Origin of the sequence: Mesorhizobium sp. M0276 (assembly GCF_040321755.1) — a bacterium.
GTDB lineage: Bacteria > Pseudomonadota > Alphaproteobacteria > Rhizobiales > Rhizobiaceae > Mesorhizobium.
Window position 1 is genome coordinate 1 of sequence record NZ_JAMYSC010000026.1, and the last position, 54,566, is coordinate 54,566.

Consider the following 54,566-nt stretch of genomic DNA (forward strand, 5'->3'; position numbering starts at 1 on the left):
CTCGCCGCTGCCGTCCTATTTGTACTTGAAAGGCCCCTAAATCTCTGCCCTCCCCAAAAGCGCCGGGCCATGCGCCGGCCTCACCCCCACCCCGGCGCTGCGCGCCGACCCTCCCCACAAGGGGGAGGGTAAAAAGATCAGACCTTGGCAAGCGCCTGTTCGAGGTCGGCGACGATGTCGTTGACGTCCTCGATGCCTATGGAAAGCCGCACCGTGTCCGGTCCTGCGCCGGCCTTGACCTTCTGCTCATCGGAAAGCTGGCGGTGCGTGGTCGAAGCCGGATGGATGACCAGCGACTTGGTGTCGCCGACATTGGCGAGATGCGAGAACAGTTCGAGCGCCTCGACGAATTTGACGCCGGCGTCGTAGCCGCCCTTCAGCGCGAAGGTGAACACGGCGCCGGCGCCCTGCGGCGAGTATTTCTTCTGCAGCGCGTTGTTCTTGTCGCTGGGCAGGCCGGGGTAGTTCACAGACGCGACCTTGGAGTGGTTGGATAGCCAGGCGGCGACCGTCACGGCGTTGTCGCAGTGGCGCTGCATGCGCAGCGGCAAAGTTTCCAGGCCGGTCAGGATTAGGAAGGCGTTGAACGGCGAGATCGCCGGGCCGAGATCGCGCAGGCCGAGCACACGCGCGGCAATGGCGAACGCGAAATTGCCGAAGGTTTCGTGCAGGACGAGGCCGCCATATTCAGGGCGCGGTTCCGACAGCATCGGGTATTTGCCGGACTTCGACCAGTCGAAGGTGCCGCCATCGACGATGGCGCCGCCGATCGAATTGCCGTGGCCGCCGATGAATTTGGTCAGCGAATGCACGACGATGTCGGCGCCATGCTCGATCGGCCGGATCAGGTAGGGCGAGGCCAGCGTGTTGTCGACGATGAGCGGCAGACCATGCTTGCGCGCAATGTCGCCGATCTTCTCGATATCGACGAAGGTGCCGCCCGGATTGGCGAGGCTCTCGATGAAGATCGCCTTGGTCCTGTCGTCGATCTGGCTTTCGAAGGTCGAGATGTCGTTGGTGTCGGCCCAGCGCACCTCCCAGCCATAATTCTTGAAGGCATGGCCGAACTGGTTGATCGAACCGCCATAAAGCTTGTTGGCGGCAACGAAATTGTCGCCCGGCTGCATCAGATTGTGGAACACGATCACCTGCGCGGCGTGGCCGGAGGCGACCGCAAGAGCCGCCGTGCCGCCTTCGAGTGCCGCCATGCGCTCTTCCAGCACCGCCTGCGTCGGATTCATGATGCGGGTGTAGATGTTGCCGAAAGCCTTCAGTCCGAACAGTGAGGCGGCATGGTCGGCGTCGTCGAAGACGAAGGAGGTCGTCTGGTAGATCGGCGTGGCACGAGCGCCGGTCGCCGGGTCGGGCTTGGCCCCGGCGTGGACGGCGAGCGTATTGAAACCTGGCGTGCGGGTCACTGAAAACCTCCCTGAAAAACCTTCTGAAATTCGCCGGGCATTCTTGGCGAAGCCCGGCCTCGAATGCAAAGAAGAAAATACCCTTCCGTGCGGGACCTTCTATCAAGTGGCTGGAAAATATGGCGTTTGCCGGAATAATTTTGCGCTGTTGCCCCTCGCCTACTTCTGGCGCACGCCGAAACTCTGGAATCCCGACCGCATCAGCGGCTTCTTCGACGACAGCACGCCGGAGTTGACGCCGGTCCAGCCGATCTCGCCGGACAGTTTGCCGTATTCGATCTTGGGGCAGCGGTTCATCACCACCTTGATGCCGGCGGCCTCGGCGCGGGCGGCTGCCTCGTCGTGGCGCACGCCAAGCTGCATCCAGATCACTTTCGGCAGAGGATCGAGCCGCAACACCTCGTCAACAATGTCGGGCACTGCCGCCGGCGCGCGAAAAATGTCGACCATGTCGATCGGCTCCGGAATGTCGGCCAGCCTGGCATAGGTCATCCGGCCGAGAATTTCCTTGCCGGCCTGGCCGGGATTGATCGGAAACACCGAAAACCCCTTGGCCAGCAGATATTTCAGCACGAAATAGCTAGGCCGCACATCATTGGCGGATGCGCCGACCATGGCGACGGTCTTCACCGAATTGAGGATGCCGGCGATGTAGGTGTTGTCGTAGCTATCGTGGTTCATGGCTCGTCCTCATACAATGCCTCGTCGAGAAAGCCATCCGGGTCATTGCTGAAATCACGCAGCATGCGGAAGTGGTCGGTATCACGAAAGTCGGCGGGTTCCAGCCCGAAGCGGCTGATGCGGAACAGCTGCGCGCCGGGACAAGCCATCAGCAATGGCGAATGCGTCGCCATGATCACCTGCGCGGTGCCCGACTGGTCCATGCGCCGCAGCATCTTGAGCAGTTCGATCTGGCGCGATGGCGAAAGCGCGCTCTCGGGCTCGTCGAGAATATAGATACCTTGCCTGCGGCAGCGCTCCTCGAAGAAGCGGATGAACCCCTCGCCATGCGACCAGGACAGGAAGTCCGGCGGCGGTGGCTTGAACGGATCGTCCAGCGCCGCCTGGTCGAGATAACGAGCCACGGAGTAGAAGGATTCGGCACGAAAGAACCAGCCGGCGGTGACCTTCGGCAGCCAGTGGCCGCGGAATGTGTTTGCCAATGCTGAGCCACTCTTGTCGATGGCGCTGGAATGGTCGACTGGCCGGTAGCCCTTGCCGCCGCCGGCTTCGTCATAGCCGGCCAATGCGCCGATCGCCTCGAGCAGCGTCGATTTGCCGGTGCCGTTCTCGCCGACGATAATGGTGATCGGCGTGGTGAATTCGAGTTCGAAGTCCTGGCCGTGAAACAGCGGCAGGTTCCAGGGATATTTTTCCCAATCCTCGACCCGCGCGGGGTCGAGCAGGATGCGCTTGAGATAGGGTGCTTTGAGCTGCGTCAGCTGCTTGCGGTGGGCCATCAATCGGGCAGCGAGATCGTGCCGTCTTTCGCGATCGGAAAGGCCGGATTGTGCGCCACTTCCCAGACATGCCCGTCGGCGTCGGCGAAATAGCCGTACCAGCCGCCCCAGAAGGCGCGCCCGGCCGGCTTGACGATGCGGCCGCCGGCTTTCTCGGCCCTGGCGAGGACTTCGTCGACCTCCGCGTCGGAACGGGTGTTGTAGGCGAGATAGACAGCGGACGGTGCGTCGGAAAAGGCAATACCCGAATCCTCCTCGGCGCTGGCGCGCGGGAACAGGCCGAGAATAACGCCGCCCATCTGGAAAAAGGCGACACCCTCGGTGATCCCGGTATGACGGGTCAGGCCCATCGCTTCGTAGAAGCGAACGGCGCGGTCGAGATCGTCTGTGGCGATGGTGACAATGGAGATGCGCGGTTCCATGGTGCTGCCCCTATTCGTCCGTCCATTCCGGTTTGCGCTTGCCGATGAAGGCGCCGATGCCTTCCTCGGCGTCACGCGCCAGCATGTTCTCGACCATGACGCGGCCGGTAAGGGCATAGGCATCCGCCAGTCCCATTTCGGCCTGCGCGTAAAAGGCTTCCTTGCCGGTCTTGACCACCAAAGATGATTTGGCAGCAATGGTTTGCGCGTATTTGGTGACAATCTGATTCAGATACTCACGCGGCACGACGCGGTTGACCAGGCCGAATTCCTTGGCGGTTGCGGCATCGATCGTTTCGCCAGTCAGCAGCATCTCCATCGCATGCTTGCGCGAGACGTTGCGCGACAGCGCCACCATCGGCGTCGAGCAGAACAGGCCGATGTTGACGCCTGGCGTGCAGAAGGTCGCCTCATGCGAGGCAATCGCCAGATCGCAACTGGCGACCAGTTGCAGCCCGGCGGCGGTGGCGAGGCCGTCAACTTCGGCAATCACGGGCAGCGGATGACGCACGATCGCCTGCATCAGCGCGGCACAAGCCGCAAACGTCTCTTCGAAGAAGGCCTTGCCATGATCGGCATCGGCGCGCCGCGCGGTCATTTCCTTGAGATCATGGCCGGCGCAGAACACCTTGCCGGACGCCGACAAAACGATGACGCGAACGGCCTTGTCGGCCCTGGCGCGCTCGAGTTCCGCCGTCAGCGCCGCCATCACCGCCAGTGACAGGGCGTTGGCCGGTGGATTGGCGAGCGTCAGGCGCAGCACGCCCTTGTCCAGCCTTGCGGCAACCGGACCGTCAACGGCAACAGGCTTGATGGCAAGGATTTCGGCCATGGATATAGTCTCCGCGATTCCGCTCGGGGCTGGCAGAGTATCTAATACCGGATCGGGTTTCGTCCAACACCGATCGCTTGCGCCAACGGACGAAGGTGTTGCTAGAAACGCCGTGCTGCGCTCATACAGGCCTGGCCCGAAACGAGAGGCCGATATGCCCGCCCAGACCAACCTCAAGCCGGTGCTGACCGCGGCACAGGTCAATGTGCTGATGGAAACTGTCTATCCGCAGCTCAACGAGCAGTTCAGATATTACGAGGCGATCGAGGTGTTTCCGGGCGGTTGCACCGTGCGGCTCAATGCAGGCGAGCGGCATCTGCGTCCCGGCGGCACGGTATCCGGCCCCTCGCTGTTCACGCTGGCCGACATTGGTGGGTATGTCTGCGTGCTGTCGCATGCCGGACCGGATGCGCTCTCGGTGACCACCAATCTCAACATCAATTTCGTCCGCAAGGCCGAGGCCGGACCGATCGATGGTCACTGCCGCATCCTGAAGCTCGGAAAGAGCCTGATGGTGTTCGACATCGACATGGTTGCCGGCCCGGAAGCCCACACGGTGGCTCACGCCACCGGTACCTATTCGATCCCGCCGAAGCGTAACACATAGTGCCGGACAAGGCGCAGCAGGATGACATGATGGTCCTTGGTTTGGGCAAGAGCAGTCGGACCGGGGCAACAAGAAAGCTTTCCGCCGGACAAGCAACCGACTAATCTTGGCCAGCATCCACGGTCGGAACCAGAGAGACTGAGCCCTTGGCAACGAACTCCACCTCTACGGGACACGAAGCCAGCGATGCGGGGTGGCTTGACTTGCACTTCGAGTCGTCGCGTCCTGAATATGAACAGGCGCTGCGTGCGATAGGCATTCAGCCGGGTTGGGCGGTTCTGGACGCTGGCTGCGGCAGCGGCAGCTTCTTGCCTGTCCTGCGTGACTTGGTAGGGCCGAGCGGAACGATCGATGTGATCGACATGGCACCCGAGAACATCGCGCGGGTGAAGGGCTGGATACCGGACCTTGGGCAGGAGCCGACAATCCACGCCCAAACTGGCAACGTTCTGGAATTGCCCTTTATCGACGCTTCCTTCGACTGCGTCTGGTCGGCCAACGTCATGCAATACCTGACCCCGGCCGAGTTCGCCCAAGCGGTCCGGGAAGCTTGCCGTGTCCTGAAGCCCGGCGGGATGCTTGCCATCAAGGACTTCGACTCGACTCTGTTGCATATCCTGCCGATCGACCGGGGCGTTCTCTCGCGTTTCATGGCGATCCGCCTGCAGGCATTCCGCGACAAGGGGGTATTGGGAACGGATTGCGGATCGACGCTGCCCGCTCGCCTTCGAGCCGTCGGCATCACACCTTTGTGGCGTAAGGGTTGGCTCGTGGAGCGCTGGGCGCCCGTTTCGTCTTTCACGCGCGCTTATGTCGCCGATCTCCTGGCTTACTTCGCATCCGTTTCAACCACTTACGACCTCAGCCAGGCCGACCGGAGCTATTGGCAGCGCCTGGGCCAAAATCCGGGCGAGCTGCTCGACCAGCCCGACTTCTGTTACCGAGAACTTTTTGTCCTTACGGTCTGTCGTACGACGTAGAGGCGTCACATTGGACCGGGATAGGCGACGCGCTACCGAGTCGATCCCAATTCACCGCCGCCTTGGCAGAAGGCAGCCACCTTGTCTCGGTTCCGTTCCTGTCGAACCATTTCGATGTGGTAAAATAATACCTTTTTGCTAAGCGATTGTTTTTGCTGCTTTTTTTCGTACAAACCTGCTTTTCCTATGCCTTGACGCCACAACCACCCTCGCCTATAAGCCCCTCACGAAGCAGCGGCCCGCAAAGGCCGCCGTTTTGTTATTGGCGGCGGGCAAGCGCTTTTCGCCAATCTAAGCAACAAGAAACGCCTTCCCTCGTGAAGGTCAGAACCGAGAGCAGAAAACATGACAACCTTTTCGCAGAAGCCTGCGGATGTGGTGAAGAAGTGGATCCTGATCGACGCCGAAGGTCTCGTCGTCGGTCGTCTCGCCACTGTCATCGCCAATCATCTTCGCGGCAAGCACAAGCCGACCTTCACCCCGCATGTCGACGACGGCGACAATGTCATCGTCATCAATGCCGACAAGGTGGTGTTCACCGGCAAGAAGTTCACCGACAAGGTCTATTACTGGCACACCGGCCACCCCGGCGGCATCAAGGAGCGCACCGCGCGCCAGCTGCTCGAGGGCCGTTTCCCCGAGCGTGTCGTCGAGAAGGCCGTTGAGCGCATGGTGCCGCGTGGCCCGCTCGGCCGTCGCCAGATGAAGAACCTGCGCGTCTATGCAGGCGCCGAGCATCCGCATGTCGCCCAGCAGCCCCAGGTTCTCGACGTGGCCAAGCTGAATTCCAAGAACAAGAAGGTCGCATAAGATGGCTGAGCTTTCCTCGCTCGCAGAACTGGGCGCCGCCACCGGCAACACCAATACGCAAGCCGCGGCCCCCGTCCACGTCCAGAAGCTCGACAAGTCGGGCCGCGCCTATGCCACCGGCAAGCGCAAGAACGCCATTGCGCGTGTCTGGGTGAAGCCCGGCTCAGGCAAGATCATCGTCAACGACAAGGAATTCGCGACCTATTTCGCGCGTCCGGTCCTGCAGATGATCCTCAACCAGCCGATCATCGCCTCCAACCGTTCGGGCCAGTACGACATCGTCGCCACCGTCGTCGGCGGCGGCCTCTCCGGCCAGGCCGGCGCTGTGCGCCACGGCATCTCCAAGGCGCTGACCTACTACGAGCCGACGCTGCGCGCCGTGCTCAAAAAGGGCGGCTTCCTGACCCGCGACAGCCGCGTCGTCGAGCGCAAGAAGTACGGCAAGGCGAAGGCCCGTCGCAGCTTCCAGTTCTCGAAGCGTTAAGCGCACCGCCGCTTCAGACAATCGAAAGGCCGCCTCCGGGCGGCCTTTTTGTTTGCGGCTCGCCAATCACCCCATCCATGCCTTTGGCGTCACGACAGCTCAGGACTTGCCGGCCCTGATGAAATCGATGAACGCCCGCAACGGAGCCGGCACCAGGCGCCGGCCGGGGTAGTAGAGAAACGGTCCGGGAAAACTCGGCCACCACGGTTCGAGCACGGGCTCAAGCGCACCGCTGTCGAAGTAGGGGCGAAGCCAGCCCTCGAAGAGGCCGATAATGCCGGTGCCGGCGATGGCCGCGTCGACGGCAAGATCGGTCGCCCCACCGATCCGCACGATCAATGGCCCCGTCGGGTCGACCCGCACCACCTCGCCGTCGCGCTCGAATTCCCATGGCAGCATCGCACCGCTGGCAAAGCGGCCGCGCACGCAGGAATGTCCAAGCAGGTCGCTCGGGTGTTCCGGCCGTCCATGGCGATCCAGATAGGCAGGGCTGGCGGCGGTGGCGAAATGTTGCACACGCGGTCCGATCGGCACCGCGATCATGTCCTGCTCCAGGCGCTCGTCGTAGCGGATGCCGGCGTCGCAGCCGGCCGCCAGCACGTCGACAAAGTTCTCGTCGGCGATTACCTCCAGCCGGATACCAGGATAAGCGGCGAGGAAACCCGGGACGATGTCGGGCAATATCAGCCGCGCCGCACTCACCGGCACGTTGAGCCGCAACGAGCCCGCCGGCCGGTCGCGAAAGCCATTCACCACGTCCAGCGCCGCCTCCACCTCCGACAGCGCCGGGCCGAGCCGTTCCAGCAGGCTGAGGCCGGCCTCGGTCGGGACAACGCTGCGCGTCGTTCGGTTGAACAGCCTGACCCCGAGCTGTGTCTCGAGGCGACGCACTGCCTCGCTCAAGCCCGACGCGCTGCCGCCGCTGGCACGCGCGCCATCGCGGAAGCCGCCGGCGCGCGCCACCGCCACGAAAGCGTTCAGATCACTGAGGTCCATCATTGTTCGCAATTCCGCACAGCCTGTGTGAATTGTACCCGATTATCACCGCATCGAGCAGCGCTTATCTCTGCCTCTTCAAAGGAGATCAATCATGTCCGATATTCAACAGGCCGGCACCTTTACCCTCGGCAGCCACACCGTAAAGCGGCTCGGCTATGGCGCCATGCAGCTCGCCGGGCCCGGCGTGTTCGGGCCGCCCAAGGATCACGACGCGGCATTGGCCGTGCTGCGCGAGGCCGTGGCGCAAGGGGTCGATCATATCGACACCAGCGACTTTTACGGTCCACACGTCACCAACCTTCTGATCCGCGAGGCGCTAGCACCCTACCCTGATGATTTGGTCATCGTCACCAAGATCGGCGCCCGCCGCGGCACGGATGGATCGTGGTTGCCGGCCTTTTCTCCCGAAGCGCTGACCCAGGCGGTGCACGACAATCTGCACAATCTTGGCCTCGATGTGCTCGATGTGGTCAATTTGCGCATCATGTTCGACCCGCACGGTCCCGCCGAAGGATCGATCGAAGCGCCGCTCACCGTGCTGGCCGAGCTTCAACGAAAGGGCTTGGTCAGGCATATCGGACTAAGCAACGTGACGGCTGCGCAGATCGCCCAAGGACGTGGGATCGCCGAGATCGTCTGTGTGCAGAACCAGTACAATCTGGCACATCGCGGCGACGACGCCCTGATCGACGACCTTGCCAGCGACGGCATCGCCTATGTGCCGTTCTTCCCGCTTGGTGGCTTCAATCCGTTGCAATCCTCGACGCTGTCCGATGTGGCGAAGCGCGTCGGCGCCACGCCCATGCAGGTCGCGCTCGCATGGCTGCTGCGTCGCGCCCCCAATATCCTGCTGATCCCCGGCACATCTTCAGTCGGGCATCTCAGGGAGAACCTAGCGGCTGGCGAACTGGTGCTTTCGGACAACGTGCTGAGCGAATTGGATGGCATAGCGATGGCTGCTTGAGGGTGGGACCCACTGGGGAGCAAGGCCTTCCAGTTAGGGCTCGGCAGTCACCCACCCGGCGCTTCGCGCCGACCTCCCCATCAAGGGGAGGTAGGGTGGCGCGCTCCAGCACTTGCCAGGCCTTGCGAGACACTCGATGGGTGGGAATCTGCCGTGACCTTCTACCTCCCTCGATGGGGAGGTCGGCGCGGAGCGCCGGGTGGGGTGCGGCGCCAGCGTTCCTAACTAATTGATACTCGCCGTGTTCGCCGGCTCAACCGGCCGCGCCTCGATGGCATAAGGCACGCGAAAACCGTTCGCCGCCAGCCAGCCGATGGCTGCCTTCGGCTCATCGGTCTGGATGATAGTGGCGCCGCGATCGGCCCAGAAGCCCCAGGCTTCGCGCGGCAGGCTGGCCTGGACTGCCAGTTCATCGCCGCGGCCGCCGGCAAGGAAGCCGCCCGGCTTGTTGACGATGGCGTAGGTGTCGGCCCAGATGTGCCAGTTGCCACGTACGGCAGCCGCGCGCATTCGCGTGCTGAATAGCGGCCCGCCGGTCTCGGTCAGCGTCTCAGCGCCCGCCCGCCAGTTGATCAGTTCGATCGCGCGCGGCGACAAGGCACGGTCGACCGTTTCGGCGAAACCGGCATTATGCACCGCGTCGTCGGCGATGATCGGCATGAACTGAAAGCCGCCGTTGATGGCGCTCATGGCGGCCTTGACCGTGGAAATCCTGTTCTGGTTCCACAGGTTCTCCTTGACGATGACCTGCTCGGCCATGCCGAGATCGCGAGCGACAGCGATCATGCCCGAGAGATCGCCGACGTCGAGCTTGTTATCGAGATTGATGAGAATCCTGTCTCGCGTTGCCGTCAGCATCTCGCGCAGCGTCGAGACCGTCTCATCGGTAACGATGCGGGTACCTTCGATCACCAGCCTACAGGTCCTGAGTTCCGCCAGCGTGTATTTGACCACCTCGCCCTTGCAGGTCGTGGTGCGATCAAGCCAGCTGTCATGCATGACGACGAACTCACCATCCTTCGAACGCCGGATGTCGACCTCGACGATCTCAGCGCCCATGGCGATCGAGCCTTCGACCGCGGCAATCGAGTTTTCCGCATAAAGCGTCTTGCCGGCCTGCATGCTGCCGGCGCGATGCGCGGCCACCATCACGTGGTCGCGCCACTGGTTGGCATGGTCGAAGCGGTCGAGAATCTGGCTGGCGCGGGTCTCACCGGCCAACGACTGGCCAGAGAAGACCGCAAGTGCCGAGGAAAAGAATAGGCTGAGCCAGATGGTCCGCATCGAGAATCGCTCCTTGCCGGGACGAAATCGAGATAAGCGATGCCCGTGACAGGGAGGTGAACGCAGCCGGCTAGGATGCGTGGACACTTGTCTGAATCCAGAGGACGGTTGCCGCGATGTGACGGCAAGATAGTTTCTCGAATTGTGTGGCGAGGGCGTAGGAACTGCTTGAGCCTGGGAAAAGCGACATTCGATCAGGTGACGTTGGGCTTAGCGGCGCTTGTCGATCGGGTATTTGCGGCGCAACAGATCGGCATCTTAGCCCGCGTCGGCCATGACGACGAATGCAGGTCGCGTTCCCCGCGAGCCGAAGCATTTGTCTCTCAGGGCCACCTGTCGGGACAAGACTGATGCTATTGGGATTTGGCCGCCGCAGCCGCGAGCATCGCTTCTCCCATCCCATTGACGCCTTGGGCATTCAGCATTTCACCAGCGTTCTGAATATCGCGCACCTCTTTGTTCTGGCTGAGTTTTGATTTCCCAACCAGGCCGGTGATCTCGATCTCCAGGGCGACGATCGCCTTAACCATCGTGTCTATGAAGTCCCTCGGCGCGTCGCCCATCTTCCACGGGGCAGGCTGCGAGGCTTCTTGCATATGAGTGAGCTTCGCCACGTTACGGCGCACATATCGCTCATCATCCCGGACAGTGATGCGTCCGTGGGCGTGGACGACGAGATAGTTCCACGTCGGCACCTGGTTGTGGAGTTCGTGCTTGCTTGGATACCAGTTCGGCGAGATGTAAGCGTCGGCCGCACGGAAGATAACGAGGACTTCATCGCCATTGGCGACTTCCTGCCAGACTGGATTCTTGCGGGCAACATGGCAATTGAGGACACCCTTGTCTCCCTTCGAGCGGTCGAGCTCAAAGGGGACGTGGTTCGCGTCGAGGATGCCTTTGCTTTGGGTGACCAGGATACCGAGCGGGTGTCTCTCGATAAGGTCGAACAGAGCGTTCTGATCGGGGACGGCAAAATGGGGCGGAACGTACAACGCTAAATCTCCTGTCGTGAATGGCGGCTGTTAGTGATCGGCGAAATCTTACGGAACGGGCCCGGGCATCTTCGCTGCCGTCGACGAGCGCCCCGCACCTCGCCGTCCACCACGCTCAAGGACCGCCATCGAGAAGTGGGCGGGCACATCAGATGCCGCCGCGTATGAGTGCGGTTGGTCGGTGACAAGCCGCGCACTCTCGCCCCGGTTCAAAATTACTGCATGGGTGCCCACCACGACACTCAGGGACCCTTGAGTCACCGAGATCAGCTCGCGCGTATCCGGACTATGAGCGTCTGCGGAAAACACGTCGCCCGGCATAATCACCCAGCTCCACAATTCGAACATCGTGCTTCCCGAGGTCGATGAATGAAGTTGTGCAAAGCTTCCTTTGGCGCTTGTCCAAAGCGTCCTCGTCTCTGTCCGCTCAATAGGGAGGCGAACTGTGGAAGCATCGTCATTCAGCAAATCGGCCACGGAGAGCGAAAACGCCGCCGCCAGTCGGCAAAGTATGCCGATACTGGGGTTCGCCTTGCCTTGCTCCAGCGAGACGACGGTTCCCTTGGACAACCCGCTCAGTTTTGCCAGTCGATCCAGGGTCAGATTTTGGTCGCGCCTCAAGTCTCGGATTCGAACCGCTATCGCTTTGCCAAGCACCTGCTCGGAATCCATCGCTGTCGTAACATCGGTCATTATATTGACTTAGCGCCTCGGCTCACCTATTGCGGTCAATATAATGACCGACGTGAATTTGCAACTGCGCCGTAGCGAGGAAATTATCGATGCGCCAAGGCGCCAGTCACGATCTCGGCGAGGGCCCAGTCGGTCCTGGCGAGGACCTGTCGCGCCCCTGCAATGGAATCATGCTGAAATCAGGCCCGCAAGGCGACAAATCCTGTCTTGGAGTGGCACTCGCGCAGCACCATTCCGTCTCGCCAAGCTGTGACTGGTATCTTCCCTGCCGCTTCTGTAGTTGTTGCACCCCGATGAAAACGAGGATCCGCAATGGCGAACAACAACATCGACAACGCCTTCACCGCCCGTTCCAAAATGGGCGCCGCGTTCGAGCCGACCTATTCCGGCGCGCTGTCGTTCATGCGGCGTAAATACACCAAGGACGTGAAGGGCGCTGACGCGGTGGTGTGGGGCATTCCGTTCGACGCCGCCGTGACCAACCGGCCTGGCGCTCGTTTCGGGCCGCAGGCTATACGCCGCGCCTCGGCGATCCTCGACAACGACCCGCAATACCCGTTTTCACGTGATCTGTTCGAGCATCTGGCGGTCGTCGACTATGGCGATTGCCTGCTCGACTCAGGCAACCACCAGAAGACGCCCGGCACGATCGAGCGTGAGGCGGCGAAGATCCTCAAATCAGGCGCCTTCCTGCTGACGCTCGGCGGCGACCATTTCGTCACCTGGCCGTTGCTCAAGGCGCATGCCGCCATCCACGGTCCGCTCGCCCTGGTGCAGTTCGACGCGCATCAGGATACCTGGCCGGATGATGGCAAGCGCATCGACCATGGCTCCTTCGTCGGCCGCGCCGTCAAGGAGGGCATCATCGATCCAGATCGCTCGATCCAGATCGGGATCCGCACCCACGCGCCCGACACGTTCGGCATCAAGATCCTCCACGGCCATGAAATCGAGGAAATGCGGGCATCCGATATCGCCTACGCCATCGTCGACCGCACCGGCGGCAAGAAGACCTATCTCACCTTTGACATCGACTGCCTCGATCCGGCCTATGCGCCGGGAACAGGCACGCCGGTAGCCGGCGGACCGTCCTCGGCGAAGATCCTTTCGACGCTGCGTCAGCTCAACCAGATCGATATTGTAGGCGCCGATGTCGTAGAGGTTGCGCCGGCCTATGATCACGCCGATATAACGGCGATCGCCGGCTCGATGGTGGCCATGCAATATCTCGGCCTGCTGGCGGAGCGAAAGGCAAGGCTTGAAGAGCTGAGCAACAACGGCAGCCACCAGGGTGCCGCAGTGAATCAAGGACAGGACATATAGTCTTGAATTAACAGGGAATTTGATCAGTCCATGAAACCGAAAATCTTCATCGACGGCGAGCACGGCACCACCGGTCTGCAGATCCGGGCGCTGCTTGCCGAGCGCGACGACCTGGAAATCATCTCGGTTCCCGCCGAGCGTCGCAAGGAAACGGCTGCACGCGCCGAGTTCCTCAATGCCGCCGATGTCGCGATCCTGTGCCTGCCCGACGATGCGGCGAAGGAGAGCGTGTCGCTTATCGCCAACGACACTACCAAGGTCATCGATGCGTCGACCGCGCATCGCGTGGCGGAAGGCTGGGCGTATGGTTTCGCCGAGATGGACAAGACGCAGGCGAAGGCAATTGCCTCGGCAAAGCGCGTCGCCAACCCAGGCTGCTGGCCGCAAGGGCCGATCGCCACGCTGCGGCCGCTGGTCACCGCTGGTCTGCTGCCCGCCGATTTCCCGATCACCGTCAACGGCATTTCGGGCTACTCGGGCGGCGGACGGCCGATGATCGAGGACTATGTCGCCAAGGGTGAGGACGCCTCGGAATTCCTGCCTTATGGCCTCACCTTGCAGCACAAGCACGTGCCGGAACTCAGGGCCTACGCCAAGCTGTCTCATGATCCGATCATGCAGCCGGCGGTCGGCAATTTCGCGCAAGGTATGATCACCGTCGTGCCATTGCAGCTGGGCGGTCTCGACCATGTGCCGACGGGTGCGGAGCTGCATGCGGCGATTGCCGACCATTTCGCCGCGATCGAAGGCGGCGTGGTTGAGGTGGCGCCCTACGCGCATTCGGAGCGCATGCCGGAGATCGATCCGGAGATCTACAACGGCACCAACCGGATGAAGGTCTATGTCTTCGCCAACGACAAACGGGCGCAGGCGCTACTGCTGGCGGTCTATGACAATCTCGGCAAGGGTGCCTCGGGTGCCGCCGTCCAGAACATGGACCTGATGCTCGGCCTCTGATGGACGCGCCAGTCTTTCCGGCACGCTGGAAGGTCAGCGTGCCCGAACTGATTGCCGAGACCTTTTCGAGCCGCATCTGGAAAGTTTTCCGGCAAGACGGCTCGCCGGCAATCGTCAAGGCCCTGAAACCCTTCGACGATGTCGCCGACGAGCTGCGCGGCGAGCACTATCTCGCCTGGCGGGGCGGCGAAGGCGCTGTGCGCCTGCTTGGCCGCGACGGCCACTCGATGCTGCTCGAATATGCCGGTGAAATCTTGTTGGAGCAGGTGCTCGACGAAAAGGGCGACAACGCCGCCACTGGGATCGCGGCCGATGTGATGGCAAAATTGTTTTCGCCTGGGAAATATCCCTTCCCGCCCGAGCTTCAGCCACTCAGGGAGCGGTTCGCAAGCCTGTTCAAAAAGGCGAATGCCGACCGCAATGCCGGCGTCGACAGCCTCTATGTCGAAGCCGCCGTCATCGCAGATCGGTTGCTTGCCAATCCACATGACATCAGGCCACTGCATGGTGACCTGCACCACGAAAATATCCTGCACGGGCCGCGCGGCTGGCTGGCGATCGACCCGAAGGGCGTTCTCGGCGATCCCGGCTTCGACGCCGCGAACATGTTCTATAACCCGCTCGACCGCGATGAACTTTGCCTCGATCCGGAGCGGATCGCACATATGGCCGAGATCTTTGCCAGAACGCTGGGCCAGACCCCACCCGCCATTCTGGATCACGCCATCGCTTATGGTTGCCTGTCAGCGTCCTGGCATCATGAGGACGACAACGCGGTCGAGGAGAATCGCGAATTATCGATCGCCGAGGCGATCCGGGCGGTGCGGGCAAGCTTCTGATCGCCACGGCCAATCAATCCGCCCTGCGCCGGTGCGTTGCGTCAGGCGGAATTTGACGGCGAGAAGACGATCCGTTCAAACTAATTCTGGATGTGAGTGGCCGATTGGCTCGGGATCAGTTCCTGAGCGCGATTCCGTGCGGCAAGGGATAGGCGCCCTTGGTGCCACGCCAATGCGCTGATGCAAACCCCAGCACGATGAGCGCAAATCCCTGATGCGCCAGCGCCATATGCAGCGGCACATGCATCAGCAGCGTGCCGACGCCAATCGAGGCCTGGACCAGCACGGCCAAAAACAGCAGCGTCGCACGGCGAGCGTGTGTTGAGCCTGGCAGCCTCCGGCGCGTGGCGATCATGTGCCACAAGGCCACGACGAACACCGTGTAGGCGCCGAGCCGATGGACGAACTGCACCGTCTTCGGATTCTCGAAGAAGTTGCGCCATGCCGGTTCGAGCAGCAAGAGATCGCCCGGGATGATCCTGCCGTCCATCAGCGGCCAGGTGTTGTAGCTCAAGCCGGCGTCGAGCCCGGCGACAAGCCCGCCGAGATAGATCTGAACCAGCGCCAGAAGAACGATGAAACCGGCCAGCCTCTGCGTCGACCGGTCGGCGGCAGGCTCGGAATGCGGCGCAAGGCCCCGTGCCACAACCATGGTCGCTGTGAAGATCAGCGCCGCGAGCGTCAAGTGTGTGGCCAGACGGTATTGGCTGACGGAGACCCGGTCGACCAGGCCGGAGGCCACCATCCACCAGCCGATGGCGCCCTGCAGGCCGCCGAGGAGGAGAATGCCCAACAGTTTCGTCCCCAGGCCGCGCTCGATGCGGCGCGTCGCCCAGAAAAACAGCAGCGGCAAGGCAAAGACCAGGCCGACGCTGCGCGCCAGGATGCGGTGCGCCCATTCCCACCAGAAGATCGACTTGAACGCCTCGATGCTCATGCCCTTGTTGAGCTCGGCATATTGCGGGATCTGCCGATAGAGCTGGAATTCCTCTTGCCACTCGGCGTCATTGAGCGGCGGGATGATGCCATGGATCGGCTTCCACTGCGTAATCGCAAGGCCGGAATCGGTCAGCCTGGTAGCGCCGCCGACCAGCACCAGCGCAAACAGCACCAGCACCACCACATAGAGCCAGCCGCGCAGCAGGGCCCGATTGTGGAGGTCGCGGTCGCGGGCCACAAATGGCGCGGCAGCTGGTATGGCAGCCATGGTCTCGTCCCGGCAGGTTGGTTTGGCGGATTGGTGGACCATCGCACTCGTGCTGGCAAGGCCATGCAGCGCGGCACGCCGTCGCGCCGCGTCTCACCGGTTGCACAGCTTCGCGCCAGGGCCTATGCGAGGCCAACACTCTGAGTTTGCCGGTCCCTTGTCCGAGTTGCCGGCATCCTCGACAGGAGACCAACCATGCCCCTGCGCCTGAAAAAGCTGATTGGAATGTTTTTGCTGATCGCGCTCGTCATCATCTATGCGCTAGTCGCATCGATCTTCGCGGTCGCCCAGCTGTCGGAGTCGGGCCCGTGGGTGCATTTCCTGTTCTTCCTGCTCAGCGGCCTGCTCTGGGTGCTGCCGGCGATGGGCATCATCAAGTGGTTGATGCTGGAGCCACGGGCCAAGCGCTAAGCGGAACCCGGCCCGCCACCATCAAATCGTAACGAGCATCTTGCCGGCGTTAGCGAGCGGCGTCGTCACGCCCGACAGCATGGTGCGGATATGTGCGAGGCTCTGGTAGCGGCCGTTGACTGAAATGCGCGGCAAGGCATGCAGGAACCCGGCATGTTCGGCGCGCAGCACACCGTGGCGTGTTGTTACGGCGGATGCATAGCCCGAGTCGCGGGCAAAGCGGACTTCGCGACAGCCAACAGCACTTGCATAGCCATAGGGGTAGGCGAAATGGCCGGGCTTTTCGCCCAGTTCCGCCTGCAACATGGCGCGCACGGCGCCGGTCTCCTGCCGGGCGTCGGCTTCTGAAAGCCGCTTCAGATTGCTGTGGTTGATCGTATGAGCGCCGATCGTCACCAGCGGATGCGCGGCGATGCTGCGGATTTCGTCCCAGTTCATCAATGTCCGCAAGCGCGGGCCGTCGGCATCAACGCCATTTGAGCGAGCCAGGTCGCGCAGCACCGCTTGCAGATCCTCCTCACGGACTTCGGAGGTGAGATAGGCATGCAGGCGTGCATTGGCCTGCAGTTTCTTCGCAGGTGTCGAGCAATCGATCGTCAATGGACCGTTCGGTCGCGTCAGAGTGAGGCTGTCGCGCGCGTTGACGATGTCCTCGACCACATCCCACCACAGGTCGGCGGTGCCGTTGATCAGCCCGGGCGCGACATAGATGGTGATCGGCGCACCGTGCTTCTCCAGCAACGGCAGCGCCTCGGTCATGTTGTCGCGATAGGCGTCGTCGGCGGTAATGGTGGCGAACTGGCCACCCTTGCCGCCTGCCTTGATGCGCTCGACGGCTTCGTCCATGGCGACGAAGGCATAGCCGCTCGCCTTCATGTCGGCGATCATGGCATCGAGGAAGCCGGGCGCGATGTTCAAATGGCGGTTGACGCTGTGCGGCTTTTCCGGCGTCGCGGTGACGCGGTGCAGCATCAGTATGGCGCCAATGCCGCCGACGAACGGCTTGGCCAGCGGTGCAAGGCCGGTATAGCGGGCGACGTTCAGCGCCAGTTTCCGGATTGCCTCCCCGCCGTCGATCATTCATTCACCTTTTGCGTCTAGGCTGATCCAAGCACGGAACGCGCCTGCGCGAACCCCCAAATCGCGATCAATATGCCCTAAGGATTGAGGTATGGTTGACGCAACCGCGTCATTTGACGGCAATCGGCTTGCTGCGACCGAGGCGTCGCCGCGCGCCTTGCCGCAGGACCATGCCGGCCTGTCCATTTCAGTGGTGTCGGCGGACGGGCTCGCGGCCTATGCCGAGTTCTGCCGCTCGGCCCTGTTTGGGCCGGCGCAAAGTGCTGCCTGGGTGCTGAACTGGGCTGCGCAGGTCGGGCCGGATTTGCTCGTCGCGACATTGAGCGCCGACGGCAAGCCGGTTTTTTCGCTGGCGCTGGAGGTCACCGCCAACGGTCCGTTCCGCGTCGCCCGCTTCATGGGAGATCGCCACGCCAATGGCAACTTCGTCGCCGCGGACCCGGGCTGGCTGACCGAAGCGGATATCCGGGCCGTCCGATCGATGCTGGCGGCCATTGCCAAGGAACGTCCGGACATCGATCTCGTCGCACTGGAACGATTGCTGCCCAATCTGGACGGCGTCGCCAATCCCCTCGCCTCGCTTGACCATTTTGCCAGCCCCAATCTGTCGCTGGCCGTCGACCTTGTCGGAGGCTTCGATGCGCTGCTTTCTCGCGCCAGCGGCAAACGCAAACGCAAGAAGCACCGTTCGCAGATCCGGAAATTCGAAGCCGTCGGCAGCCATCGCCGCATCGAGGCGCGCACGGCCGACGAGGTCGCAAGGCTGCTCGATGCCTTTTTCGAGATGAAGGAATTCCGCTTCCGCAAGATGGGCATCACCAACGTCTTCGGTGACGAGTTGGTGCGAAGCTTCTTTCACGCGCTGTTCACGCAAGCGCTCGCGGAAGACATACCTTCTTTCGTGCTGCACGGGCTAGAGGTTGCCGGCAAGTTGCGCGCCGTCACCGGATCGAGCCGCTCGGGTAAGCGCCTGATCTGCGAGTTCGGCGCGATTGCCGACGACGACCTCGGCCATACCAGCCCCGGCGACTTCCTGTTCTTCGACAACATCCAGGAAGCCTGCGCGACCGGCTTCGAGGTCTATGATTTCTCCGTCGGCGACGAAGCCTACAAGCGGCTGTGGTGCGATATCGAGACCCAACATTTCGAAGTGCTGATACCACTGACCCGGAAGGGCCGCGTGCTGGCGCTGATGCTCAGGCAAGGCGCGCGGCTGAAAGCCTTCATCAAGAACAACCCGACGATCTGGAAACTGACCAAGATGCTGCGCCGCAAGGCGGCGGGACAGGCGGCATCCACTGCCGGCGAAGACGACAGCTAGCTCTCAGAAATCGAGGGCCTCCCTCAGCGCCGGGCCGGCCCTGACGCGCAAATCCAGATCGGCCTCGATATGATCGAGGTGGTGCAGCATCAGCAGGCTCGCCCGCCCGCAATCTCCGCTCCCCAGCGCGCCGACAATTTCCGTGTGTTCGCTGTGCCCACAGGCTGATATGCCAGACCGCCCGTAAAGCGCGATGACCAATGACGAGCGCGCCACCAGCTCCTCCATGAAGCGCTGCAGGATGGCATTGCCGGCGACGGCGGCAAGCAGCAAGTGGAAATCGCCCGACGCCCTGATTTCGGAACGCCGCGCATTCGGCCCACGCTCGGCAATGAAGCGGCCCTCCTCGTCGAGCTGCGCCTTGAATGCAGCTATGTCGGCAGCGGTGACGCGGCCGCAGGCGGCGATGGCAATGCCCGGTTCGATCAGCCGTCGCGAGGCGAACACCTGGCGCGCTTCCTCTGGCGATGGGTTGGCGACGAAGGCGCCACGGTTGCGCTCGGTGCGCACCAGCCCTTCGAAGGACAGCATCTGCAGCGCCGCGCGTGCCACCGTACGGGAGACGTCGAACAGCGTGCCGACCTCGCCTTCCGACAGTTTGGTGCCCGGCGCCAGCCGGCGGTCGACGATGGCGTCGCGTAGCTGGTCGCGGATCGCCTGGGCACGATCCTGCGTGGCACTGTCGGTGGCGGAATAGATCTGGTCGGCAAAGTTCATGGCGGCAATTCTTTCCGTCCCCTTCTAACGCGACTCTCGACGTCAGCACGAGAGGCAAAGTGGACACGAAGGCAAAAAAGATTGCATACGATTTGTGTATAGATCGCAGACAATCGCCCATAATTTGTGCAACGCACAAAACGCCCGTTTGATAGGCGACACCCGAAAATCCTGATTTCCCCGACAATTCAAATGCTTGGTCGGCAGCATGGCGATTGGCATGCATGATGCTTTGATTAACACGACCAAACGGGGATGCCTGATGTCCAAAGCCGCCGAAATCGACATTGTGTCCGTTTCGAAAGTCTATGGAACGACGACCGCCGTCGAGGGTATCAGCCTCAAGATCCCGGCCGGCACCTATTGCTGCTTGCTCGGCCCTTCCGGCTGCGGCAAGACCTCGACGCTGCGCATGATCGCCGGCCATGAGAGCATTTCCAGCGGCGACGTCCGCCTCGGCAATGTGGTGGTGACGGACTTGCCGCCGGCCAAGCGTGGCACGGCGATGATGTTCCAGTCCTACGCGCTCTTCCCGCACCTCGACCTCATCGACAATGTCGCCTTCAGCCTCAAGATGAAGGGCGTCGACAAGGAAAAGCGCCGTGCCAGGGCGCTCGACATGCTGAAGCTTATGCAGATGGAGGCCTATGCGACGCGCCGGCCCGCACAGCTTTCCGGCGGCCAGCAGCAGCGCGTCGCGCTGGCGCGCGCGCTGATTACCGATCCCGAGGCGCTGTTGCTCGACGAGCCGCTTTCCGCGCTCGATCCGTTCCTGAAGATCCGCATGCGGGCCGAGCTGAAAAAGCTGCAGACGTCACTCGGCATCACCTTCGTCCACGTCACCCACAGCCAGGAGGAGGCGATGGCGCTCGCCGACCTGATCGTGGTGATGAATGACGGCCGCATCGAACAAGCGGCGCCGCCGCGCGACGTGTTCGAGCGGCCGGCCACCGCCTTCGTCGCCCGCTTCATGGGCGACCATAATGTCATCTCCGGCCGGGTCACCGGCGAACGCGGCGCCATGGTCACCTTCGACGTGAATGGCGGCGGCTCGCTTGCCGCCAGCGGCCAACCACGGGACGTGGGAGCGCCGATCGACATCGCCATCCGCACCGACCATGTGCGCATCGGCGAGGCGCCCTCGCCCGGTCTCGGCTTCACCGGCATCGTCTCCAACGTCGAATATCGCGGCGCCACGGTGAAGCTGTCGGTCACCGGCGCCGGCATCGACGATTTCACCGTCATCGTCGACGATTCCGACTTCTTCGCCAAACCCGTCGCCATTGGCAACGCCGTACCGCTCGCCTGGGATTCCGAGGATGCCATTGTCCTCGGCCGCCTGCATTCATGACGTCAACCAAGCAAAACAAGATAGGGGAATAGGATGACAAACACTACGCAAACCAAGGCGGGCATCTCGCGCCGCTCGCTGCTCAAGACGGGTGCCGCTGCCGTTGGCCTTGCCGCCGGCTCCGGTGCCATATCAGGCTTTCCGACAATTTGGGCGCAATCCAACATCACGTTGCGCCAGTTCGGCACCGGCGTGTCGAATCTCAACGCCATCGCCGACAAATGCAAGGCTGATCTCGGTATCACGCTGGAGATGACGGCAACAGATTCCGACGCGGCCGCCCAACGCGCAGTGACCCAGCCCGACAGTTACGACATCGCCGACATCGAATACTGGATCTGCAAGAAGGTGTTCCCGAGCGGCGTCCTGCAGCCGATGGACGTCAGCAAACTGAAGTACTACGACGAACTGGTGCCGCTGTTCAAAACCGGTAAGCTGACGCCCGACAGCGTCATCGCGCAGGGCACGGCGCCGCACACGGTCGGGTATGTCGACGCGCAGGACTCAAAGACCTTCGCCAAGGCACCGACCAACTGGTTCACCATGGTGCCGACCATCTACAACGCCGACACGCTGGGCATCCGCCCCGACCTCGTCGGCCGCGACATCACCACATGGGCCGATATCATGGACCCGGCCTTCAAGGGCAAGACTGCAATCCTCAACATCCCCTCCATCGGTATCATGGATGCGGCGATGATCATGGAAGCCACGGGCAACATCAAATATGCCGACAAGGGCAACATGACAAAGGACGAGATCGACAAAACGATCGACTTCCTGATCAAGGCCAAGCAGGCCGGCCAGTTCCGCGCCTTCTGGAAGTCCTTCGACGAGAGCGTCAATCTGATGGCGTCGGGCGAAGTCGTCATCCAGTCGATGTGGTCACCCGCCGTCGCCGCCGTGCGCTCCAAGGGCATCGCCTGCCGCTTCCAGCCGCTCAAGGAAGGCTACCGCTCATGGGGTGGCGGCCTCGGTCTTGCCGCCCACCTCAAGGGCGCTGAGCTCGACGCTGCTTACGAGTACATCAACTGGTACACGTCGGGCTGGGTCGGCGGCTATCTCAACCGCCAGGGCTACTATTCGGCCAACATGGTCTCGGCCAAAAAATTCATGACCGAGGACGAGTGGGGCTACTGGATCGAAGGCAAGCCAGCCAAGGGCGAGATCAAGGCACCGGACGGCACGGTCATGGAGAAGGCCGGCGCGGTGCGCGACGGCGGCTCGTTCGAGGAACGCATGGGCAAGGTCGCCTGCTGGAACTCGGTCATGGACGAGGACCGCTACATGGTGAAGCGCTGGAACGAGTTCATCGCGGCTTGATCTAGTCAGCGCCCTTTCTCTTCCCCTTCTCTCCTTTGGGAGAAGGGGATTGGCGCGCAGCGCCCGCACCACAAACCTGCACCGAGAGCATTAATGACAGTCGCGCTCGACCGCCCCGCAATTGCCGCCGCCGCGAAACCAGCCCGACGACGACGCTTCGCGTTCGGCGGGGTCACGCCCTATCTCCAATCGGCGCCACTGGCGCTGATCCTCGGCGCATTCCTGCTTCTGCCCATCATCATGATCGTCGTCGTGTCCTTCTGGGATTACGACTTCGCCGCCATGTATCCGGATTTCCTGACCACCAATTATTCCGACGTTCTGGGCTCGTGGGTTACCTGGAAGACCTATCTCAACACCATCAAGTTCGCCGCCATCGTATGGGCGCTGACCTTGTGCATCGGCTTCTGGGTCGCCTATTTCCTCGCCTTCCACATCCGCACCACGGCCATGCAGATGGTGCTGTTCCTGGTCTGCACCGTGCCTTTCCTGACCTCCAACATCATCCGCATGATCTCATGGATTCCGGTGCTCGGCCGCAACGGGCTGATCAACTCGACGCTGGTGCATCTGGGGCTGGTGCCGAAACCGATCGAATGGTTACTCTATTCCGAATTCGCGGTCGTGCTCGCCATGGTTCATCTTTACACGCTGTTCATGGTGACGCCGATCTTCAACACGCTGATGCGCATCGACCGCTCGCTGGTCGAGGCCGCGCGCGACGCGGGCGCGTCCGGCTGGCAGGTGCTGTGGAACGTCATCATTCCGCTGGCCAAGCCGGGCATGGCGATCGGCACCATCTTCGTCGTCACGCTTGTCATGGCCGACTTCTCAACCGTGCAGGTGATGTCGGGCGGCCAGAGCGCCTCCGTCGCGCTGATGATGAAGAACCAGATGTCGTTGCTGCAGTATCCGGCCGCCGCCGCCAATGCGGTGGTGCTGCTGGTGCTGGTGCTGCTGATGGTCGCCGGCATCCTGCGCATTGTCGACATTCGCAAGGAGCTCTGACGTGAGCCACGAAAAACGCACTGTCGGTTTCTACGTGCTGGCGGTCTTCTTCACGCTGTTCGTGTTGTTCCTCTACGGCCCGCTGTCAGCGATCCTGATCCTCTCCTTTCAGGGCGAGACCGGCGGCCTCACCTTCCCGCTCAACGGCGTGTCGCTGCACTGGTTCGCCAATCTATTCGAGCGCCAGGCGGTCGGCGATTTCGGCGGCAGCTTCAAGCGCTCGCTCGTGCTGGGTGTCATGGTGATGATCGTCACCGTCGTGGTGTCACTGCTGGCGGGCCTCGCCTTCCGCCAGAAATTTCGGGGCGCCACCGCGCTGTTCTACCTGGCTGTCGCCAGCCTCGTCGTGCCCTCGATCATCATTTCACTGGGCATCGGCGTGGTCTTCCAGCAGATCGGCTTTCGTCCGGCCTGGTACACGTCCGCTTTCGGCGCGCATCTGACCTGGACCTTGCCGTTCGGCGTACTGATCATGTTTGCAGTCTTCAACCGCTTCTCGCCGGCCTACGAGGAAGCCGCACGCGACCTCGGCGCCACCTCCTGGCAGACCTTCGCCCATGTCGTGCTGCCGATGATCGCGCCGAGCTTGATCGGCGTCGGCCTGTTCGGCTTCACGCTGTCCTACGACGAATTCGCGCGTACGCTGATGACCTCAGGCACCTTCAACACGCTGCCGCTCGAAATCTATGGCATGACCACCAATGTCACGACGCCCGTGCTCTATGCGCTTGGCACGGTGACCACGGTGTTTTCGTTCCTGGTGATCCTGGCGACGTTGGGCGCCATCCTCTATGTCGGCCGCCGCCGGGCGAGAGCGTGACCGTGCAGATACTTGTGGTGAACCCAAACACGACCTCGAGCATGACCGAGACCATCGCGGCCGCCGCACGCGCGGTCGCCGGCGCCTGGACGGAAGTGGTTGCCGTCACTTCGTCCATGGGACCGGTATCGATCGAAGGCTATTATGACGAGGCGCTGGCCGTGCCGGGCCTATTGGTGGAGATCGCCGCCGGCGAGCGCGCTGGCGCGCAGGCAGCCATCATCGCCTGTTTCGACGACACCGGCCTGGATGCGGCACGCGCCATGGCCGGTATCCCAGTCATCGGTATCTGCGAGGCTGCGCTTTCCATCGCTGCTTTCATTGCCCAGCGCTTCACCGTGGTGACAACCACCGAACGCTCGCTTGTACCTGTCGAGGGGCTGGTGCAGCGCTACGGCATGGCGGGACGCGTCCGCGTACGCGCTGCGGACATATCCGTGCTTGCGCTGGAGGACCCGGCATCTGGCGCGGTCGGAAAACTGCGCGACGAAATCGCCCGAGCTATCGCGGAGGATCGCGCCGAGGCCATCGTGCTCGGCTGCGCCGGCATGGCCGACCTTGCGCACCGGCTGCAAGCGGAGTTCCAACTGCCGGTTATCGACGGCGTCGGCGCAGCACTCAAGCAGGCCGAGGCGCTGATCTCGCTCGGCCTGTCGACATCGAAGCGCGGCGCCTATGCAAGCCCGCTGGCCAAGCCCTATCGTGGTGTGCTGAAATCCTTCTCACCCGGAATAGCCGCTGCGGAGTGAGCGCCATGAAGCCGACCATCCGGACGCTGTCGCTGCAAGAGGTGGCTGTTCTCGTCGACTGGGCGGCCGCGGAAGGCTGGAATCCGGGCCTTGAAGACGCGGCGATGTTCCAGGCCGCGGATCCCGAAGGCTTCATCGGCGCCTTTGTCGGCAACGAAATGGTCGCGGCAATCTCGGCGGTGGCCTATGGAATCGAGTTCGGCTTCATTGGCCTCTACATCTGCCGGCCGGACATGCGCGGCAAAGGCTACGGCAAGGCGGTGTGGAACGCCGGCATGAAAAGGCTTGCCGGCCGCACCATCGGGCTCGACGGCGTCGCAGAGCAGCAGGCGAATTACCGGGCCATGGGCTTCAGCCCGGCCTACGAGACCACTCGCTACAGTGGGCGCAAGGTGGGCCCATCGGGCAGAGCGGACGGACTGCGGTTGTTGACGACTGAGCTCGTGCCCGACATTATCGCCTATGACGCGCATTGCTTTCCCGCGCCCCGGCGTGCCTTCCTGCAGCGATGGCTGCAGGCGCCGCATCACGGGCTGGCGGCGATCAATTCGCGCGGCACCAGCGGCTATGGCGTAGCGCGGCGGTGTCGGTCCGGATTCAAGATCGGTCCGTTGTTTGCCGACGACATGAAAATCGCCCTGCAATTGCTGGAACGACTGGCTGGTGCCTGCGAGGGCGGCGATCTGAGCATCGACGTTCCAGCCACCAAACTGGACTTTATCGCAGCGCTCAATGCGGCCGGTTTTGTGCCGACCTTCACCACCACCCGCATGTACAAGGGCCCGCCCCCGAAGCTCGGCCTGCAACGATTGTTCGGCGTGACGACGCTGGAACTGGGATAGCGACCGGACCGGCCTTTGCCAAGGAACTCCTTCAGGCGGCAGTGCGCCGTCCCGGCACCGGATTGCCGGGCGGCTCGTGGCCGAGCGGCGTCACCAGCGTCAGGTCGGGATAGCCGCTTTCGATCAGCTTGACCGCGGCCTGTGTTACGTCGTCGTCCGACTCCAGCATGGAGAGAAAGACCTCGGTGGCATCGCCGGTCAGACGACTGATGCCTTGCGCGTCGGCTGGTCCGCATTCGACCACGACCAGATCATAGGCCGTTGTCAGCGACTGCATGATGATCGGCAGCCGGTCGGCGGCGCGCATGGCGCGGACCGGATCGGCGGTGCCGACGGGAATGACGTGACAGTCCGAGTAGAGATCGGCGTGGATGACGTCGCTGAACTGCGCCTCCGAAGCGAGCAGGTTCGTGATGCCGGGGAAAAGTCCACTGTCCAGCATCGGCCGTGAGGCGGCCCCCGACGCGGTGAGATCCAGCAACAGGACGCGCAGGCCGGCGTCGGCGACCTCGCGTGCTACCAGGACCGCGGACGCGGCGGCCTCGTCGCCCTCCGGCGAGACGAAGATGGCGCGCGCGGCACCGCTGGCGATCAGCTTTTCGGCAGCCTTCTCAACGTCGATCTCACCCAGCGTCGAACGCACCGGTTCGGGCTCGACAGCCGTCTGCTTGGCTGCCGCTGCCTCGGCCATTGCGACCATATCAGGCGCTTCGGCCATGGCGGGCATCGTCGCGTAGGGCTTGGCCTCCGCCGCAGCCGGGCGGTTCCCCATCTCCGGGCGAAGGACGGGATCCCGGAGGACGGCGGGTTCCTGGCGGACAACCGGCATTGCGACCATGTCAGACGCCTGCGCCACATGGGGCATCGCGACCTCATCGATCCGTTCGAAGCGGGAACCGGTCGCCGGACGCATCGCACGCCCGGAAAACAGCTCCCGCAGAAGCGTGACGATGGCCATGATCAGCAGCGATGCGGCGAAAGCGGCGCCAACGATAGGTCCGACCTTCGGGAAATAGGCCTCGGAGGGAACCGAAGCCTTCGAGGCGATCCGGGCGTCGACCGGCAGATAGTTGCGGTCTTGGCGCGAAGCCGCTTCGCGATAGTTGGCCAGATACAGCTCGAGCTGCTGCCGTTTGGCGGTAGCGTCGCGCTGCAGCGCGTCGAGATCGACCTGCTGTTCGCCGGCTTGCGCCGAAGCCGCCTTCAACGTGTTGACGTCGGCGACAAGCTGGTTCTCGCGGGCCTTTGCCGTCTCGGCCTGCATCAACAGGCCTTTCATGATCTTCTGGGCCTCGCTGCGGATCTGCGCGTCGAGATCGGCCAGTTGCGATTTCAGCGCGCGAATACGCGGATGATTGCCAAGCAACGTGGTCGACAGATCGGCGATGTTGGAGCGCAATTCGACCTGTCGCTCGCGCAAGCGCTGGATCAGGTCCGACGACAAAACCTCCGGCACGGCATCCAGCGAACCGCCAGTCTGCAGCGCCCTGCGCACACCGTCAGCGGTCGCTTCGGCAGCGGCGCGGTTGGCGCGCACTTTCGACAGTTCGCTCGACAGTTCCGAAAGCTGCTGGGTGGCCAGCACCGAATTGTTGCCACCCATCAGAAGATCGGACTGTGAGCGATAGGCGGCGACCTTGGCCTCGGCGTCCTTGACCTGCTTCGATAGGTCGGCGATCTCCGGTGCCAGAAAGTCAGCAGCGGCGTTGTTGGATTCGAGCTTTGCCGCCCCTTGCCCCGCTATATAGGCGGCAGCAATGGCGTCCGGTATGGCGGCCGCGAGCTTGGGATCTTCCGACGAGAACTCAATGGCAATGATGCGGGTCTTCTCGACACCATAGACGTTGAGCTTCTCGTGCATTTTCTTAAGGACGCGTTCTTCCGGCGGAATCTCCATCGGATCGCTTTTCAAGCCGACGAGGACCAGGGCGCGGCTCAACGGCGACATGTCGAGCGCGTCGTCGAACTCGGGCAATTTTTCCAGACCAAGCTTTTGTGCGACCTGCTTGAGGATTTCGTTGGAGGAAATTATCTGGACCTGGGTGGCGACGCCCTGTTCGTCCAGAATAGGCTTGTCGGTGTCATTGTTGTTGCTGGCCGGCCGCGTGTAGACAGATTCGCGTGGAGCGATCTCCACCTGCGTCTCGGCCTTGTAGTGGCGGGTTGCCAACGAAGCGAAAGCGAATGCCAGCCCTGTCACCGACAGCACGACGACGACTATGCGCAACCAGTTCCTCGCCAGGCTGGCGAAGAGCTGCCTGAGATCGACATCGACATCTGCGGCCGCGGACTGAACGGACATGCATCCCTACTCCGATACTGGGTCAGGATGCACCGTAAACAACTATGGTAACTCAGCCGTTAAGAACACGGTAAGTTTCCGTTAGGGTTTACTGGCGAGTGAAAAACAAACCTGCAAAAAACGCAAAAACTCTTGCCGATGCGCCATGCGTCAGCCCCTCCCTTTACCGGTCATTAACCCTAACAGGATGATAACGAACCCGATCCCTGATGTTTGCTGCGACCGCCGCAGCGGCAAGTCGAAGGTACCTGTCCGGTCATGAAAAGCACTGCTCCCCTGTTTCGCGCTCTGCTTGCCGTGTCGATGCTTGCTGGCTGTTCCAGCTATCGGCCGACGCCGGCAGCCTTCCACGAGGTGCTTGATCAGCCCTATCGTCTTGGCGCCGGCGACCGCGTCCGCGTCACAGTGTTCGAGCAGGACGGGCTGACCAACACCTACAGCGTCGACCAATCCGGGTACCTCTCCTTCCCGCTTGTCGGCGCCATACCGGCGCGTGGCCACACCGCGCAGCAGTTGGAAAAGCAAATCGCCGACAAATTGCGGCAAGGCTATCTGCGCGATCCCGACGTTTCGGTCGAGATCGATCGCTACCGGCCGATCTTCGTCATGGGCGAAGTGGGTGCCGGCGGCCAATATTCCTATGTCCCCGGCCTGACGGTGCAGAAGGCAATCGCCATTGCCGGCGGATTCACGCCGCGCGCCAACCAGGAAAGCGTCGACATCACCCGCGACATCAACGGCAAGGTGATGACCGGCCGCGTGGTCACTTCCGACCCGCTGCTGCCCGGCGACACCGTCTACGTCCGCGAACGCCTGTTCTGACGAACCACGTGGCGGACACCCTCAGGATCGTCCATTGCTTTCGCTCACCCGTCGGGGGAATTTTCCGCCATGTGCGCGACCTGGCCGAGGCGCAGGTCGCCGCCGGCCATTCCGTCGGCATCGTTTGCGATTCGACGACGGGCGGCGAGTTCGAGGAACATCTGTTCGCGCAGATGAAGGACATGCTGGCGCTCGGCATCCACCGCACGCCGATGCAGCGCCATGTCGGCCCGGGCGACCTTGCCTCGGCCTGGCGCACTTACAGGATCATCAAGGAATTGCGGCCGGACATTTTGCACGGGCACGGCGCCAAGGGTGGCGCCTATGCCCGTCTGTTCGGCTCATTTTTGCGGGTATCAAGGTCTCGCGTAGCCCGCCTCTATTCGCCGCATGGCGGCTCTCTCCACTATGACGAGAACACGACCACCGGAAAGCTGTTCTTCGCGCTCGAGCGCTTCATGGCCCGCTTCACCGACTGCCTGCTGTTTGTCTCCGACTATGAGAGGCGAACCTATCGCCATAAGGTCGGCGAACCGCCGATTCCCAACACCCTTGTCTATAACGGTCTGCGCGCCGCAGAATTCGAACCGGCGATCACCGAGCCCGACGCAGCCGATCTGCTCTATATCGGCATGATGCGCGACCTGAAGGGGCCGGATATCTTTATCGATGCTTTGGCGCTGGCCGGCCCCCAGTTCGGCCGCGCGCTGACCGCGGTCATGGTCGGACACGGCGACGACCTGCCGCGCTATCACGTGCAAGTAAAACGCCTGGGGCTTGAGCGTCATGTCCGCTTCCTGCCGCCGATGCCGGCCAGGGATGCCTTTGCACTGGCGGGGCTCGTCATTGTTCCCTCACGCGCCGAAGCCATGCCCTATATCGTCCTGGAAACGCTTGCCGCGGGAAAACCGATGGTCGCCACCGCAGTCGGCGGCATTCCGGAGATCTTCGGCACGAGTTCCCCTGCGCTGATCCGGCCCGACCCGATCGAGCTTGCTGACAAGATAGGCCAAGCGCTGGCCGACCCTGCTGCCTATATCAACCTGATGCCCGATGGCGCGAACCTCAAGGCGCGGTTCGGCGCCGATGTGATGGCCGCCGACATCGAAAAGGCCTACTTCGCCGCGCTCGACCGATAGCCGTTTCAAAACCACAGGTTGTTTCAAGGGTTTCTTAGCTCTCTTTTGCTATTCACCGTCGGGAAGCCTGCGGAAAGCCCCATGAACGAGATCGACCCCGCGCGCCGCTTTTCAGCAGAGGCGGTGCGTAAATTCGACGGCCCGGCCGATGGCGATACTCCCATCGGCATGAACGATGTCGCCCGCCAGGTCGCTACGCAGTACAGGCGCGATACGATGTCGCCGATCATGGTCAGCGGCGTCCTGCGCATGGTCGAATTCGGCTTGCTGCTGCTGTCTGGGCTCGCCGTCTATTTCCATTTTGTCGGGTTCTTCAATTATCTCGCCTGGCAGTATCCGCTGACGATCGCCGCCGCGTCTTTCCTGGCCGTGGTTCTGCTCGACGTTACCGACTGCTACCAGGTTGTTTCGCTGATGCGGCCGATCGCTAATTTCAGCCGCATCCTGCTGGCCTGGGCTGGTGCCTTCGCGCTGATGGCGTTGACCGCGTTCGCCATGAAGATGGCGCAAGACTATTCGCGCCTTTTGTTCGGCAGCTGGTTCGTCATCGGTTTCGTTCTCATCTTCGGCCTCAGGCTGGTGATGTCGAAGTTGATCCGGCGCTGGGCGCGCGATGGTCGCATGGAGCGGCGCGCCGTGATCGTCGGCGGCGGCAAGGCGGCGGAAATCCTGATCCGTTCGGTCGAAAAGCAGCCTTACAACGACATCCGCATCTGCGGCATCTTCGACGATCGCGGGGACAAGCGCTCGCCGCCCATCGTCGCCGGCTATCCGAAGCTCGGCACCATCTCGGAACTGATCGAATTCGCCCGCATCGCCCGCATCGACATGCTGATCGTGTCGCTGCCGCTGACCGCGGAGTCGCGCGTGTTGCAGCTGCTGAAGAAACTATGGGTGCTGCCGGTCGACATCCGGCTGTCGGCGCATTCCAACGCACTGCAATTTCGCCCGCGCGCTTATTCCTACATCGGCTCGGTGCCGATGCTCGATATTTTCGACAAGCCGATCAACGACTGGGATTCGGTCGCCAAGCGCGCCTTCGATATCGTCTTCAGTCTCATCGGCATCGTCGTGTTCTCGCCGGTGATGCTGGCGACCGCCATCGCCATCAAGCTGGACAGCAAGGGGCCGGTGCTGTTCCACCAGAAGCGGCACGGCTTCAACAACGAGATCATCGAGGTCTACAAGTTCCGTTCGATGTATACGGACAAGGCCGACCCGACCGCCAAGCAGACGGTGACCAAGAACGACCCGCGCGTCACCCGCATCGGCCGCTTCATCCGCAAGACCTCGATCGACGAGTTGCCGCAGTTCTTCAACTCGCTCTTGGGTTCGCTGTCGCTTGTCGGTCCGCGCCCGCATGCCATCGCGGCGCAGTCGCACAACCTGTTCTACAACGAAGTGGTCGACGGCTATTTCGCGCGCCATAAGGTCAAGCCCGGTGTCACCGGCTGGGCGCAGATCAATGGCTGGCGCGGCGAGATGGACACCAACGAGAAGATCCGCATGCGGACGGAGTACGACCTCTATTACATCGAGAACTGGTCACTGCTGTTCGACTTGCGCATCCTGTTCCTGACGCCGGTCCGGCTGCTCAACACGGAAAACGCCTATTGAGCGCGATCAGCCATGATTTGCCGCGCGCGGCGGTCAACGCCAAGCTGATCGCACTAATCTCCTCATGGGCGGTCTTCCTCGGCATATTCCTGTCCGGCTTCGTCATCAGCGAACCGGCGCCCTACGAGCTCTACATGGCGGGGCTGATCGCCATCTGGGCCCTGTTCGGCCTCAGGGTGTCGCGTGCGGCAATGCCGCTCCTGATGCTGCTGGTGACGATGAACATCGGCGGCATGATGTCGATGACGCAGATGTCGGATCTCGCCAATACGCCGCTCTATCTCGCCGTCTCGCTGTTTCTTGCCTTCACCGCCGTGTTTTTCGCCTCGGTGACGGCGGTGCAACCCAGCCTCTACCGGCTGATCTTCGTCGCCTATGTCGTGTCGGCGGTGATAACCTCGCTGCTTGGCATTGCCGGCTATTTCCACGCCTTTCCGGGCGCGGAGATGTTCACCAAATACGACCGCGCCGCCGGCGCTTTCCAGGATCCAAACGTGTTCGGACCATTCCTGGTGCTGCCCGGCATCTATCTGCTCTATCTGCTGTTGACCGGACCGGTCACACGTATGCCGCTGTTGGCAGTGCCGCTGCTGATCATCACGGCGGGCATCTTCTTTTCCTTCTCGCGCGGCGCCTGGGGCATGTTCGCCGTCTCGGCTGTCCTGCTCACCGGCTGCCTGTTCCTGCAGAGCGCCAGCGGCATATTCCGGCTGCGCGTGGTGGTGATGACGATCGCCGCGCTGGCACTGCTGGTCGTCGCCATGATCGTCATCCTGCAACTGCCCGGCGTGTCGGAAATGTTCTCCAACCGCGCCCATCTCGAGCAGAGCTACGACACCGCCCGCCTCGGCCGTTTCGCCCGCTACGGGATCGGCTTCCAGATGGCGATGGAGCATCCGTTCGGCATCGGCCCGCTGGTCTTCGGCAAGATTTTTGGCGAGGACACCCACGACATCTGGCTGAAGATGCTGATGGACTATGGCTGGCTCGGCTTCGTGTCGTTCCTTGCGCTCGTCTTATGGACGATATCAGCTGGCTTCCGCATCCTGCTGCGCGACCGGCCGTGGCAGCCCTATCTCCTGTGCGCCTATGTCGCCTTCATCGGCAACATCGGGCTCGGCACCTTCATCGACATCGACCACTGGCGCCACGTCTACCTGCTGCTCGGCCTGATATGGGGCGCGATTGCACTGGAGTATCGCCATCAGCGACTGTTGCGGCCTGCGTCGGTACAAGCAAGAAGCTAAAGATTGGAACCTGATCTGGCTGGATTTCCAGCCAATGCGGACTCGGGGGAAGTCCTGCCTCAAAATGGTCGGAGTGGCCGGATTCGAACCGACGACCCCTTGACCCCCAGTCAAGTGCGCTACCGGGCTGCGCTACACTCCGGACCGGTCGCGATGTATCGTGATAACCCCGGTCGGGTCAACCGAAATTCGGCGCCTATCATGCCGGTACGATCGCGGCTGCCGGCGAGCCCTGCAATACCGGGCCTGACCTACCCTTGGCAGACATCGACCCACTCAGCACCAGTGAGATCGATCATGCGCTGTAGCGCGATTCGCACCGCGGCATTGGTGGCGCCTGCGGCTGGCACGACCTCGTCGAATTCGCGCAGCGATACATCACAGAAGGTCGGCAGTGGCGCCGGCAGGCCGAACGGGCAGACGCCGCCGACCGGATGGCTCGTCGCTTCGACAACCTCGGCGGCGTCGAGCATGCGCGGCTTGCCGCCGAACTGGTCCTTGAACTTGCGGTTGTCCAGCCTGGCGATACCGCTGGTCACCACCAGCATGGTGCGATCGCCGACGCGCAGGCAGATCGTCTTGGCGATCTGTGCCGGCAGCACGCCATGCGCCTCCGCCGCCAAGGTCACCGTCGCCGAACTCGCTTCCGTGACGATGACATCGATGTCGGGTGCGCGGGTGGCGAAGAAGGCACGAACGGATTCCAGGCTCATCGTCAAAATCCATGATTCAAAAGTTGATGAATGGCAGAGTGACTTCCAGCGGATTTTGGCCGCCGCGCGTATGAACACGCGCGACACACAAATCGGCAAGCCCCAGACTGAAGCGAATGCAGCGGCAGGTACAAAGAACCCGCCAAGGAGGCCTTGGCGGGTTCTTGGAACACCTGGTGCAGATTATGACAGGGATCGGCCTTGCGCGGCCGGCGTTGGCACGGCCGGAGTGATCAGGGCCTCCTGGGGAAGTCGAAGCGCGGACACAATACGACGCAGCTTCAACGGATCGGTCACCTTGCCGCTCTCGATATCCTCAATCTCGTCGACCGCCAGACCGCACGTCAGGGAAAGCTTTTCCACGCTGTAGCCGCGGGCCTCCCGCATCGCTCTGAGGGTGCTGTAATCAGGCCCGCTCCCGTTGATTGCCGATTCGGGGCGGGCTTCGCTTTTTGCATTATGGGGCATTGGCAACTCCATGACTGAAAGGTTTGATCAAATGAGGAGTGTTGCCTGAGACGACCGGGAAGATGCCCGCTCGCCAGCGATTTGCCAAGAGCCAAACGGACCGTCACGGGATCGTGAACCAGCCGCCTGCGAGGCGCGGCGTTTCGGCCCTGGCGATGATGACGGCGGCGGCCCTGGATTGCGCAGAAACAGTCCGGAAACAAGATTCTACAATCGGGAGATACTGACGAAAAAATTCAGGGGCGTAATCCCATTCGCAGCGATCGGATCACCGACCCGATGACCTGCTAAAAAGGAAACGATCCATGAAGAAGTCCCTTCTCTCTGCCCTCGGGCTTGCAGTTGCACTTGCTTTCACGGTGCCGGTGATCGGCGCAACGAGCGCGGATGCGGCCCCGATGGCAAGACATCATCGGCATCACCATCATCGTCACCACCACCACCCTGTTTGCCACTATGGGATGCATCGCCGCCATCACGTTCATCACCACCACATGAAGAAGATGATGAGGAAGGCCTACTAAGCATGCCAACCAGAAGACCGGCCTTGGCTACTTGTTCAAGGCTGGTCTCCTCTTGGCACTGCGGCGCGACACGATGCGGGCGCGTCGATTTCGTCGAACGACAGCGTCGGGGATCTTCAGCATCCGAATGACCGGGCCTACTCCTCAGCGCCGGCTGAACAGCAGGCTGGCGACGAGGCCAACCACCACAAGGCCGACCGCAGCGGCTACCGCCGGATGATCGCGGGCCGACTTCTCGATCACTCTGCCCCGTTTGCGGATTGCCGGCATGGCATCGCGCAGACGTTCGGCAAGATCGGAATAGGTGTCGAGCGCGGCATCGCGACCGTCCTCGTAGTAGGCACCGCCTCGCTTGGCCACTGCCTTTCTCAGGCTGGCCAATTCCTTGGTCAGAGCCGCGACCTGTCTGTCGATATCCATGCCAGAGAGGGTCGAAGATGATGCCATGATGTGTTTCCTTCACGTTTAGAAGGAAGCGTAACGCCTCATCGGAAGACGGGTTCCGGTTTTCGAAATATCGATATCGCTTCGGGCAGCTCTATCTCTTTGTTTTTACGCAATTTCCAAGGGAAAGCGCTATGCGCTTTTCCCGGGAAAACCGTTTCACACTTCTCCTGGAACTGCTTTAGCGCACCTGGTCAAGCAGGCGCTTGCATTCCAGAAGGTCGAACAGCGCTTCCTGCAGCAGCGCGCGATTGTCGCGCGAGAGTTTCGACGCGTCCGGCTGCACCGGACCGTCCTCGTCGCTCTTGCCAAGGCCGAAAAAGCGGCGGCTGGGTTTGACGCGCGGCTGGCCAACCAGTTCGTCGTCCATGCCGCGCGGCTGGGCCGCGGGAGTCAACGGCACTTGATCGGCCTGCTTTCGCTGCGAGATCGCCTCGACGGCCGCCATGTCGCCACTGCCGATGGCGACCAGGAAATGGTTGCCGTTCTCGCGCAACAGCTTCTGCACGCCCTTGATGGTATAGCCCTGGTCGTAGAGCATGTGGCGGATGCCCTTGATCAGTTCGACATCCTGCGGCCGATAGTAACGACGACCGCCGCCGCGCTTCATCGGCTTGATCTGGGTGAAACGCGTTTCCCAGAAGCGCAGCACATGCTGCGGCAAATCGAGATCCTCAGCGACCTCGCTGATGGTACGAAAGGCGTCGGGGCTCTTGTCCATGGGCGAATCCTCACGCTGGACGATGATCCGGCTTGTCCTGCCGAATCGGGTCTCATTTCAGCGGTTTATGAAGCAATATTCAAGCCCGGCGTCATGGCGGCGGCGGTTTTCAACCGCGCGATGGTCTACTTGCCGCTTTTGGCCTTGCCGCTTTGGTGGGAGCGCAAGATACGGTTCTTCAGGACGTTCGACGACTTGAAGGTCATCACCCGGCGCGGCAGGATCGGCACTTCTTCGCCGGTCTTCGGATTGCGGCCGATGCGCTCGTTCTTGGAGCGAACGTGGAACGTCGCGAAGGACGACAGCTTCACCGTCTCGCCACGGACGATCGCCTCGCAGATTTCGTCCAGCACCGCTTCGACGAGTTCGGCCGATTCAGTGCGCGACAGGCCGACCTTCCGGTAAACCGCCTCGGCAAGGTCGGCGCGCGTAAGTGTCTTTCCCCCCATCCGACCGTCCCATCAGCTCAAAACACAAAATTCGGCACAACAACGATAGAGCCTAAGTAATTGATCCGGCAAGGTCAAGGACCGAAACCGGACCGTTTGGCACTTACCAGCGAACCAGGACCGCACCCCAGGTAAAGCCGCCACCCATGGCTTCCAGAAGCACGAGATCGCCCTTCTTGATGCGGCCGTCGGCGACGGCCACCGAAAGCGCCAAGGGCACGGAAGCAGCCGAGGTGTTACCGTGCAAATCGACCGTGACCACCACCTTTTGCTCGGCTATCCCGAGCTTCTTGGCGGAAGCGTCAATAATTCGTTTATTGGCCTGGTGCGGCACGAACCAATCGAGGTCATCGGCGGTAATGCCGGCTTGCGCGAACGTCGCTTCGATGACGTCGGTGATCATGCCCACCGCATGCTTGAAGACTTCGCGGCCCTCCATGCGGAGGTGGCCGACCGTGCCCGTGGTCGACGGCCCGCCGTCGACGAAAAGCTTGTCCTTGTGAGTACCGTCCGAGCGCAGGCTGGCCGCCAGGACGCCACGGTCGGCGATCGCGCCAGTCCCCTCGCCGGCTTCCATGACCATGGCACCGGCACCGTCGCCGAACAGCACGCAGGTCGAGCGGTCGCTCCAGTCGAGGATGCGCGAGAACGTTTCCGAGCCGATGACCAGGACGCGCTTGGCGAAGCCGCCGCGGATGTAGAGATCGGCGGTGGCCACGGCATAGACAAAGCCCGAGCAGACCGCCTGCAGATCGAAGGCAAAGCCGTGATGCATGCCGAGCCGGTTCTGGATATCGACAGCGGTGGCCGGGAAGGTGTTGTTGGGCGTCGAGGTCGCCAGCACGACCAGATCGATGTCGGCAGGCGTTAGACCCGCATCGGCAAGTGCTGCGCGCGCCGCCGCCTCACCGAGCGAAGCCGTGGTCTCGTCATCCCCGGCGATATGGCGCTGGCGAATGCCGGTGCGCTGCGCGATCCACTCGTCGGATGTTTCGACCATGCCTTCGAAATCGGCATTCTTCATGATTCTGCGGGGCAGCGCGGCGCCCGTGCCGCGCACGACTGATCTGATCAAAGTTCTTTCCTATTCCTTTGCGTCGGTAACGACGTCGGATTTCCTGTTTGCCTGGGCATGCGGGTTGCGCGCATGGAACAGGTGGAGGTCGGCCTCGATGCGATCGAGCAGATTGTTGCGCACCATATCATAGCCAAGCTCGATCGCCGCGGCGAAGCCGTCCGAATCGGCACCACCGTGGCTTTTCACCACGATGCCGTTCAGTCCAAGGAAGACGCCGCCGTTGGAGCGGCCGACATCCATCTTTTCGCGCAGGCGATCGAAAGCGCCCTTGGCGAAGATGTAGCCGATCCTGGCCATCAGCGTCCGGCTCATCGCTGCGCGCAGATAACCACTGATCTGGCGCACCGTGCCTTCCGCCGTTTTCAGCGCGATGTTGCCGGCAAAGCCTTCGGTGACGACAACGTCGACCACGCCCTTGCCGATGTCGTCGCCCTCGACGAAACCATGATAGTTCATCGAGGCCATGTTGGCTTCGCGCAGCATGCGCCCGGCCTCCTTGACCTCTTCCTGGCCCTTGATCTCCTCAACCCCGACATTGAGCAGGCCAACGGTCGGCCTGGCGACGCCGAAGACCGAGCGCGCCATGCCGGTGCCCAGAATGGCAAAGTCGATCAGCTGGTGCGCATCGGCGCCGATGGTGGCGCCAACGTCCAACACCACGCTTTCGCCCCGCAATGTCGGCCACAGGGCCGCGATCGCCGGGCGATCGATGGTGGCCATGGTGCGCAGGCAGAATTTCGACATCGCCATCAGCGCGCCGGTGTTGCCGGCGGAAATGCAGGCGTCCGCCGTGCCGGCCTTGACCGCTTCGACCGCCTTCCACATCGACGACTTCCAGCGGCCCTGGCGCAGCGCCTGGCTCGGCTTGTCGTCCATTCTGACCGCCACCTCGCAATGGAAGAACTCGGTGACCGCGGCGAGCTTCGGAAATTTGGCGAGTTCCGGGCGCACGACCTCCTCACGCCCGAAGATGACGAAGCGGATGTCGGGACGGCGGGTCGCGACGGTCATGAGCGCCGGAATGACCACGGCTGGTCCGTGATCGCCGCCCATGGCATCGATGGAAATCCTGATCACGCGGTATTTATCTCACGGTTAGGCGGCAGGTCGCTTCAGCGACCGCGAAGGTTCGGCGAAAATAACGGTTTTGGGCTGCCGCACAACCGGCTTTTCCGTCACGGGCGAGGTTTTCAGGATTTTCCCAGCAAGGATCGCAGTTTTTGCTGAAATTCATTCTCCGCCGGTTCGGTCTCGCTGCCGGCCGCCAGCGAGGCACCCTGCTTGCGCGGATAAGGGTCGATGGCCAGTCCGAAGTACTGTTCGGCAAGTGCCCCGACATCGATCGTGTCACCGGAAAACGTTTCGGGACTGTCAGGGCCTTCGGCGTCGAGCAGGATCTCGCCGCCACCCTCGAAACCCTGCCGTCCAAGCTTGGAGTCCTCAGGCAGCAACAGCGCTTCGACCGGTTCGTCGATATGCGCCTCGACAGGCTCGAGCGTGACGATACAGGCCTGGGTGATGTCAGCTTCGACGCGGCCGCTGACCTTCACGCCATTGCGCTTCCATGACGCCACCAGAATCTCGGCGCGATAGGATTCGACCGAAATCAGCCCGTGCTCCTCGGCCAGCGCTGCACGCTGTGCGGCATCGGCCTCGATGACCACTGGCAGACCCTTCTGCGGCAGGCGAGTGACGTTTGCGCGGAAGGATACCGGGCTTTGCAGGTCAACGTGCTTCATTGTTCAACCTCCCTTGGCGACGGGAAACGCCAGCGTGCCGGCGACAATCGATTCGGATGGCTGCGCGGCCAATTGATCGCGAGCATCGGTGACGTAGTTGGCAAGGAGCGATGCTTCCGGCCAGGCGCCGGAGTCGGGCCGGACGTTGCGGGCAAGGGCTGCGGTGAGCCCGTCGCGCTCATTTCTTTCCAGCGCATCGTCATATGCGGCGGTTCGGCCATAAAACATCCTTGCCAACTTTTTCATGCGCTTGGGTACACCGACATCGCCGACGCCCAATTCCCGCAGCGAATGATCCACGTCGAGGAAGAACTCGTCGATCAGCACCTGGGCAACCTCTTGCGACACGCCACCCTCGCCGCGCAACCGGTGCTGGAACAGGAACATGTGCAGCGACAGCATCTCGAAACGGCCAAGCGGCGTGTCCGGCACATTCCAATGGGAATAAAACACGGTCTGCCGCGCGGCCGCCACGATTTGTGCGTAAAGCGCCTCGGTGATAGCGCGGTTGGCGTGGCGTTCGCGGCCAAAAAGGCGCTGGAACATTGGGGATGGTCTCCTGGGGACCGTTTGTTGAAGTGGCCTTGTTGCATCGGCAAGCAAGCTGGTTTACCGGTTTCGCGGCCCAGCGCAAGTTGCGGCCAGCTAATGGAGTTGTTGTTGCGCGCGCTGAATTTCAAGTCGACCTTCTCGTCCAGGCCTGCCGGCGCAATCTCGCTGCTGGTTATCATTTCGGCGCTTTCCGCCTGCCACACCTCCAAGATGGTCGGTGACCTCAGCCCAAGCGAGACGCTGACGCAGGGGTACGTCATCGACCAGCAGGCAATCGATTCGGTGCCCGTCGGCTCCAGCCGCGAGCAGGTGCTGCTGGCGCTCGGCACGCCGTCGACGACGGCGACCTTCGACAATGAGGCGTTTTACTACATTTCGCAAACGCGCAAGCGCTACGTCGCCTTCGACAAGCCGAGGCTCATCGACCAGAAGGTGCTGGCGGTCTATTTCGGCGCCGACGGCCGCGTCACCCAGATCGCCAAATATGGCTTGAAGGACGGCAAGATTTTCGACTTCATCTCGCGCACCACACCGACCGGCGGCAAGGATCAGAACTTCCTCAGCCAGATCATCAACGGCGCCAGCAAGCTGGCCCCCGGTGTTCCCGGCGGCGGCACTCCCTGACCTCAGACCGCCTTCCCCCGGGGAGAGCAGCACCATCTCAGGCGACCAAAAACCCGCGGGAGCGATCCTGCGGGTTTTTGTTATGGTCGCCGTCAAGGCGAGGCGGCGGCATGCTCGCCAAACAGAATTGGGGTGGCCGACAGTCGAGACGCCGGCCAGGCCTGGGCGCTTGCGTTATCGCGAACGCATCGAAGGCCGGGCCGAAGAGAAGCACTGAGGGATCGACGTCGTGTCGTTCAATAGCAAAACCCGCGGGATCGCTCCCGCGGGTTTTTTTGAGCAATGCTCGTCGATCAGCCGTGCGCGAGCACGGCCAGCAGCAGGAGAGCCACGATGTTGGTGATCTTGATCGCCGGGTTGACGGCCGGGCCGGCGGTGTCCTTGTAGGGATCGCCGACCGTGTCGCCTGTCACCGAAGCCTTGTGCGCCTCGGAACCCTTGCGATGCTTGACGCCGTCCTTGTCGACAAAGCCGTCCTCGAAGGACTTCTTGGCGTTGTCCCAGGCACCACCGCCAGAGGTCATCGAGATGGCGACGAACAGGCCATTGACGATAACGCCGAGCAGCGAGGCTCCCAGCGCTGCAAAGGCGGATGCCTTCGAGCCCGAGATCAGCAGCACGCCGAAATAGACGACGAGCGGCGCCAGCACCGGCAGCAGGGACGGGATGATCATTTCCCGGATCGCGGCCTTGGTCAGAAGATCGACCGCGCGGGCGTAGTTCGGCTTGGAGGTGCCGGCCATGATGCCCGGATCCTCGCGGAACTGCTTGCGCACCTCCTCGACGATGGCGCCGGCCGCACGGCCGACAGCCGTCATGGCGATGCCGCCGAACAGATACGGGATCAGGCCGCCGAAGATCAGACCGGCGACGACGTAAGGATTGGACAGATCGAAGGAGATCTCGCCCATGCCCTGGAAGTAGGGATATTTGTCGCCATTGGCGGCAAAGAACTTCAGGTCGTTCGAATAAGCGGCGAACAGCACCAGCGCGCCGAGGCCGGCCGAACCGATGGCATAGCCCTTGGTCACAGCCTTGGTGGTGTTGCCGACCGCGTCGAGGGCGTCGGTGGAGTGGCGCACTTCCTTGGGCAGGCCGGCCATTTCAGCGATGCCGCCGGCATTGTCGGTGACCGGGCCGAAGGCGTCGAGCGCAACGATCATGCCGGCAAGGCCGAGCATCGTCGTGACCGCGATCGCCGTGCCATAGAGCCCGGCGAGCTGATAGGTCGAGATGATGCCGCCGACGATGACGATCGCCGGCAGTGCCGTCGATTCCAGCGAGACCGCAAGGCCCTGGATGACGTTGGTGCCGTGACCGGTCACCGACGCCTGGGCGATGGAGTTGACCGGGCGCTTGTTGGTGCCGGTGTAGTATTCGGTGATCACGACGATGAGACCGGTCACCGCGAGGCCGATCAGGCCGCAGATGAACAGGTTCTTGCCGGTGATGACCATGCCGGCGACGGTGCCGATCTCGCCCCAGCCAAGACATACGGAGGTGGCGACGCCGAGACCGACGACGGACAGCAGGCCGGTGACGATCAGGCCCTTGTAGAGGGCGCCCATGATCGAGCCGTTGGAGCCGAGCTTGACGAAGAAAGTGCCGACGATCGAGGTCAGGATGCAGGCGCCGCAAATGGCGAGCGGATAGAGCATCGCAGCACCCAGAACGGCGGTGCCGCCAAAGAAGATGGAGCCGAGAACCATGGTGGCGACAACGGTCACCGCATAAGTTTCGAACAGGTCGGCGGCCATTCCGGCGCAGTCGCCGACATTGTCGCCGACATTGTCGGCGATGGTGGCGGGGTTGCGCGGATCATCCTCGGGAATACCGGCTTCGACCTTGCCGACGAGATCGCCGCCGACATCGGCACCTTTGGTGAAGATGCCGCCGCCGAGACGGGCGAAGATCGAGATCAGCGACGCGCCGAAGCCGAGCGAGACCAGCGAGTCGATGACGATGCGGTCATCGGGCTGAAGGCCCAAGAAGTGGGTCAGGACGAGGTAGTAGATCGACACGCCAAGCAAGGCCAGGCCAGCAACGAGCATGCCGGTGATGGCGCCCGACTTGAACGCAATGTCGAGGCCGGCAGCGAGGCTGTTTGATGCGGCCTGCGCCGTGCGAACGTTGGCGCGAACGGAGACATGCATGCCGATGAAGCCGGCGGAGCCCGAAAGCACTGCACCGATCAGGAAGCCGACCGCGGCGGTGATGGACAGCAACCACCAGGCGAGCAGGAGGACGACGACGCCAACGATGGCGATGGTGGTGTACTGACGCGCCAGATAGGCTTGTGCGCCCTCGCGGATGGCCGCGGAGATTTCCTGCATGCGTGCATTGCCCTGATCGGCCGCAAGGACCGAACGTGTCGCCCAGATGGCGTAAAGGATTGAAAGCAAGCCGCAGGCGATGACGGCGGAGATAATTGTCATTGCCGGATTTTCCTCGATTGATGGCCCAAAAGAACCCCTCCCTGGGCCGTTGAGACAAAGACCGGATTCCGCGCACGGAATCCGCCTCTTCGCAGCGGTGTATGCGAAACAGGGCTGCGAACGTCAAGATATTGTTCGGTTTTTGCCCGGCTTTCGCCCAAAAGTGGAAAGCGGCGGCATTATTATCGGCGCCATTACAGAATTAGATCGATTGAATGAAGACGATTTCGTCTGGTTGCCGGCGATAAGGACGGACGCCCGGGCTGATCCAAACCGACACTGCGGAGTTGGCCGCACGATCGCCTGCTTTGCAAATGCTCATCGCGAGCATATCTTCTGGACCAAGACAGGAGTTGGTCAATGAAATTCAAAGCTATTGTCCACGAAGCCGAGGAAGGTGGATTCTGGGCCGAAGTCCCCGCCATTCCAGGGTGCGCAACGCAGGGAGAAACCCTGGACGACCTGTTGGCAAATCTGCGCGAAGCCATTGAGGGCTGTCTTTCAGTCGACCTTCCGTCGTCCTTGACTTCGGAACCCGGCAGGATCGTGGAAGTCGCAGTTTGAAGTCCATTTCCGGCAAGGAACTCTCGCGGGCAGTCGAACGACGCGGTTGGCAGCTTCTGCGCGTCGCCGGAGCCATCATATCTACGGAAAGCAGGGAAGCGTCGTACGTCTCTCGATTCCGAGACACGGCAATACGCCGCTCAAGACTGGCCTGTTGCGCCATCTTATGAAGATGGCGGAAGTTGGCGAAGATGAAATCTGAAACCGACTACTCGGTCTCCCGGCCCATGCGGCGCGCCGTGTAGCGCTCGATCGCCGACAGGCCGTCATAGATCAGGACGGCCAGGGCCGCCACGATCAGGCCGCCCTGCAGGACGAAGGCGAGGTTGTTCGACAACAGCCCGGCGATGATCACTTCGCCGAGGGTCCTGGCGGCCACCGTCGAGCCGATGGTGGCGGTGGCAAGACTGATCACCACCGACAGTCTGATGCCGCCGAGGATGATCGGGGCGCTGAGCGGCAGTTCGACCTTGATGAGCCTTTGCCAGCCGGTCATGCCGGCACCGCGCGCCGCCTCGACGACATTGGCCGGCAGCGTCGTCAGGCCGGTCAGCGCATTTTCGAAGATCGGCAGCAGGCCGTAGAGAAACAGCGCGATCAGCGTCGGCCTCTCGCCGAAGCCGACGGCCGGCACCGCAAGCGCCAGCACCGCCACCGGCGGAAAGGTCTGGCCGATGTTGACCAGGCTGCGCGACAGCGGCAAGAATTCGGCGCCGGCCGGCCTTGTGACCAGGATGGCAAGCGCTACAGCGACAATGGTCGCGGCCACGGTGGCGATCAGGACGGTGCGCAAATGCAGCAATGTCAGCGTCAGCAGGCTGCCCTGGTTGTAGATTACCGGCGCGTTGTTCTCTGTCAGCGGCTTCAGCAACGGCTCGAACCAGCCGGGATTGGTGACGAAAGCAACGAGCAGCACCACCAGGGCTAGCCTGAGCAGCGATGGAAGCCAGGGCTTCATGCCGGCCTCGCCGCGCGTTTCACCAGACCGTCGACCGTGACGCGGCCAAGCGGCTTGCCGTCGGCGCCTTTGACGGGCAGCGCCGGCCTGCCTGACCACAGCAATTCAGCCAATGCATCGCGCTGGCTGGCGTCGCCGGGGATCGATTCGCCTTCGGCGGCGCCTTTCTCCACGGCGTCGCGCACGCGGCCGAGAGACAGCAACCGGAACGGCCGCTCGCTGGCGCCGACCAGGGTTTCGACGAAGGCGCTTGCCGGCTTCGCCAGGATTTCGGCGGGCTTGGCGTATTGCACAAGCTTGCCGGCGTCCATCACCGCGATCTTGTCACCCATATGCACGGCCTCTTCCATATCGTGCGTGACGAGAATGATGGTGGTGCCGAAGCGCTTCTGGATCGCCAGCAGATCCTCCTGCGCCTTGGTGCGGATGATCGGGTCCAGCGCGCCGAACGGCTCGTCCATCAACAGCACGTTGGGCTCGGCGGCGAGCGCGCGGGCAACGCCGACGCGCTGCTGCTGGCCGCCGGACAGTTCGTGCGGATAGCGCGGCCCGAAGGCTTGGGGATCGAGCTGGTAAAGCGTCATCAGTTCGTCGACGCGGGCCTTGATGCGGTCTTTGTCCCAGCCGAGCAGCACCGGCACGGTGGCAATGTTCTGCGCCACCGTACGATGCGGAAACAGGCCGTGGCCCTGGATCGCATAGCCGATGCTGCGGCGCAGTTCGTAACCGGGCAGCGAGCGATTGTCGGCGCCGTCGAGCTTGATGATGCCCGAGGTCGGTTCGACCAGACGGTTGATCATGCGCAGGAGCGTCGTCTTGCCCGATCCGGACGTGCCGACGATAACGGCGATGGTGCGCGGCTCGATGACCATCGAGACATCATCGACCACCGTCGTTGCGTCGTAGCGCTTGGTAATGCCTTCGATCTCGATCATGCCGTTTCAACCCTGCGCTTGGTGGCGGTCATTTCGATCACCGCGTCGAGGACGATGGCGGCGGCGAAGGCCAGTGCCACCGTCGGCACCGCGCCGAGCAGCACAAGGTCCATCGCCGTCTGGCCGACACCCTGAAAGACGAACACGCCAAAACCGCCGCCACCGATCAGCGCGGCAATGGTGGCAAGGCCGATATTCTGCACCAAAACGATGCGGATGCCGGTGAGGATGACAGGAAAAGCCAGCGGAAACTCGACGCCGAACAGGCGCTGCCTCTCGGTCATGCCCATGCCGCGCGCGGCGTCGTTGGCGGCCCGCGGCACGCCGGCGAGACCGACCACGGTGTTGGCCACAACCGGCAGCAGCGAATAAAGGAACAGTGCGACGAAGGCGGGCGCGGTGCCGATGCCGCGAATGCCGAGGGCAGCAGCCCCCGGCACATGCGTGGCAACCCAGCCGAGCGGCGCGATCAGCAGGCCGAACAGCGCGATCGAGGGAATGGTCTGGATGATGTTGAGCACGTTGAGCACGCCGGCGCGCAGCCCTTCGACGCGATGGCAGAGGATGCCGAGCGGCAGGCCGACAACCACCGCGGCAAGCAGCGAACCGAGCGCCAGCGTCACGTGCTTGGAACCTTCGATCCAGAAACTGTCGGCGCGGTTGAAATATTCCTTCAGGATCGACAGATTGTCCCAGCTTCCCGAAATCAACAACAGCCCGATCGCCAAAGCCGCTACCATGAGCGCGCCAACTCTCGCCCAGGGCGACAGGTTCAGCCGTGTCAGCACGTCGGCGAGCAAAAGCGTGAAGGCGAAGATGAGACTCCAGAAACCGGAGGCCGGCGAAATTCTCGCAAAGGTGTTGCCCGCCGGCGTGAGAAATGTGCCGGCGACGCCGATCAGCATCGCGAGCGCGGCAAGCGCCACCGCGCTGGCTGCCAGGCGCAGCGCGAGCGGTGTCCTGAACAGCGCGACAAGTGCCGCGGCGACTATGATGGCGAGCAGCATCGGCCCGGTCGCTGCCGGCAATGCCTCGATAATCGAGCGCGCCTGACCGGGGACGATGCGGTTGGCACGGAACGTGGCAAAGGGCGCCGCAAAAGCCGCGTAGGCTGATATCGCGGCGATCACCACGCCGAGCTTGTCGAAGCGGAGGGTCATGGCTGCCCCCCATGAGGAGCGATTTGCCACGTCTCGCAGCTCTCTCTGGGGATTGGCGAAAGCCCACGCGACATCCGATCTCCCCCCTTGCGGGGGAGATGGCCGGCAGGCCAGAGGGGGGTGTGAAGGATCGCCAACTTTCGAGTGTCTGTTTGTTCAGAAGCAACCCTGTCGAGGCACGCAACTTTGACGGGTTGAGAGGTCGGCGGGACAGCACCCCCCTCTGTCCTGCCGGACATCTCCCCCGCAAGGGGGGAGATCAGCAGCTTCCAGAGGGAGGTGCCTTGCACCCGTGTCACTATGAGCTAGGTGCAGACTATTTCAAAAACCCGTTCTTCTTCAGGAAGTCTTCGGCGACGCCCTTGACCGGCTCACCGCCGACCTGCACGCGCCCGTTCAGTTCCTGCAGCGTGACAAGGTCGAGCTTGGCGAAGACCGGCTTCAGCAGCGTCTCGATCTCGGGGTGTTGTTTCAGCACCGCTTCGCGAATGATCGGCGCCGGCTGGTAGACCGGCTGGACGCCCTTGTCATCATCGAGCACGACGAGGCCAGACGGCGCGATGCCGCCATCGGTGCCGTAGACCATGGCCGCGTTGGCGCCATTGGTCTGGTTGGCTGCCGCGGCGATGGTCGCCGCCGTGTCGCCGCCGGAGAGCGTAATCAACTGGTCCGGCTTCAATGTGAAGCCATAGGTGGTCTGGAACGCCGGAAGTGCTGCCGCCGAATTGACGAACTCAGCGGAAGCCGCAAGCACCACCTGACCGCCGCCTGCGACGTACTTGCCGAAGTCTGAAAGCGTAGCGAGCTTGTTGGTCTCGGCGACCTCCTTGCGCAGCGCAATCGCCCAGGTGTTGTTGGCCGGAGACGGCGACAGCCAGACGATCTTGTTGGCGTCATAATCAAGCTTCTTGGCCGTCTCATAGGCCTTGGCGGCATCCTTCCAGACCGGGTCGTCGGCCTTCTCGAAGAAAAAGGCGGCGTTGCCGGTGTATTCTGGATAGATGTCGATCTCACCGGCGGTGATCGCCTTGCGCACCACCGGCGTGCCGCCGAGCTGGATGCGGTCTGATGTCTTGATGTTGTTGGCGTTGAGCACCAGCTGGATGATGTTGCCGAGCACGCCGCCCTCGGTGTCGATCTTCGAGGAGACAACCACCTGGGCACTGGCGGAAGCCGCCGTGATGCCGAGCGCCAATGCCGCGCCGGCCAGAACCTTGACTGAAAGCATCGTGAAAACCCCTTGCTAAGAACCGGAATGCGGTGGCCGCATATGAGCATGGCTTCAACGGCCAGTCGGGGCATACGGTTTCATAACAATACGCGCGGACGCAATATTTTTGTTGCGGTGCGGCAGATGCGGCCGGCCTTATGCTGACAGCCCTGTGTCAGGTGAAGCGACGGAGCGATCAGACTTCGGCTTTGCGCAAGCCGGTCAGCTTGAGTGCGCCTAGCGCCACGAAACACAGAACGGTGACCGGGAATATCATCCAGTTCAGCATCTCCCAGCCCCAGGCGTTATAGACCATGCCCGACATCAGCGAAGCGCAGGCGACGGAGCCGAACAGGACAAAGTCGTGGAAGCCTTGCACCTTGCCCTTTTCGGACGGCCGGTAGCTTGCCGACACCATCGCCGTGGCGCCGATGAAGCCAAAATTCCAGCCAAGGCCGAGCAGGATCAGCGACGTCCAGAATTGCCACAACGCCAAGCCCGACAGGGCGACAATGGCGCAGCCAATGAGCAGGATCAGGCCAGTCGCCACAATGCGTTCGGGGCCGAAGCGATGAATCAGCGAACCGGTGAAGAAACTCGGCGCGAACATCGCCATCACATGCCAGGAGATGCCTAGCGTCGCATCGGTCTCCGACAGGCCGCAACCGACCATGGCCAGCGGGGCGCCGGTCATGACGAAGCTCATCAGCGCATAGCTGCCGACCGCGCAGAAAAGCGCGGCGACGAAACGTGGTTGCGTGACGATTTCGGCCAATGGCCTGGCGTCGCTGTCGATGATCTCTAACCTACCGAATGTCTTCGCCGGCAGCCGCAGGAACGACAGGATGATGGCGCCGGCCGCGGCCAGCGGCAGGATGGCGACGAACGAACCGGCAAACATCACCGGCGCCAACAATTCGCGGGTGAAGATGACGATCTGCGGCCCGAGGATGGCGGTGACGATGCCGCCGGCCAGTACGAAGGAGATGGCGCGCGCCTTGAATTCCGGCGGCGCATTGTCGGCGGCGGCGAAGCGGAACTGCTGGACGAAGGCACCCCCGACACCGATCGTGAGCAGGCCAAAGGCAAACAGCCAGAAGCTGCCCTGATAAAGCGCCAGCGTGGCGACCAAGCCGCCCAGCGCCGTGACGATCGTGCCGATCATGAAGCCGTCGCGCTGCCCGATGCCGCGGATAATGGCCGCTGCTGGCAGCGCGCCGAGCGCCACGCCGATGTTGAAGCCGGTGATCGGCGCCGTCGCCAATGATTTGTCGGGGCCAAGTAGATATTGCCCGGCCAGCGCCCCCATGGAAATGGCGATGGGGGCCGCCGAGCCGATGATCGCCTGCGAAGCGGCGAGGATCAACGCGGTGCGGCGCGCCTCCTTGCCTGCCTCAACGGCAATTGCCGTCATGATGCGTCCTTGCCGCGCCCCTCGCCTCGCACGCGGCGTGACACGCGGTCGAGCACGGCATTGACCAGCTTCGGCTCGTCTTCCTCGTAAAAAGCCTTTGCGATGTCGACATATTCGGAGACGATGACGGCGACAGGAACATCCTCGCGCTTCATCAGTTCATAGACGCCGGCGCGAAGAATGGCGCGCAGCGTCGAATCGAGCCGAGACAGCGGCCAGTCCTCTGTCAACGCCTGGCGGATGATGGGATCGATGGTCTTCTGGTTCTCCACGACACCCGCCAGGATGGCGCGGAACCATTGCGCATCGGCCTCGCGGTAAAGCGCCCCGTCGACTTCCTTACCGAGGCGAAAGGCCTCGTATTCGGCAGTGATCTCGAAGACGCCGCTGCCGGCCACATCCATCTGATAGAGCGCCTGCACGGCGGCCAAGCGGGCAGCACCGCGCTTGTTGGCGTGGCGCACCGCGGGCTGGCCGGGCGAAGCGGGTTCGCTCACGATAGCGCTCCCAACTGTTCTTTGAGGGCGATCATGGTCAGCGCCGCACGCGCGGCAAAGCCGCCCTTGTCGCCTTCCGAGCGCTTTGCACGCGCCCAGGCCTGGGCGTCGTTCTCGGTGGTCAGGATGCCGTTGCCGATGCAGACGGAGTCCTGCACGGAGATATCCATCAGAGCACGGCTGGATTCATTGGCGACGATGTCGAAATGATAGGTGTCGCCGCGGATGACGGTGCCAAGCGCAACAAAACCGTCGTAGTTTGTGCCGCCTTCGGCCATGCCGTCGAGCGCGAAGGAAATCACCGCGGGGATTTCGAGCGAACCGGGGACGGTGACAACGTCATAGGTCGCTCCAGCTTCATCGAGCGCGCTTGTCGCGCCATCGAGCAGCGCGTCGGCAAGGTCGTCGTGGAAGCGCGCCTCGATGATCAGAACGCGTGCCTTCTTCTTCGGACGGATAAACGCTTTGCCGTGTTGGGATGTGCCAGCCATAAAAGTCTCCGGGGATCGCCGGTGACTTAGGCCGAAGCCGGATTGATCGCAAGCAGAAGATTGCCCGCGACGCCGAAGGTCCGCAGAACCTATCGGGTTTCCAGTGCTCAGACGCCTGTAGGCTCACGGTAGCGACGCACCGTATCGCGCAGTCGATCGTTCGCCGATCGCGGATTGATCAAGGCCTCAATGAAGAATCTGCTGTCGTTGGGAGACAGATCGAGCCGCTCGTGCTCCTCGGCGTTCATGTCGGCCTGCGCCTCACGCATCAGCTCTTCGTCCTGCGGGGAATTCACTCTGTCCTTAGTCATCAAAGCCCCTCTCTCGCCGCCTCCGCCAGCCGCGCCGCGTAGCGGGCCATGGTGTCGATCTCGAGATTGACGCGGTCGCCGACCTTGCGCTCGCCCCAGGTGGTCACGGTCAGCGAATGGTGGATCAAAAGCACGTCGAAGCGCGTGCCTTCCACCTTGTTGACGGTGAGCGAGGTGCCGTCGAGCGCCACCGAGCCCTTGGGCGCAATGAACTTCGCCAGCGCGCGCGGCGCCTCCAGCGTGAAGCGCACCGCGTCGCCCTCATCCTTGCGCTCGATGATCTCGGCCGTGCCGTCGACATGGCCCGAAACGATGTGGCCGCCGAGTTCGTCGCCGATCTTCAACGCGCGTTCCAGATTGATCCGCGTGCCCGATTTCCAGCCCATCGCCGTCGTCAGCCTGAGCGCCTCTTCCCAGGCCTCGACCTCGAACCAGCGCGCGTTCGAACTGCTGTCGGGCAAGCCCGTAACCGTCAGGCAGACGCCGCCGCAGGAGATCGAGGCGCCGATGGCGATGGTCTCGGGGTCATAGGTGGTGTCGATGCGCAACCCCACCCCTTCCCTGAGCGGATTGACGGAAGCGACAGTGCCGACATCGGTGACAATTCCGGTAAACATCGATGTTGATCCTAAATGTCTCTTATCCACTCGGCATAGCGGTCTTCGCCGAAATGCATCTCGCGCAATTTGCGAAAACCTGCCGGGATATGGTCGAGGTCGATCGGCGATGCAATGCCGTCATCACCAATCGCTTCCGGGCCCTGGAACAGCACGATGCGGTCGACCAGCCCATCGGCGAGGAAAGCGCTCGCCACCTTGGCGCCGCCCTCGACCAGCACGCTTGCCATGCCGAGCGCGGCCAGATCCTCGAGCAGTTCCGGTAGTGCGACGCCGCCCTCATGTGTTTCGGTGCCGATGAAGCGCACGCCGGCGCGTTCGAGTGCTGCCCGCCGCAGCGGATCAGCCTCCAGGCAAGCGGCGACATAGAGCGGCACCCGGTCGACGCCCGAAACCAGCTTCGAGGCCTCCGACAACCTGATCTGGCGGTCGAGTACAATGCGCACCGGCGAACGGTTCTCCAGCCCCGGCAAGCGCACCGTCAGGGCCGGATCATCCTCAAGGGCTGTGCCGATGCCGATCAGTATGCCGTCCGCCTCGGCCCTCATCAGATACACCTCGCGGCGCGCGATATCGCCGGTGATCGACACCTGCCCCTCGCCCTCCCTGCCGATCTTGCCGTCGCTGGAAAGCGCAAGCTTGAGAACCACTTCGGGGCGTCTTCTCAGCGATCGAATCAGATAGCCGGCCATCTGCTCGGCAGCTTCCCCGGCCAAGACCTTCTCGACCACCTCGACACCGGCGGCACGCAGGATTGCGTAGCCCTTGCCGGACACGCGCGGATCGGGATCGCTGGCCGCGCCGACGACGCGCGCGACGCCGGCATTGACCAGCGCATTGGCGCAAGGCGGCGTGCGGCCATGATGGGCACAAGGTTCCAGCGTGACATAGGCGGTAGCACCACGCGCGAGCTCGCCGGCCTCGGCCAGGGCCTCGGTCTCGGCATGCGGGCGGCCGCCGACCGCGGTGACGCCGGTGCCGATGATCATGGGACCGTTGTCGTCATCGCGCACGATCAGCGTGCCGACAGACGGATTGGTCGAGGTGCGCCCGGCATTCTTCCGTGAAAGGCGGAGCGCCGCCGCCATGAACCGGCGATCAAGGGCGGCCTGTTCGCTTGCAGTCATGCTCAGCTGGCGTCCTCTTCGCCTTTGACTTCGTCTCCCTTGAGTTCGCCCAGCAATTCGTGGAAATCCTTGGCCTCCCGAAAATTGCGGTAGACCGAGGCGAAGCGGACATAGGCGACATCGTCGAGCGACTTCAGCGCTTCCATGACCAGCCGGCCAACCTCGCCGGAGGCGACTTCGGTCTCGCCGGAGCTTTCGAGCTGGCGCACGATGCCGGTCACCGCGCGGTCGATGCGCTCGGGATCGACATTACGCTTGCGCACGGCGATCTCCACCGAGCGCAGCAGCTTGTCGCGGTCGAACGGCACTTTGCGGCCCGATTTCTTGACCACCACGAGGTCGCGCAACTGCACGCGCTCGAATGTGGTGAAGCGGCCGCCGCAATCGGGGCAGACGCGCCGCCTGCGGATCGCCGCGCCATCCTCGGCCGGGCGAGAATCCTTCACCTGCGTATCTTCGGACTGGCAATAGGGACAGCGCATGGAGAGCCTTTGGTTGGCGAATCTGGCGAAGCGAAAGGCTTAGAGCCTTTCCGGTCCGGATTGAAGCAGTTCCGTCTCTTCGACGGCCTGCCGCATCAGAGATAGCGAGGCGCGAGGAAGATTGCCAGCGCGGCAACCAGCCAGATGGCGATGCCGCCGGCGACAGCCAGCCGGTAGTCGACACGATCGATGAACAGCCAGCAGGCGCCAAGGAAAGCGAGATAGGCAGGAATGGTCTTCACGCCGGCGAGGCAGGCATCGCGAAAGCCGCCCGGTTCGCCCCTGGCGCCCACGGCGAGCAACGCGATGACGGCAAAGGTCGGCGCCAGCGGCAGGATCCCGGGCAAGATGTTACCGCGTTTGGATGCCCAAACGATCAGCGCCGCCATCAATCCGCCGACCACGCCTTTCCAGACGACATCCATTCAATGCTTCCCTCTAATGCCTGCCCAATGCCTGCCAGACAGCAGCTTCAAGGTGCGACGTCGGCTGTCGCGAAGCCACAGGACATGCCAAGGCTGCGGTAGGCCTTGTAGAAACCGTCCATCGAGATGGTCGCGACCGGCTGTTTGCCGAAGACCACGTCGAGCGTGGTCGCGCGACGCATGGCGCGCAGCAACGCCAGGCTGGTCTTGGGCTTGTTCTCGACCATCCAGGCGAGACGGCCAGCGACGGAATCGTCGGAATAGACGATTGCGGCAACTTGGCCGGCGGCATCGCCGAATTTTGCCGCGATCTTCTTGCCGGTCGGAAGATCCTTGTTGCCTATGGCGATCGTCACCGCCGGGTAAGCATCCGGCGGCAAGGCGTCACCATTCGAGATCGAAAGCGTCAACGTACCCGGATAGCCGCCGCTGTCGACGAAAGCGGTCGAGGCGACGCAGGTTTTGCGCGCATCCTGGCCCGTGTCCAGGACATCGACGATGGTGGCCCATCTGCCGAAGGTGCCGGTAGCAGGTACGTTTGGAGTGGGCTGGGTCTGCGCGAAGGCACTGCCGGACAGTGTCAGGAAAGCGACCAGCCAACCATGGGCCCCAAGGGTGGTGAGGCGGAAATTGCGCATCATCAGATCTCCTGTTCGGCGCGCCACCCAACAATGGGCAGGCGCGCCGCTGGCCGATAAGAGATGACGCCTCGCGTCAGGTCAACCGAGATAGGGATAGAGCGGGAAACGATCGGTCAGCGCCACGACTTTGGCCTTGACCGCCGCTTCGACAGCCGCATTGCCCTCGTCGGAATTGGCGACCTTGAGACCGTCCAGCACTTCGGCGATCAGCTTGCCTATCTCGCGGAATTCGGCCTGGCCGAAGCCGCGCGTGGTGCCGGCCGGGGTGCCGAGGCGCACGCCCGAGGTGACGAAAGGCTTTTCCGGGTCGAACGGGATGCCGTTCTTGTTGCAGGTGATGTTGGCGCGGCCGAGTGCCGCCTCGGCGCGCTTGCCGGTGGCGTTCTTGGGCCGCAGGTCGACCAGCATCAGATGGTTGTCGGTGCCACCGGAGACGATATCGAGACCGGTTTCCTTGAGACTGGAGGCGAGCGCCTTGGCGTTGGCGGCGACGCTTTCGGCATAGACCTTGAAGCTCGGCTTCAGCGCTTCGCCGAAGGCAACCGCCTTGGCGGCGATGACATGCATCAGCGGGCCGCCCTGCAGGCCGGGGAATACCGCCGAATTCATCTTCTTGGCGATGTCCTCGTCATTGCACAGGATCATCCCGCCGCGCGGGCCGCGCAGCGATTTGTGCGTGGTGGTCGTCACGACATGCGCGTGCGGCAGTGGCGACGGATGCACGCCGCCGGCGACCAGGCCAGCAATGTGCGCCATGTCGACCATCAGATAGGCGCCGACCGCATCGGCGATCTCGCGAAAACGCTTCCAGTCCCAGACGCGCGAATAGGCAGTACCGCCGGCCAGGATCAGCTTCGGCTTGGTCTCATGCGCGGTCTTCTCTATGGCGTCCATGTCGAGCAGATGGTCGTCCTTGCGCACACCGTAGGATACGACCTTGAACCACTTGCCGCTCATGTTGACGGGC

General features: G+C 62.7%; 60 protein-coding genes, 1 tRNA gene and 1 pseudogene (1 of these 62 running past the window's edge). 24 read left to right on the forward strand and 38 right to left on the reverse strand.

What is annotated here, in order from left to right; all coding sequences use genetic code 11:
• Nucleotides 1-137: 137 nt before the first annotated feature.
• From NKJ01_RS20535 to NKJ01_RS20555, 5 genes are all read right to left on the reverse strand, one after another.
• Nucleotides 138-1,418, reverse strand: a complete 1,281-nt coding sequence (locus NKJ01_RS20535) for an O-acetylhomoserine aminocarboxypropyltransferase (RefSeq protein WP_352730507.1) — start codon at nt 1,416-1,418, stop codon at nt 138-140.
• A gap of 159 nt (nt 1,419-1,577) precedes the next feature.
• Nucleotides 1,578-2,099 carry a CoA-binding protein gene (locus NKJ01_RS20540; protein WP_352730509.1) on the reverse strand — a complete coding sequence of 174 codons (522 nt, stop codon included), beginning with the start codon at nt 2,097-2,099 and terminating at the stop codon, nt 1,578-1,580.
• Nucleotides 2,096-2,878, reverse strand: coding sequence for an AAA family ATPase (locus NKJ01_RS20545; protein WP_352730511.1), 783 nt, complete (start codon nt 2,876-2,878; stop codon nt 2,096-2,098). The genes NKJ01_RS20540 and NKJ01_RS20545 overlap by 4 nt, the downstream gene beginning before the upstream one ends.
• A complete protein-coding gene (locus NKJ01_RS20550) occupies nt 2,878-3,300 on the reverse strand; it encodes a VOC family protein (RefSeq protein ID WP_352730513.1) in 423 nt (140 codons plus the stop codon). Before NKJ01_RS20550 ends, NKJ01_RS20545 begins: the two co-directional genes overlap by 1 nt.
• Nucleotides 3,301-3,310: 10 nt before the next feature.
• Complete coding sequence (locus NKJ01_RS20555; protein ID WP_352730515.1) at nt 3,311-4,132, reverse strand: enoyl-CoA hydratase; 822 nt, start codon at nt 4,130-4,132, stop codon at nt 3,311-3,313.
• 154 nt (nt 4,133-4,286) lie between these two features.
• Here NKJ01_RS20555 and NKJ01_RS20560 point away from each other — a divergent pair, with 154 nt between their 5' ends.
• From NKJ01_RS20560 to rpsI, 4 genes are all read left to right on the forward strand, one after another.
• Nucleotides 4,287-4,739, forward strand: coding sequence for a PaaI family thioesterase (locus tag NKJ01_RS20560; RefSeq protein WP_023759851.1), 453 nt, complete (start codon nt 4,287-4,289; stop codon nt 4,737-4,739).
• A gap of 146 nt (nt 4,740-4,885) precedes the next feature.
• Nucleotides 4,886-5,719, forward strand: a complete 834-nt coding sequence (locus tag NKJ01_RS20565; RefSeq protein ID WP_023759852.1) for a class I SAM-dependent methyltransferase — start codon at nt 4,886-4,888, stop codon at nt 5,717-5,719.
• A gap of 345 nt (nt 5,720-6,064) precedes the next feature.
• On the forward strand, nt 6,065-6,529 hold the full coding sequence (rplM, locus tag NKJ01_RS20570) for a 50S ribosomal protein L13 (RefSeq protein ID WP_023759853.1): 465 nt from the start codon (nt 6,065-6,067) through the stop codon (nt 6,527-6,529).
• Nucleotide 6,530: 1 nt separating this feature from the next.
• Nucleotides 6,531-7,013 (forward strand): 30S ribosomal protein S9, encoded by a 483-nt coding sequence (gene rpsI / locus NKJ01_RS20575; RefSeq protein ID WP_023759854.1) that lies wholly within the window; start codon nt 6,531-6,533, stop codon nt 7,011-7,013.
• A gap of 99 nt (nt 7,014-7,112) precedes the next feature.
• Here the strand turns inward: rpsI and NKJ01_RS20580 are convergent, their stop codons facing one another.
• Nucleotides 7,113-8,012 (reverse strand): LysR family transcriptional regulator, encoded by a 900-nt coding sequence (locus tag NKJ01_RS20580; RefSeq protein ID WP_352730518.1) that lies wholly within the window; start codon nt 8,010-8,012, stop codon nt 7,113-7,115.
• A gap of 91 nt (nt 8,013-8,103) precedes the next feature.
• Here NKJ01_RS20580 and NKJ01_RS20585 point away from each other — a divergent pair, with 91 nt between their 5' ends.
• On the forward strand, nt 8,104-8,976 hold the full coding sequence (locus tag NKJ01_RS20585) for an aldo/keto reductase family oxidoreductase (protein ID WP_352730520.1): 873 nt from the start codon (nt 8,104-8,106) through the stop codon (nt 8,974-8,976).
• Between the two features lie 225 nt (nt 8,977-9,201).
• Here NKJ01_RS20585 and NKJ01_RS20590 read toward each other — a convergent pair whose 3' ends face one another.
• The 3 genes from NKJ01_RS20590 to NKJ01_RS20600 form a co-directional block, all read right to left on the reverse strand.
• Nucleotides 9,202-10,260 carry a glycerophosphodiester phosphodiesterase family protein gene (locus NKJ01_RS20590; protein ID WP_023759857.1) on the reverse strand — a complete coding sequence of 353 codons (1,059 nt, stop codon included), beginning with the start codon at nt 10,258-10,260 and terminating at the stop codon, nt 9,202-9,204.
• Between the two features lie 353 nt (nt 10,261-10,613).
• On the reverse strand, nt 10,614-11,252 hold the full coding sequence (locus NKJ01_RS20595; RefSeq protein WP_352730522.1) for an FMN-binding negative transcriptional regulator: 639 nt from the start codon (nt 11,250-11,252) through the stop codon (nt 10,614-10,616).
• 48 nt (nt 11,253-11,300) lie between these two features.
• The gene (locus tag NKJ01_RS20600; RefSeq protein ID WP_352730524.1) at nt 11,301-11,945 is read right to left on the reverse strand and encodes a helix-turn-helix domain-containing protein; all 645 of its coding nucleotides are present in this window, start codon (nt 11,943-11,945) and stop codon (nt 11,301-11,303) included.
• 312 nt (nt 11,946-12,257) lie between these two features.
• Here NKJ01_RS20600 and speB point away from each other — a divergent pair, with 312 nt between their 5' ends.
• From speB to NKJ01_RS20615, 3 genes are read left to right on the forward strand one after another with little or no spacing between them, the layout of a single operon-like run.
• Nucleotides 12,258-13,268 (forward strand): agmatinase, encoded by a 1,011-nt coding sequence (gene speB / locus NKJ01_RS20605; RefSeq protein WP_023759860.1) that lies wholly within the window; start codon nt 12,258-12,260, stop codon nt 13,266-13,268.
• A 30-nt stretch (nt 13,269-13,298) separates the two neighbouring features.
• Nucleotides 13,299-14,225, forward strand: coding sequence for an N-acetyl-gamma-glutamyl-phosphate reductase (argC, locus tag NKJ01_RS20610; protein ID WP_352730525.1), 927 nt, complete (start codon nt 13,299-13,301; stop codon nt 14,223-14,225).
• Nucleotides 14,222-15,064 (forward strand): aminoglycoside phosphotransferase family protein, encoded by an 843-nt coding sequence (locus NKJ01_RS20615; protein WP_352730635.1) that lies wholly within the window; start codon nt 14,222-14,224, stop codon nt 15,062-15,064. The genes argC and NKJ01_RS20615 overlap by 4 nt, the downstream gene beginning before the upstream one ends.
• Nucleotides 15,065-15,179: 115 nt before the next feature.
• Here the strand turns inward: NKJ01_RS20615 and NKJ01_RS20620 are convergent, their stop codons facing one another.
• Nucleotides 15,180-16,271 carry a COX15/CtaA family protein gene (locus tag NKJ01_RS20620; protein WP_352730526.1) on the reverse strand — a complete coding sequence of 364 codons (1,092 nt, stop codon included), beginning with the start codon at nt 16,269-16,271 and terminating at the stop codon, nt 15,180-15,182.
• Nucleotides 16,272-16,466: 195 nt separating this feature from the next.
• Between NKJ01_RS20620 and NKJ01_RS20625 the strand changes: the two genes are divergently transcribed.
• Nucleotides 16,467-16,682 carry a DUF2842 domain-containing protein gene (locus tag NKJ01_RS20625; RefSeq protein ID WP_023759866.1) on the forward strand — a complete coding sequence of 72 codons (216 nt, stop codon included), beginning with the start codon at nt 16,467-16,469 and terminating at the stop codon, nt 16,680-16,682.
• 21 nt (nt 16,683-16,703) lie between these two features.
• On the opposite strand, the gene NKJ01_RS20630 is transcribed toward NKJ01_RS20625, so the two are convergent.
• Nucleotides 16,704-17,762 carry a polysaccharide deacetylase family protein gene (locus NKJ01_RS20630; RefSeq protein ID WP_352730528.1) on the reverse strand — a complete coding sequence of 353 codons (1,059 nt, stop codon included), beginning with the start codon at nt 17,760-17,762 and terminating at the stop codon, nt 16,704-16,706.
• Between the two features lie 91 nt (nt 17,763-17,853).
• Between NKJ01_RS20630 and NKJ01_RS20635 the strand changes: the two genes are divergently transcribed.
• Nucleotides 17,854-19,083, forward strand: a complete 1,230-nt coding sequence (locus NKJ01_RS20635) for a GNAT family N-acetyltransferase (protein ID WP_352730530.1) — start codon at nt 17,854-17,856, stop codon at nt 19,081-19,083.
• 3 nt (nt 19,084-19,086) lie between these two features.
• Here the strand turns inward: NKJ01_RS20635 and NKJ01_RS20640 are convergent, their stop codons facing one another.
• Nucleotides 19,087-19,800: a GntR family transcriptional regulator gene (locus NKJ01_RS20640; protein ID WP_352730531.1), complete on the reverse strand. Its 714-nt coding sequence runs from the start codon at nt 19,798-19,800 to the stop codon at nt 19,087-19,089.
• Nucleotides 19,801-20,062: 262 nt separating this feature from the next.
• Between NKJ01_RS20640 and NKJ01_RS20645 the strand changes: the two genes are divergently transcribed.
• From NKJ01_RS20645 to NKJ01_RS20670, 6 genes and pseudogenes are all read left to right on the forward strand, one after another.
• A complete protein-coding gene (locus NKJ01_RS20645) occupies nt 20,063-21,151 on the forward strand; it encodes an ABC transporter ATP-binding protein (protein WP_352730532.1) in 1,089 nt (362 codons plus the stop codon).
• 33 nt (nt 21,152-21,184) lie between these two features.
• Nucleotides 21,185-22,474, forward strand: a complete 1,290-nt coding sequence (locus NKJ01_RS20650; RefSeq protein ID WP_023759871.1) for an ABC transporter substrate-binding protein — start codon at nt 21,185-21,187, stop codon at nt 22,472-22,474.
• 180 nt (nt 22,475-22,654) lie between these two features.
• Nucleotides 22,655-23,482 (forward strand): annotated as a pseudogene (locus NKJ01_RS20655) (ABC transporter permease); the annotation flags it as partial.
• 1 nt (nt 23,483) lies between these two features.
• On the forward strand, nt 23,484-24,302 hold the full coding sequence (locus NKJ01_RS20660) for an ABC transporter permease (protein WP_352730534.1): 819 nt from the start codon (nt 23,484-23,486) through the stop codon (nt 24,300-24,302).
• A gap of 2 nt (nt 24,303-24,304) precedes the next feature.
• Nucleotides 24,305-25,051, forward strand: coding sequence for an aspartate/glutamate racemase family protein (locus NKJ01_RS20665; protein ID WP_352730637.1), 747 nt, complete (start codon nt 24,305-24,307; stop codon nt 25,049-25,051).
• A gap of 5 nt (nt 25,052-25,056) precedes the next feature.
• Complete coding sequence (locus NKJ01_RS20670; RefSeq protein WP_352730536.1) at nt 25,057-25,893, forward strand: GNAT family N-acetyltransferase; 837 nt, start codon at nt 25,057-25,059, stop codon at nt 25,891-25,893.
• A 31-nt stretch (nt 25,894-25,924) separates the two neighbouring features.
• On the opposite strand, the gene NKJ01_RS20675 is transcribed toward NKJ01_RS20670, so the two are convergent.
• Nucleotides 25,925-28,195: a GumC family protein gene (locus NKJ01_RS20675; RefSeq protein ID WP_352730538.1), complete on the reverse strand. Its 2,271-nt coding sequence runs from the start codon at nt 28,193-28,195 to the stop codon at nt 25,925-25,927.
• Between the two features lie 258 nt (nt 28,196-28,453).
• Between NKJ01_RS20675 and NKJ01_RS20680 the strand changes: the two genes are divergently transcribed.
• From NKJ01_RS20680 to NKJ01_RS20695, 4 genes are all read left to right on the forward strand, one after another.
• Complete coding sequence (locus NKJ01_RS20680) at nt 28,454-29,017, forward strand: polysaccharide biosynthesis/export family protein (protein WP_352730540.1); 564 nt, start codon at nt 28,454-28,456, stop codon at nt 29,015-29,017.
• Between the two features lie 8 nt (nt 29,018-29,025).
• Nucleotides 29,026-30,156 carry a glycosyltransferase family 4 protein gene (locus NKJ01_RS20685; RefSeq protein WP_352730542.1) on the forward strand — a complete coding sequence of 377 codons (1,131 nt, stop codon included), beginning with the start codon at nt 29,026-29,028 and terminating at the stop codon, nt 30,154-30,156.
• 81 nt (nt 30,157-30,237) lie between these two features.
• Nucleotides 30,238-31,773: an undecaprenyl-phosphate glucose phosphotransferase gene (locus NKJ01_RS20690; RefSeq protein WP_352730544.1), complete on the forward strand. Its 1,536-nt coding sequence runs from the start codon at nt 30,238-30,240 to the stop codon at nt 31,771-31,773.
• Nucleotides 31,770-33,020: an O-antigen ligase family protein gene (locus tag NKJ01_RS20695; RefSeq protein WP_352730546.1), complete on the forward strand. Its 1,251-nt coding sequence runs from the start codon at nt 31,770-31,772 to the stop codon at nt 33,018-33,020. The genes NKJ01_RS20690 and NKJ01_RS20695 overlap by 4 nt, the downstream gene beginning before the upstream one ends.
• 65 nt (nt 33,021-33,085) lie before the next feature.
• Here NKJ01_RS20695 and NKJ01_RS20700 read toward each other — a convergent pair.
• From NKJ01_RS20700 to NKJ01_RS20745, 10 genes are all read right to left on the reverse strand, one after another.
• Nucleotides 33,086-33,162 (reverse strand) — tRNA-Pro (locus tag NKJ01_RS20700).
• 109 nt (nt 33,163-33,271) lie between these two features.
• Complete coding sequence (locus NKJ01_RS20705; RefSeq protein WP_023759880.1) at nt 33,272-33,733, reverse strand: YbaK/EbsC family protein; 462 nt, start codon at nt 33,731-33,733, stop codon at nt 33,272-33,274.
• A 183-nt stretch (nt 33,734-33,916) separates the two neighbouring features.
• Nucleotides 33,917-34,201 (reverse strand): helix-turn-helix domain-containing protein, encoded by a 285-nt coding sequence (locus tag NKJ01_RS20710; protein WP_023759881.1) that lies wholly within the window; start codon nt 34,199-34,201, stop codon nt 33,917-33,919.
• A gap of 668 nt (nt 34,202-34,869) precedes the next feature.
• On the reverse strand, nt 34,870-35,172 hold the full coding sequence (locus tag NKJ01_RS20715; protein WP_023759883.1) for a hypothetical protein: 303 nt from the start codon (nt 35,170-35,172) through the stop codon (nt 34,870-34,872).
• A 178-nt stretch (nt 35,173-35,350) separates the two neighbouring features.
• A complete protein-coding gene (locus NKJ01_RS20720; RefSeq protein WP_023759884.1) occupies nt 35,351-35,890 on the reverse strand; it encodes a MerR family transcriptional regulator in 540 nt (179 codons plus the stop codon).
• 125 nt (nt 35,891-36,015) lie between these two features.
• Nucleotides 36,016-36,339: an integration host factor subunit alpha gene (locus tag NKJ01_RS20725; RefSeq protein ID WP_023759885.1), complete on the reverse strand. Its 324-nt coding sequence runs from the start codon at nt 36,337-36,339 to the stop codon at nt 36,016-36,018.
• 103 nt (nt 36,340-36,442) lie between these two features.
• Nucleotides 36,443-37,414, reverse strand: coding sequence for a beta-ketoacyl-ACP synthase III (locus NKJ01_RS20730; protein WP_352730549.1), 972 nt, complete (start codon nt 37,412-37,414; stop codon nt 36,443-36,445).
• 9 nt (nt 37,415-37,423) lie between these two features.
• Nucleotides 37,424-38,494 carry a phosphate acyltransferase PlsX gene (gene plsX, locus NKJ01_RS20735; protein WP_023759887.1) on the reverse strand — a complete coding sequence of 357 codons (1,071 nt, stop codon included), beginning with the start codon at nt 38,492-38,494 and terminating at the stop codon, nt 37,424-37,426.
• A 113-nt stretch (nt 38,495-38,607) separates the two neighbouring features.
• A complete protein-coding gene (locus NKJ01_RS20740) occupies nt 38,608-39,156 on the reverse strand; it encodes a YceD family protein (protein ID WP_352730551.1) in 549 nt (182 codons plus the stop codon).
• Between the two features lie 3 nt (nt 39,157-39,159).
• Entirely contained in the window at nt 39,160-39,702 is a 543-nt protein-coding gene (locus NKJ01_RS20745; RefSeq protein WP_352730553.1) for a ubiquinol-cytochrome C chaperone family protein, read from the reverse strand.
• A gap of 114 nt (nt 39,703-39,816) precedes the next feature.
• Between NKJ01_RS20745 and NKJ01_RS20750 the strand changes: the two genes are divergently transcribed.
• On the forward strand, nt 39,817-40,332 hold the full coding sequence (locus NKJ01_RS20750) for an outer membrane protein assembly factor BamE (RefSeq protein WP_352730555.1): 516 nt from the start codon (nt 39,817-39,819) through the stop codon (nt 40,330-40,332).
• 293 nt (nt 40,333-40,625) lie between these two features.
• On the opposite strand, the gene NKJ01_RS20755 is transcribed toward NKJ01_RS20750, so the two are convergent.
• Nucleotides 40,626-42,767, reverse strand: coding sequence for a sodium-translocating pyrophosphatase (locus NKJ01_RS20755; protein ID WP_352730557.1), 2,142 nt, complete (start codon nt 42,765-42,767; stop codon nt 40,626-40,628).
• Between NKJ01_RS20755 and NKJ01_RS20760 the strand changes: the two genes are divergently transcribed.
• From NKJ01_RS20760 to NKJ01_RS20770, 3 genes are read left to right on the forward strand one after another with little or no spacing between them, the layout of a single operon-like run.
• A complete protein-coding gene (locus NKJ01_RS20760; RefSeq protein WP_352730559.1) occupies nt 42,745-43,131 on the forward strand; it encodes a hypothetical protein in 387 nt (128 codons plus the stop codon). The genes NKJ01_RS20755 and NKJ01_RS20760 overlap by 23 nt on opposite strands.
• A complete protein-coding gene (locus NKJ01_RS20765; RefSeq protein ID WP_352730561.1) occupies nt 43,128-43,331 on the forward strand; it encodes a type II toxin-antitoxin system HicB family antitoxin in 204 nt (67 codons plus the stop codon). The genes NKJ01_RS20760 and NKJ01_RS20765 overlap by 4 nt, the downstream gene beginning before the upstream one ends.
• 46 nt (nt 43,332-43,377) lie before the next feature.
• Nucleotides 43,378-43,533: a type II toxin-antitoxin system HicA family toxin gene (locus tag NKJ01_RS20770; RefSeq protein WP_352730563.1), complete on the forward strand. Its 156-nt coding sequence runs from the start codon at nt 43,378-43,380 to the stop codon at nt 43,531-43,533.
• Between the two features lie 6 nt (nt 43,534-43,539).
• On the opposite strand, the gene NKJ01_RS20775 is transcribed toward NKJ01_RS20770, so the two are convergent.
• The 14 genes from NKJ01_RS20775 to glyA form a co-directional block, all read right to left on the reverse strand.
• Nucleotides 43,540-44,289: an ABC transporter permease gene (locus tag NKJ01_RS20775; RefSeq protein WP_352730565.1), complete on the reverse strand. Its 750-nt coding sequence runs from the start codon at nt 44,287-44,289 to the stop codon at nt 43,540-43,542.
• A complete protein-coding gene (locus tag NKJ01_RS20780; protein ID WP_352730567.1) occupies nt 44,286-45,224 on the reverse strand; it encodes an ABC transporter ATP-binding protein in 939 nt (312 codons plus the stop codon). The genes NKJ01_RS20775 and NKJ01_RS20780 overlap by 4 nt, the downstream gene beginning before the upstream one ends.
• Nucleotides 45,221-46,384 (reverse strand): ABC transporter permease, encoded by a 1,164-nt coding sequence (locus tag NKJ01_RS20785; protein WP_352730569.1) that lies wholly within the window; start codon nt 46,382-46,384, stop codon nt 45,221-45,223. Before NKJ01_RS20785 ends, NKJ01_RS20780 begins: the two co-directional genes overlap by 4 nt.
• Before the next feature lie 316 nt (nt 46,385-46,700).
• On the reverse strand, nt 46,701-47,612 hold the full coding sequence (gene osmF / locus NKJ01_RS20790; protein WP_352730571.1) for a glycine betaine ABC transporter substrate-binding protein OsmF: 912 nt from the start codon (nt 47,610-47,612) through the stop codon (nt 46,701-46,703).
• Nucleotides 47,613-47,790: 178 nt separating this feature from the next.
• A complete protein-coding gene (locus NKJ01_RS20795; RefSeq protein WP_352730573.1) occupies nt 47,791-49,008 on the reverse strand; it encodes an MFS transporter in 1,218 nt (405 codons plus the stop codon).
• Complete coding sequence (gene nusB, locus NKJ01_RS20800; RefSeq protein WP_023798402.1) at nt 49,005-49,505, reverse strand: transcription antitermination factor NusB; 501 nt, start codon at nt 49,503-49,505, stop codon at nt 49,005-49,007. Before nusB ends, NKJ01_RS20795 begins: the two co-directional genes overlap by 4 nt.
• On the reverse strand, nt 49,502-49,996 hold the full coding sequence (locus tag NKJ01_RS20805; RefSeq protein ID WP_352730575.1) for a 6,7-dimethyl-8-ribityllumazine synthase: 495 nt from the start codon (nt 49,994-49,996) through the stop codon (nt 49,502-49,504). Before NKJ01_RS20805 ends, nusB begins: the two co-directional genes overlap by 4 nt.
• A 107-nt stretch (nt 49,997-50,103) precedes the next feature.
• Nucleotides 50,104-50,307 carry a type II toxin -antitoxin system TacA 1-like antitoxin gene (locus NKJ01_RS20810; protein WP_352730577.1) on the reverse strand — a complete coding sequence of 68 codons (204 nt, stop codon included), beginning with the start codon at nt 50,305-50,307 and terminating at the stop codon, nt 50,104-50,106.
• Complete coding sequence (locus tag NKJ01_RS20815) at nt 50,307-50,924, reverse strand: riboflavin synthase (protein ID WP_352730579.1); 618 nt, start codon at nt 50,922-50,924, stop codon at nt 50,307-50,309. The genes NKJ01_RS20810 and NKJ01_RS20815 overlap by 1 nt, the downstream gene beginning before the upstream one ends.
• 11 nt (nt 50,925-50,935) lie before the next feature.
• Nucleotides 50,936-52,051, reverse strand: a complete 1,116-nt coding sequence (gene ribD / locus NKJ01_RS20820) for a bifunctional diaminohydroxyphosphoribosylaminopyrimidine deaminase/5-amino-6-(5-phosphoribosylamino)uracil reductase RibD (RefSeq protein WP_352730581.1) — start codon at nt 52,049-52,051, stop codon at nt 50,936-50,938.
• A gap of 2 nt (nt 52,052-52,053) precedes the next feature.
• Nucleotides 52,054-52,533 (reverse strand): transcriptional regulator NrdR, encoded by a 480-nt coding sequence (gene nrdR, locus NKJ01_RS20825; RefSeq protein ID WP_256750776.1) that lies wholly within the window; start codon nt 52,531-52,533, stop codon nt 52,054-52,056.
• 95 nt (nt 52,534-52,628) lie between these two features.
• Nucleotides 52,629-52,958, reverse strand: coding sequence for a GlpM family protein (locus NKJ01_RS20830; RefSeq protein WP_352730583.1), 330 nt, complete (start codon nt 52,956-52,958; stop codon nt 52,629-52,631).
• Between the two features lie 47 nt (nt 52,959-53,005).
• Entirely contained in the window at nt 53,006-53,596 is a 591-nt protein-coding gene (locus tag NKJ01_RS20835; RefSeq protein ID WP_352730639.1) for a hypothetical protein, read from the reverse strand.
• Nucleotides 53,597-53,677: 81 nt separating this feature from the next.
• On the reverse strand, nt 53,678-54,566 hold the 3' portion of the coding sequence (gene glyA / locus NKJ01_RS20840; RefSeq protein WP_352730585.1) for a serine hydroxymethyltransferase. The gene runs 425 nt beyond the window's last position; 889 of the gene's 1,314 nt are visible here — the last part of the coding sequence; its start codon lies off the right edge, out of view; its stop codon occupies nt 53,678-53,680.

What these genes read in the sequence shown, in the direction of transcription:
- NKJ01_RS20760 (WP_352730559.1), top strand. Translation starts at nt 42,745, where the DNA reads ATGACGGCGGAGATAATTGTCATTGCCGGATTTTCCTCGATTGATGGC.
- NKJ01_RS20590 (WP_023759857.1), bottom strand. Translation starts at nt 10,260, where the DNA reads ATGCGGACCATCTGGCTCAGCCTATTCTTTTCCTCGGCACTTGCGGTC.
- ribD (WP_352730581.1), bottom strand. Translation starts at nt 52,051, where the DNA reads ATGACTGCAAGCGAACAGGCCGCCCTTGATCGCCGGTTCATGGCGGCG.
- NKJ01_RS20715 (WP_023759883.1), bottom strand. Translation starts at nt 35,172, where the DNA reads ATGGCATCATCTTCGACCCTCTCTGGCATGGATATCGACAGACAGGTC.
- NKJ01_RS20785 (WP_352730569.1), bottom strand. Translation starts at nt 46,384, where the DNA reads ATGACCCTCCGCTTCGACAAGCTCGGCGTGGTGATCGCCGCGATATCA.
- NKJ01_RS20765 (WP_352730561.1), top strand. Translation starts at nt 43,128, where the DNA reads ATGAAATTCAAAGCTATTGTCCACGAAGCCGAGGAAGGTGGATTCTGG.
- NKJ01_RS20720 (WP_023759884.1), bottom strand. Translation starts at nt 35,890, where the DNA reads ATGGACAAGAGCCCCGACGCCTTTCGTACCATCAGCGAGGTCGCTGAG.
- NKJ01_RS20645 (WP_352730532.1), top strand. Translation starts at nt 20,063, where the DNA reads ATGTCCAAAGCCGCCGAAATCGACATTGTGTCCGTTTCGAAAGTCTAT.
- NKJ01_RS20675 (WP_352730538.1), bottom strand. Translation starts at nt 28,195, where the DNA reads ATGTCCGTTCAGTCCGCGGCCGCAGATGTCGATGTCGATCTCAGGCAG.
- argC (WP_352730525.1), top strand. Translation starts at nt 13,299, where the DNA reads ATGAAACCGAAAATCTTCATCGACGGCGAGCACGGCACCACCGGTCTG.
- NKJ01_RS20635 (WP_352730530.1), top strand. Translation starts at nt 17,854, where the DNA reads ATGGTTGACGCAACCGCGTCATTTGACGGCAATCGGCTTGCTGCGACC.
- NKJ01_RS20650 (WP_023759871.1), top strand. Translation starts at nt 21,185, where the DNA reads ATGACAAACACTACGCAAACCAAGGCGGGCATCTCGCGCCGCTCGCTG.
- NKJ01_RS20560 (WP_023759851.1), top strand. Translation starts at nt 4,287, where the DNA reads ATGCCCGCCCAGACCAACCTCAAGCCGGTGCTGACCGCGGCACAGGTC.
- NKJ01_RS20780 (WP_352730567.1), bottom strand. Translation starts at nt 45,224, where the DNA reads ATGATCGAGATCGAAGGCATTACCAAGCGCTACGACGCAACGACGGTG.
- NKJ01_RS20745 (WP_352730553.1), bottom strand. Translation starts at nt 39,702, where the DNA reads ATGTTCCAGCGCCTTTTTGGCCGCGAACGCCACGCCAACCGCGCTATC.
- NKJ01_RS20815 (WP_352730579.1), bottom strand. Translation starts at nt 50,924, where the DNA reads ATGTTTACCGGAATTGTCACCGATGTCGGCACTGTCGCTTCCGTCAAT.
- nrdR (WP_256750776.1), bottom strand. Translation starts at nt 52,533, where the DNA reads ATGCGCTGTCCCTATTGCCAGTCCGAAGATACGCAGGTGAAGGATTCT.
- NKJ01_RS20795 (WP_352730573.1), bottom strand. Translation starts at nt 49,008, where the DNA reads ATGACGGCAATTGCCGTTGAGGCAGGCAAGGAGGCGCGCCGCACCGCG.
- osmF (WP_352730571.1), bottom strand. Translation starts at nt 47,612, where the DNA reads ATGCTTTCAGTCAAGGTTCTGGCCGGCGCGGCATTGGCGCTCGGCATC.
- NKJ01_RS20805 (WP_352730575.1), bottom strand. Translation starts at nt 49,996, where the DNA reads ATGGCTGGCACATCCCAACACGGCAAAGCGTTTATCCGTCCGAAGAAG.
- NKJ01_RS20620 (WP_352730526.1), bottom strand. Translation starts at nt 16,271, where the DNA reads ATGGCTGCCATACCAGCTGCCGCGCCATTTGTGGCCCGCGACCGCGAC.
- NKJ01_RS20625 (WP_023759866.1), top strand. Translation starts at nt 16,467, where the DNA reads ATGCCCCTGCGCCTGAAAAAGCTGATTGGAATGTTTTTGCTGATCGCG.
- NKJ01_RS20540 (WP_352730509.1), bottom strand. Translation starts at nt 2,099, where the DNA reads ATGAACCACGATAGCTACGACAACACCTACATCGCCGGCATCCTCAAT.
- NKJ01_RS20755 (WP_352730557.1), bottom strand. Translation starts at nt 42,767, where the DNA reads ATGACAATTATCTCCGCCGTCATCGCCTGCGGCTTGCTTTCAATCCTT.
- NKJ01_RS20810 (WP_352730577.1), bottom strand. Translation starts at nt 50,307, where the DNA reads ATGACTAAGGACAGAGTGAATTCCCCGCAGGACGAAGAGCTGATGCGT.
- NKJ01_RS20710 (WP_023759881.1), bottom strand. Translation starts at nt 34,201, where the DNA reads ATGCCCCATAATGCAAAAAGCGAAGCCCGCCCCGAATCGGCAATCAAC.
- NKJ01_RS20775 (WP_352730565.1), bottom strand. Translation starts at nt 44,289, where the DNA reads ATGAAGCCCTGGCTTCCATCGCTGCTCAGGCTAGCCCTGGTGGTGCTG.
- NKJ01_RS20835 (WP_352730639.1), bottom strand. Translation starts at nt 53,596, where the DNA reads ATGCGCAATTTCCGCCTCACCACCCTTGGGGCCCATGGTTGGCTGGTC.
- NKJ01_RS20630 (WP_352730528.1), bottom strand. Translation starts at nt 17,762, where the DNA reads ATGATCGACGGCGGGGAGGCAATCCGGAAACTGGCGCTGAACGTCGCC.
- speB (WP_023759860.1), top strand. Translation starts at nt 12,258, where the DNA reads ATGGCGAACAACAACATCGACAACGCCTTCACCGCCCGTTCCAAAATG.
- rplM (WP_023759853.1), top strand. Translation starts at nt 6,065, where the DNA reads ATGACAACCTTTTCGCAGAAGCCTGCGGATGTGGTGAAGAAGTGGATC.
- NKJ01_RS20585 (WP_352730520.1), top strand. Translation starts at nt 8,104, where the DNA reads ATGTCCGATATTCAACAGGCCGGCACCTTTACCCTCGGCAGCCACACC.
- NKJ01_RS20725 (WP_023759885.1), bottom strand. Translation starts at nt 36,339, where the DNA reads ATGGGGGGAAAGACACTTACGCGCGCCGACCTTGCCGAGGCGGTTTAC.
- NKJ01_RS20680 (WP_352730540.1), top strand. Translation starts at nt 28,454, where the DNA reads ATGAAAAGCACTGCTCCCCTGTTTCGCGCTCTGCTTGCCGTGTCGATG.
- NKJ01_RS20740 (WP_352730551.1), bottom strand. Translation starts at nt 39,156, where the DNA reads ATGAAGCACGTTGACCTGCAAAGCCCGGTATCCTTCCGCGCAAACGTC.
- rpsI (WP_023759854.1), top strand. Translation starts at nt 6,531, where the DNA reads ATGGCTGAGCTTTCCTCGCTCGCAGAACTGGGCGCCGCCACCGGCAAC.
- NKJ01_RS20830 (WP_352730583.1), bottom strand. Translation starts at nt 52,958, where the DNA reads ATGGATGTCGTCTGGAAAGGCGTGGTCGGCGGATTGATGGCGGCGCTG.
- NKJ01_RS20690 (WP_352730544.1), top strand. Translation starts at nt 30,238, where the DNA reads ATGAACGAGATCGACCCCGCGCGCCGCTTTTCAGCAGAGGCGGTGCGT.
- NKJ01_RS20600 (WP_352730524.1), bottom strand. Translation starts at nt 11,945, where the DNA reads ATGACCGATGTTACGACAGCGATGGATTCCGAGCAGGTGCTTGGCAAA.
- NKJ01_RS20705 (WP_023759880.1), bottom strand. Translation starts at nt 33,733, where the DNA reads ATGAGCCTGGAATCCGTTCGTGCCTTCTTCGCCACCCGCGCACCCGAC.
- NKJ01_RS20580 (WP_352730518.1), bottom strand. Translation starts at nt 8,012, where the DNA reads ATGATGGACCTCAGTGATCTGAACGCTTTCGTGGCGGTGGCGCGCGCC.
- NKJ01_RS20670 (WP_352730536.1), top strand. Translation starts at nt 25,057, where the DNA reads ATGAAGCCGACCATCCGGACGCTGTCGCTGCAAGAGGTGGCTGTTCTC.
- NKJ01_RS20550 (WP_352730513.1), bottom strand. Translation starts at nt 3,300, where the DNA reads ATGGAACCGCGCATCTCCATTGTCACCATCGCCACAGACGATCTCGAC.
- NKJ01_RS20555 (WP_352730515.1), bottom strand. Translation starts at nt 4,132, where the DNA reads ATGGCCGAAATCCTTGCCATCAAGCCTGTTGCCGTTGACGGTCCGGTT.
- NKJ01_RS20640 (WP_352730531.1), bottom strand. Translation starts at nt 19,800, where the DNA reads ATGAACTTTGCCGACCAGATCTATTCCGCCACCGACAGTGCCACGCAG.
- NKJ01_RS20545 (WP_352730511.1), bottom strand. Translation starts at nt 2,878, where the DNA reads ATGGCCCACCGCAAGCAGCTGACGCAGCTCAAAGCACCCTATCTCAAG.